This window comes from Paenibacillus mesotrionivorans, from assembly GCF_046098205.1.
GTDB classification, from domain to species: domain Bacteria; phylum Bacillota; class Bacilli; order Paenibacillales; family NBRC-103111; genus Paenibacillus_AR; species Paenibacillus_AR mesotrionivorans.
Genome location: NZ_JBJURJ010000007.1, coordinates 57,672 through 115,342, shown reverse-complemented (window position 1 = coordinate 115,342; position 57,671 = coordinate 57,672). Strand labels below are relative to the sequence as shown.

Annotated in this window: 56 protein-coding genes, 1 tRNA gene and 1 other RNA gene (2 of these 58 cut by a window edge); 10 read left to right on the top strand and 48 right to left on the bottom strand. The window is 47.8% G+C overall.

Annotated features, from left to right (window positions below):
* The 5 genes from ACI1P1_RS12145 to ACI1P1_RS12125 all read right to left on the bottom strand — a co-directional run.
* A protein-coding gene (locus ACI1P1_RS12145) for a PKD domain-containing protein (protein ID WP_416216655.1) crosses the window boundary here: on the bottom strand, window positions 1-5,254 show its 5' portion. It extends 1,373 nt beyond the left edge of the window; the window shows 5,254 of its 6,627 coding nt (coding positions 1-5,254); it begins with the start codon at window positions 5,252-5,254; the stop codon falls past the left edge of the window.
* Window positions 5,255-5,406: 152 nt separating this feature from the next.
* Complete coding sequence (locus tag ACI1P1_RS12140) at window positions 5,407-6,576, bottom strand: S-layer homology domain-containing protein (protein ID WP_416216654.1); 1,170 nt, start codon at window positions 6,574-6,576, stop codon at window positions 5,407-5,409.
* A 105-nt stretch (window positions 6,577-6,681) separates the two neighbouring features.
* Window positions 6,682-7,431 (bottom strand): hypothetical protein, encoded by a 750-nt coding sequence (locus ACI1P1_RS12135; RefSeq protein ID WP_416216653.1) that lies wholly within the window; start codon window positions 7,429-7,431, stop codon window positions 6,682-6,684.
* Window positions 7,432-7,443: 12 nt separating this feature from the next.
* The gene (locus tag ACI1P1_RS12130) at window positions 7,444-8,298 is read right to left on the bottom strand and encodes a tyrosine-type recombinase/integrase (RefSeq protein ID WP_416216652.1); all 855 of its coding nucleotides are present in this window, start codon (window positions 8,296-8,298) and stop codon (window positions 7,444-7,446) included.
* 359 nt (window positions 8,299-8,657) lie between these two features.
* On the bottom strand, window positions 8,658-9,314 hold the full coding sequence (locus tag ACI1P1_RS12125; protein ID WP_416216651.1) for a hypothetical protein: 657 nt from the start codon (window positions 9,312-9,314) through the stop codon (window positions 8,658-8,660).
* 324 nt (window positions 9,315-9,638) lie between these two features.
* On the opposite strand from ACI1P1_RS12125, the gene ACI1P1_RS12120 reads away from it, so the two are divergent.
* The 3 genes from ACI1P1_RS12120 to ACI1P1_RS12110 all read left to right on the top strand — a co-directional run bounded on the left by ACI1P1_RS12120 (window position 9,639) and on the right by ACI1P1_RS12110 (window position 11,027).
* Window positions 9,639-10,271 (top strand): hypothetical protein, encoded by a 633-nt coding sequence (locus ACI1P1_RS12120; RefSeq protein ID WP_416216650.1) that lies wholly within the window; start codon window positions 9,639-9,641, stop codon window positions 10,269-10,271.
* 232 nt (window positions 10,272-10,503) lie between these two features.
* Entirely contained in the window at window positions 10,504-10,650 is a 147-nt protein-coding gene (locus tag ACI1P1_RS12115) for a hypothetical protein (protein WP_416216649.1), read from the top strand.
* Complete coding sequence (locus tag ACI1P1_RS12110) at window positions 10,650-11,027, top strand: type II toxin-antitoxin system death-on-curing family toxin (protein WP_416216648.1); 378 nt, start codon at window positions 10,650-10,652, stop codon at window positions 11,025-11,027. Before ACI1P1_RS12115 ends, ACI1P1_RS12110 begins: the two co-directional genes overlap by 1 nt.
* A 279-nt stretch (window positions 11,028-11,306) precedes the next feature.
* Here the strand turns inward: ACI1P1_RS12110 and ACI1P1_RS12105 are convergent, their stop codons facing one another.
* From ACI1P1_RS12105 to ACI1P1_RS11990, 24 genes are all read right to left on the bottom strand, one after another.
* Entirely contained in the window at window positions 11,307-12,014 is a 708-nt protein-coding gene (locus tag ACI1P1_RS12105; RefSeq protein ID WP_416216647.1) for a DNA-methyltransferase, read from the bottom strand.
* An 88-nt stretch (window positions 12,015-12,102) separates the two neighbouring features.
* Window positions 12,103-12,636: a hypothetical protein gene (locus ACI1P1_RS12100; RefSeq protein WP_416216646.1), complete on the bottom strand. Its 534-nt coding sequence runs from the start codon at window positions 12,634-12,636 to the stop codon at window positions 12,103-12,105.
* A gap of 4 nt (window positions 12,637-12,640) precedes the next feature.
* Window positions 12,641-13,030 (bottom strand): hypothetical protein, encoded by a 390-nt coding sequence (locus ACI1P1_RS12095; protein WP_416216645.1) that lies wholly within the window; start codon window positions 13,028-13,030, stop codon window positions 12,641-12,643.
* 271 nt (window positions 13,031-13,301) lie between these two features.
* Window positions 13,302-13,460, bottom strand: a complete 159-nt coding sequence (locus tag ACI1P1_RS12090; protein ID WP_416216644.1) for a hypothetical protein — start codon at window positions 13,458-13,460, stop codon at window positions 13,302-13,304.
* A gap of 21 nt (window positions 13,461-13,481) precedes the next feature.
* Window positions 13,482-14,366, bottom strand: coding sequence for a hypothetical protein (locus tag ACI1P1_RS12085; protein ID WP_416216643.1), 885 nt, complete (start codon window positions 14,364-14,366; stop codon window positions 13,482-13,484).
* 16 nt (window positions 14,367-14,382) lie between these two features.
* The gene (locus tag ACI1P1_RS12080; RefSeq protein ID WP_416216642.1) at window positions 14,383-15,447 is read right to left on the bottom strand and encodes a hypothetical protein; all 1,065 of its coding nucleotides are present in this window, start codon (window positions 15,445-15,447) and stop codon (window positions 14,383-14,385) included.
* Complete coding sequence (locus ACI1P1_RS12075; RefSeq protein WP_416216641.1) at window positions 15,444-16,883, bottom strand: ATPase, T2SS/T4P/T4SS family; 1,440 nt, start codon at window positions 16,881-16,883, stop codon at window positions 15,444-15,446. The genes ACI1P1_RS12080 and ACI1P1_RS12075 overlap by 4 nt, the downstream gene beginning before the upstream one ends.
* 2 nt (window positions 16,884-16,885) lie before the next feature.
* Complete coding sequence (locus ACI1P1_RS12070; protein ID WP_416216640.1) at window positions 16,886-17,974, bottom strand: nucleoside/nucleotide kinase family protein; 1,089 nt, start codon at window positions 17,972-17,974, stop codon at window positions 16,886-16,888.
* Entirely contained in the window at window positions 17,971-18,723 is a 753-nt protein-coding gene (locus ACI1P1_RS12065) for a hypothetical protein (RefSeq protein ID WP_416216639.1), read from the bottom strand. The genes ACI1P1_RS12070 and ACI1P1_RS12065 overlap by 4 nt, the downstream gene beginning before the upstream one ends.
* A gap of 621 nt (window positions 18,724-19,344) precedes the next feature.
* Window positions 19,345-20,835 carry a hypothetical protein gene (locus ACI1P1_RS12060; RefSeq protein WP_416216638.1) on the bottom strand — a complete coding sequence of 497 codons (1,491 nt, stop codon included), beginning with the start codon at window positions 20,833-20,835 and terminating at the stop codon, window positions 19,345-19,347.
* 27 nt (window positions 20,836-20,862) lie between these two features.
* The gene (locus ACI1P1_RS12055; protein ID WP_416216637.1) at window positions 20,863-21,501 is read right to left on the bottom strand and encodes an ArpU family phage packaging/lysis transcriptional regulator; all 639 of its coding nucleotides are present in this window, start codon (window positions 21,499-21,501) and stop codon (window positions 20,863-20,865) included.
* Window positions 21,502-21,695: 194 nt separating this feature from the next.
* Window positions 21,696-21,920 (bottom strand): hypothetical protein, encoded by a 225-nt coding sequence (locus ACI1P1_RS12050; protein ID WP_416216636.1) that lies wholly within the window; start codon window positions 21,918-21,920, stop codon window positions 21,696-21,698.
* Window positions 21,921-21,953: 33 nt separating this feature from the next.
* Complete coding sequence (locus ACI1P1_RS12045; protein ID WP_416216635.1) at window positions 21,954-22,289, bottom strand: hypothetical protein; 336 nt, start codon at window positions 22,287-22,289, stop codon at window positions 21,954-21,956.
* Between the two features lie 31 nt (window positions 22,290-22,320).
* Window positions 22,321-22,602 carry a hypothetical protein gene (locus ACI1P1_RS12040; protein WP_416216634.1) on the bottom strand — a complete coding sequence of 94 codons (282 nt, stop codon included), beginning with the start codon at window positions 22,600-22,602 and terminating at the stop codon, window positions 22,321-22,323.
* Between the two features lie 487 nt (window positions 22,603-23,089).
* On the bottom strand, window positions 23,090-23,827 hold the full coding sequence (locus ACI1P1_RS12035) for a DNA-methyltransferase (protein WP_416216633.1): 738 nt from the start codon (window positions 23,825-23,827) through the stop codon (window positions 23,090-23,092).
* A 24-nt stretch (window positions 23,828-23,851) separates the two neighbouring features.
* Window positions 23,852-24,034: a hypothetical protein gene (locus ACI1P1_RS12030; protein ID WP_416216632.1), complete on the bottom strand. Its 183-nt coding sequence runs from the start codon at window positions 24,032-24,034 to the stop codon at window positions 23,852-23,854.
* A gap of 74 nt (window positions 24,035-24,108) precedes the next feature.
* Complete coding sequence (locus tag ACI1P1_RS12025; protein WP_416216631.1) at window positions 24,109-24,294, bottom strand: hypothetical protein; 186 nt, start codon at window positions 24,292-24,294, stop codon at window positions 24,109-24,111.
* Window positions 24,295-24,326: 32 nt separating this feature from the next.
* Window positions 24,327-24,554 (bottom strand): hypothetical protein, encoded by a 228-nt coding sequence (locus ACI1P1_RS12020; protein ID WP_416216630.1) that lies wholly within the window; start codon window positions 24,552-24,554, stop codon window positions 24,327-24,329.
* Window positions 24,555-24,572: 18 nt separating this feature from the next.
* On the bottom strand, window positions 24,573-24,782 hold the full coding sequence (locus ACI1P1_RS12015) for a hypothetical protein (protein ID WP_416216629.1): 210 nt from the start codon (window positions 24,780-24,782) through the stop codon (window positions 24,573-24,575).
* A gap of 186 nt (window positions 24,783-24,968) precedes the next feature.
* Window positions 24,969-25,292 carry a hypothetical protein gene (locus ACI1P1_RS12010; protein ID WP_416216628.1) on the bottom strand — a complete coding sequence of 108 codons (324 nt, stop codon included), beginning with the start codon at window positions 25,290-25,292 and terminating at the stop codon, window positions 24,969-24,971.
* Between the two features lie 351 nt (window positions 25,293-25,643).
* Window positions 25,644-26,039 carry a hypothetical protein gene (locus tag ACI1P1_RS12005; RefSeq protein ID WP_416216627.1) on the bottom strand — a complete coding sequence of 132 codons (396 nt, stop codon included), beginning with the start codon at window positions 26,037-26,039 and terminating at the stop codon, window positions 25,644-25,646.
* 176 nt (window positions 26,040-26,215) lie between these two features.
* The gene (locus tag ACI1P1_RS12000) at window positions 26,216-26,548 is read right to left on the bottom strand and encodes a hypothetical protein (protein ID WP_416216626.1); all 333 of its coding nucleotides are present in this window, start codon (window positions 26,546-26,548) and stop codon (window positions 26,216-26,218) included.
* Window positions 26,541-27,710, bottom strand: a complete 1,170-nt coding sequence (locus ACI1P1_RS11995) for an Alp7A family actin-like protein (RefSeq protein WP_416216625.1) — start codon at window positions 27,708-27,710, stop codon at window positions 26,541-26,543. Before ACI1P1_RS11995 ends, ACI1P1_RS12000 begins: the two co-directional genes overlap by 8 nt.
* 380 nt (window positions 27,711-28,090) lie before the next feature.
* On the bottom strand, window positions 28,091-28,330 hold the full coding sequence (locus ACI1P1_RS11990; RefSeq protein WP_416216624.1) for a helix-turn-helix transcriptional regulator: 240 nt from the start codon (window positions 28,328-28,330) through the stop codon (window positions 28,091-28,093).
* 128 nt (window positions 28,331-28,458) lie between these two features.
* On the opposite strand from ACI1P1_RS11990, the gene ACI1P1_RS11985 reads away from it, so the two are divergent.
* The gene (locus ACI1P1_RS11985) at window positions 28,459-28,839 is read left to right on the top strand and encodes a helix-turn-helix domain-containing protein (protein WP_416216623.1); all 381 of its coding nucleotides are present in this window, start codon (window positions 28,459-28,461) and stop codon (window positions 28,837-28,839) included.
* Between the two features lie 352 nt (window positions 28,840-29,191).
* Here ACI1P1_RS11985 and ACI1P1_RS11980 read toward each other — a convergent pair whose 3' ends face one another.
* The 3 genes from ACI1P1_RS11980 to ACI1P1_RS11970 form a co-directional block, all read right to left on the bottom strand.
* Window positions 29,192-29,536: a hypothetical protein gene (locus tag ACI1P1_RS11980; protein WP_416216622.1), complete on the bottom strand. Its 345-nt coding sequence runs from the start codon at window positions 29,534-29,536 to the stop codon at window positions 29,192-29,194.
* A gap of 129 nt (window positions 29,537-29,665) precedes the next feature.
* The gene (locus ACI1P1_RS11975) at window positions 29,666-30,184 is read right to left on the bottom strand and encodes an accessory gene regulator ArgB-like protein (RefSeq protein ID WP_416216621.1); all 519 of its coding nucleotides are present in this window, start codon (window positions 30,182-30,184) and stop codon (window positions 29,666-29,668) included.
* Window positions 30,132-30,842: a hypothetical protein gene (locus tag ACI1P1_RS11970; protein WP_416216620.1), complete on the bottom strand. Its 711-nt coding sequence runs from the start codon at window positions 30,840-30,842 to the stop codon at window positions 30,132-30,134. The genes ACI1P1_RS11975 and ACI1P1_RS11970 overlap by 53 nt, the downstream gene beginning before the upstream one ends.
* Window positions 30,843-30,976: 134 nt before the next feature.
* On the opposite strand from ACI1P1_RS11970, the gene ACI1P1_RS11965 reads away from it, so the two are divergent.
* Both ACI1P1_RS11965 and ACI1P1_RS11960 read left to right on the top strand, forming a co-directional pair.
* Window positions 30,977-31,327: a recombinase family protein gene (locus ACI1P1_RS11965; protein WP_416216619.1), complete on the top strand. Its 351-nt coding sequence runs from the start codon at window positions 30,977-30,979 to the stop codon at window positions 31,325-31,327.
* Window positions 31,317-32,846: a recombinase family protein gene (locus ACI1P1_RS11960; RefSeq protein WP_416216618.1), complete on the top strand. Its 1,530-nt coding sequence runs from the start codon at window positions 31,317-31,319 to the stop codon at window positions 32,844-32,846. Before ACI1P1_RS11965 ends, ACI1P1_RS11960 begins: the two co-directional genes overlap by 11 nt.
* A gap of 86 nt (window positions 32,847-32,932) precedes the next feature.
* On the opposite strand, the gene ACI1P1_RS11955 is transcribed toward ACI1P1_RS11960, so the two are convergent.
* Entirely contained in the window at window positions 32,933-34,126 is a 1,194-nt protein-coding gene (locus ACI1P1_RS11955) for a hypothetical protein (protein ID WP_416216617.1), read from the bottom strand.
* 5 nt (window positions 34,127-34,131) lie between these two features.
* Window positions 34,132-35,292 (bottom strand): hypothetical protein, encoded by a 1,161-nt coding sequence (locus tag ACI1P1_RS11950; RefSeq protein WP_416216616.1) that lies wholly within the window; start codon window positions 35,290-35,292, stop codon window positions 34,132-34,134.
* A 180-nt stretch (window positions 35,293-35,472) separates the two neighbouring features.
* On the opposite strand from ACI1P1_RS11950, the gene ACI1P1_RS11945 reads away from it, so the two are divergent.
* Complete coding sequence (locus ACI1P1_RS11945) at window positions 35,473-36,426, top strand: hypothetical protein (protein ID WP_416216615.1); 954 nt, start codon at window positions 35,473-35,475, stop codon at window positions 36,424-36,426.
* A 267-nt stretch (window positions 36,427-36,693) separates the two neighbouring features.
* Here ACI1P1_RS11945 and ssrA read toward each other — a convergent pair.
* The 12 genes from ssrA to ACI1P1_RS11885 form a co-directional block, all read right to left on the bottom strand.
* Window positions 36,694-37,053: a transfer-messenger RNA gene (ssrA, locus tag ACI1P1_RS11940) on the bottom strand.
* A 256-nt stretch (window positions 37,054-37,309) separates the two neighbouring features.
* Window positions 37,310-37,789 (bottom strand): SsrA-binding protein SmpB, encoded by a 480-nt coding sequence (gene smpB, locus ACI1P1_RS11935; protein ID WP_416216614.1) that lies wholly within the window; start codon window positions 37,787-37,789, stop codon window positions 37,310-37,312.
* 200 nt (window positions 37,790-37,989) lie between these two features.
* Window positions 37,990-41,166, bottom strand: coding sequence for a ribonuclease R family protein (locus tag ACI1P1_RS11930; protein ID WP_416216613.1), 3,177 nt, complete (start codon window positions 41,164-41,166; stop codon window positions 37,990-37,992).
* A gap of 212 nt (window positions 41,167-41,378) precedes the next feature.
* Window positions 41,379-42,185 (bottom strand): alpha/beta hydrolase, encoded by an 807-nt coding sequence (locus tag ACI1P1_RS11925; RefSeq protein WP_416216848.1) that lies wholly within the window; start codon window positions 42,183-42,185, stop codon window positions 41,379-41,381.
* 175 nt (window positions 42,186-42,360) lie between these two features.
* Window positions 42,361-42,591 carry a preprotein translocase subunit SecG gene (gene secG, locus ACI1P1_RS11920; RefSeq protein WP_416216612.1) on the bottom strand — a complete coding sequence of 77 codons (231 nt, stop codon included), beginning with the start codon at window positions 42,589-42,591 and terminating at the stop codon, window positions 42,361-42,363.
* A 189-nt stretch (window positions 42,592-42,780) separates the two neighbouring features.
* Window positions 42,781-43,506 (bottom strand): M50 family metallopeptidase, encoded by a 726-nt coding sequence (locus ACI1P1_RS11915; protein ID WP_416216611.1) that lies wholly within the window; start codon window positions 43,504-43,506, stop codon window positions 42,781-42,783.
* Between the two features lie 688 nt (window positions 43,507-44,194).
* Window positions 44,195-45,487: a phosphopyruvate hydratase gene (gene eno / locus ACI1P1_RS11910; RefSeq protein WP_416216610.1), complete on the bottom strand. Its 1,293-nt coding sequence runs from the start codon at window positions 45,485-45,487 to the stop codon at window positions 44,195-44,197.
* Between the two features lie 101 nt (window positions 45,488-45,588).
* Entirely contained in the window at window positions 45,589-47,130 is a 1,542-nt protein-coding gene (gpmI, locus tag ACI1P1_RS11905; RefSeq protein ID WP_416216609.1) for a 2,3-bisphosphoglycerate-independent phosphoglycerate mutase, read from the bottom strand.
* 1 nt (window position 47,131) lies between these two features.
* Window positions 47,132-47,908 carry a triose-phosphate isomerase gene (gene tpiA, locus ACI1P1_RS11900; RefSeq protein WP_416216608.1) on the bottom strand — a complete coding sequence of 259 codons (777 nt, stop codon included), beginning with the start codon at window positions 47,906-47,908 and terminating at the stop codon, window positions 47,132-47,134.
* A gap of 77 nt (window positions 47,909-47,985) precedes the next feature.
* A complete protein-coding gene (locus ACI1P1_RS11895; RefSeq protein ID WP_416216607.1) occupies window positions 47,986-49,170 on the bottom strand; it encodes a phosphoglycerate kinase in 1,185 nt (394 codons plus the stop codon).
* A gap of 123 nt (window positions 49,171-49,293) precedes the next feature.
* Window positions 49,294-50,301, bottom strand: a complete 1,008-nt coding sequence (gene gap / locus ACI1P1_RS11890; protein ID WP_416216606.1) for a type I glyceraldehyde-3-phosphate dehydrogenase — start codon at window positions 50,299-50,301, stop codon at window positions 49,294-49,296.
* Between the two features lie 83 nt (window positions 50,302-50,384).
* Entirely contained in the window at window positions 50,385-51,404 is a 1,020-nt protein-coding gene (locus ACI1P1_RS11885) for a sugar-binding transcriptional regulator (protein ID WP_416216605.1), read from the bottom strand.
* A 1,055-nt stretch (window positions 51,405-52,459) separates the two neighbouring features.
* Between ACI1P1_RS11885 and ACI1P1_RS11880 the strand changes: the two genes are divergently transcribed.
* Together ACI1P1_RS11880 and clpP are read left to right on the top strand one after the other, a co-directional pair.
* A tRNA-Arg gene (locus ACI1P1_RS11880) sits at window positions 52,460-52,534 on the top strand.
* Window positions 52,535-52,724: 190 nt separating this feature from the next.
* Window positions 52,725-53,315, top strand: coding sequence for an ATP-dependent Clp endopeptidase proteolytic subunit ClpP (gene clpP, locus ACI1P1_RS11875; RefSeq protein WP_113019518.1), 591 nt, complete (start codon window positions 52,725-52,727; stop codon window positions 53,313-53,315).
* A gap of 80 nt (window positions 53,316-53,395) precedes the next feature.
* Here the strand turns inward: clpP and ACI1P1_RS11870 are convergent, their stop codons facing one another.
* Window positions 53,396-55,018, bottom strand: a complete 1,623-nt coding sequence (locus ACI1P1_RS11870; RefSeq protein WP_416216604.1) for a DHA2 family efflux MFS transporter permease subunit — start codon at window positions 55,016-55,018, stop codon at window positions 53,396-53,398.
* Window positions 55,019-55,170: 152 nt separating this feature from the next.
* Between ACI1P1_RS11870 and ACI1P1_RS11865 the strand changes: the two genes are divergently transcribed.
* Complete coding sequence (locus ACI1P1_RS11865) at window positions 55,171-55,830, top strand: TetR/AcrR family transcriptional regulator (RefSeq protein ID WP_416216603.1); 660 nt, start codon at window positions 55,171-55,173, stop codon at window positions 55,828-55,830.
* Window positions 55,831-55,837: 7 nt separating this feature from the next.
* Here ACI1P1_RS11865 and ACI1P1_RS11860 read toward each other — a convergent pair whose 3' ends face one another.
* On the bottom strand, window positions 55,838-57,671 hold the 3' portion of the coding sequence (locus ACI1P1_RS11860) for a helix-turn-helix domain-containing protein (RefSeq protein ID WP_416216602.1). The gene runs 401 nt beyond the window's last position; only the last 1,834 of its 2,235 coding nucleotides appear in the window; the start codon falls outside the window, past its right edge — the gene reads right to left on this strand; the stop codon is at window positions 55,838-55,840.

Here is a 57,671-nt window from a genome sequence, read left to right as displayed (position 1 = left end):
TAGTGGAGCCGCTGTAGCTGTCCTCCGTCCCATCCGGCGCAGTCACCTTCCAGTAGTAGGAGAGGTTCCCGTTGTCCTCACTGTCCTGATCCGCACCGCCGCTCTGGTAGCTGTGGGTTTGCCGGATCAGCACCTCCTGCTTGCCGTGTATGGCCGTGGTCGGCACATGGTTCAGCACCGTCAGCGGCTTGGTCTTGGTGCCCGTCTCTCCCTTGCTGTCGGTGGCCTCCAAGGTGATAAACCAATTGGGGGAGACCGCATCCTTACCCAATCCCCGGTCTCGAATAATAAATGCCGGATCCTTCCCGGTAGACAGATGGCTCGTGTAGGGCGGCTTCATGATGGACCAACTGTAGGTCAACGGATCGCCGTCCGGATCATAACTTTTGTTCGTCAGCTGCACCAAGTCATCACGGTACACTGGACTTGGCAATTCAAAGTCTACGACTGGCAGCTTGTTAGGAGGCAGAACAATGTTGGCAGTGATTTGCTGGTCGTACCAGTCAGACCAAGCACCATATTCATCCATAACAGCCTCACTGACCGTATAAACACCGGATTCCGTGGGCCGCGTCAGCTTGCCTTCCTGCTCCAGCCCGCTGGGCGTAATGTACTTGTACTTCCGTGCGTAGATACCACGATTGGATGCATATACCGGCGACTCTGTGGAATAGTTCCAATTTGACAGCCACCGGTCCGGATCGTAGCTTTGTTCGTTCCACCCCACCGTGCCATCCCCGTTCAGCCAGAGCGTAAATAAAGCAACGGGCCTGCGGTGGACGATGATGTTCCGGCCAAACTGATTGCTTTCGCCTCGGTAATTCCCGAACACCTCGCTCGGATACGGATATTGTGGATGGGGGTCATCCTTCAGCCAGTGGGTCACCCGCCATACACCTACCTTATCCAGACTCGGAAGGTTGCCGTGATCTGTTCGCCCGTTCATGCCAGACCATCCACTTTTACCATCACCTGCATCCAGGAACTTGTTCGGGTTCGTTTGAATGAACTTCCACCAGGTCAGTTCTAAAGGATGCGGATCACTTTCCGTGTCCTCATAAGTGAGGGCATATTGAATGGTTTGATCCACAATGACCGTATCCTTAGTTAGAGAGCTATTGGATGATGCGCGATCCTGGTAGGTCACATCCTTAAAGGAGACGTTAAACAAATCCGAGTAAGGACCGAAGGTGCCCGATGCAAACGTGCCGTCATCTATGCTTAGAAGAGGAACCCCGTTTACATAAGCAGTGTGCTTACTCCCTGCAGATCGGATTTGCAGATTGTAATAGACATTTTTATCAAAAGAATAGGGTTCTGACTTAAGCAGCGTCTCATTACCTTCTACAATCTTCACAAAATTCAGCTTATTCGTGCTGACTTGCAACCTCAGCATATTCCGGCGATCCTTAATTCGGAATGACATCCCCGCGGTGTTGCTACTCAATCGGCTTTCATCTGTATATCGGTACTTAAAACCGATTACACTGTCTGACAACTGTGGAATTTGAGAGTTGATGAGCTGCGAATGGGCCATCAGCGGCCTATTTCTATACGGAACTTGTTTTACACTGGACCAACTGTAATGACTAAAGCTGGTTTCATCGTAATAGCCCGTAAATTGATACGTATGGGAGATGTAATCTGTAGTGCTATCGTTTTGATCCGAATTGTAGACTGCTGGCAGGATCTTGCCTCCTCCTTGATTGATCACTTGCATTATATTTATGTCGAAAATAACGTAGTAAGTCACCCCGTAATTGGTCTGGTTATTTCCTCCACTCTGAGTTTCATTACTTAAACTGAATAGGAGGCCATCCCCTTGCAATTTGGAATTCTTCATGGAGGGATTATTGTATATTAGCTGCAAATCCTGATCATAAATCTGCAATCCCATATCGCCCGTCACGATTAATTTATTTTTATAGGCATAAAGGTTTGTGATATTATATTCAAAGTCCGTACTGGATAGGGATACGCGGTTGATTAAGCTACCGGTACCTGCATCTCTTACCTCCACCATATTATGCATAAATCCCCACTGTTCTCCGTCCTCATCCGAATAAGATCTTGCCTTTGCACCGATGGTAAAGAGACGAGTCTCGTCACCGTTATACATTAATCCCTTTGGAATCATCCGAAAGCCTTGTGGACCATAGGGGCCATTCTCCGCATAGGCTAGACTTACCTGCCATACAGTGTTTCCTGCTGAATTTTTCTTGGACAGGCTATAGTCGTAGCTGTTATTGGGAATGGTCACGGTCGCTCCATCCGCTCCCGTAAGTGGGAGATAGCTGGGTTTATTCTGTGTGGGCAAAGTAGAACGGTCATAGTCCATTTCAGGCCGGGTACCCTCAATCGGACTTCCCCTTACAGGCTTCGCATATTCCCGTAAAAGGACGGGAACCACTTGAAATTGGGCATCATACAGGTTAATGGGCTGCCAGGAAGAAAAGAAACTGGAGAGCCGATAAACCCGATAACCAAACCCATCCCATAAATATCCCCCTTGAAATATGATCTCATCTGCAGCTGTATTGACTCCCGCTAGAATGCCGGCCTTTCCTGAAGGAAATGTGATGCTCTTTCCATTCCCTTCTACCTTTGCGATCTGTCCCGCTAAATTCTGGATATATATCTCTGTATAGGGTTCGGTCCAATCAGAGTATGTCCGTTCATAAATGTATATCGTCCCCCGGCCAGCCAGATAAATGGGTCTTATTTGTCTGGTCGAATCACCTGAGTAAATCAAATCCCCTTTCTCTTGCAACAGTGTACTTGCGTTAGGATCAACTGTTCCATATTGCATGAAATCTTGGGAACTCCAACTGCCCTTAAAATTGGCCACATAAGAATACGTTCCCATCGAACCATCCGAATTGATTTTCCAGTTTTTCTTAACGTTGTCCTCAAACGTTGAGGTGGCATTCCAATCGGATGGGTTCAAAGATACTGGAACCGTGGGGATTACCATCGGCTCCTGAACGAATGAGGACATTTCAAAGCTTACCCAAGGTGAGTCATTAACCACTTCTACATAGAAGTAACTGGTATCATCTTTTTCCAGTGGAGAAATTTCTACGGCCCGTATCTTGTATCTGTACTTCCCCACCTTGTCATATTGTCGGGTCAACTTTCCGTCATTAAAAGAGAGGGGCACCAGGGTTTCCCCATCATATATGCCATCGTTGTTGGCATCATATTGCTCCCATATTTCAGTTGGCTTTAAGGTATCTCCATCCGGGCTGTATGAGGCATCCTTGATTGTAATCGAGGATCCCCGAATTGCTTTTCCTGGGGCCTTACCTAACGCCACAGGCGGCAAGTCTGGGAGAACGGTCAGCGTATGCCGCGCTTCTTCCAAGGATGGCAGGCCTCCGTTGTCCCATACCTTCAGGGTGATGATTTCAGTCCCAGGGGTGTAATAAACTGTTTGTTTATTGCCCCACTCATCGCGGCTATGGTTGATAGATCTGCCTTTTACCGGACTATAGCTGGAGCTGGAATCAAACGCTTCGGTCAGGGGCCGTGCTTCCTTAACCGTTCCCGGTCCTCGAATGACAGCAACCGGATTGGGAGGAACCACAGTCACTTGGGCTGTGCTGGATCTTGCATTCCCGCATACATCCGTTCTAGTCGCCTTGATCGAATGGCTCCCTATGTCCGCATTGGTGAAGATCATGTTATAAGGAAAGGAATAGTATTCTTCATCGTCGTTGGGCTGGTAACCTTCATAATATTTTTTCAACCAGGAACTCGACTGAGCTGCCGTTTTCCAGTCCCAGGTGGTAAAGGTTCTCGGATAGGATCCGGAGGGTGGAGCTTCCGCATCTGGCCGCTTAGCCATAACCTGCACATCCACATAATCCCCCACCACTGCTGAGGTAATGGCTTCCCATGCTCCCCGATTTCCATGTTCGACAAACCCTACTGAGAAATCTAGGTTAGGATTATACGAGGAGCAGTTGGTGGGGCTAATAATCTGAAAGGTTTTGGGTCCAGCTGAAGCAGAATTGCCGCTAGTGGATACAACCTTTAACGATACACTTACAGTACCGGTTGTAAGCCAACGGGGGGATGGAGGGAATCCACCCATGGCAATGAAGGCATTATTGGCAATTGTCTCCGTATGGCCATCCTGGGAGACTGTCCACACGTACTCTTTTAGTTTGTGCCCACCACCAGTTACAGAGGATCCGATGGGCCTGGCCCAATTCTGTTCACCAAACTCGATCACCGGCTCCTCAATATCAAAGTTGGCCACGATCTTTTCCTTGTCGGGCGTTGGTGTAGGGGTTGGCGTCGGTGTTGCGCTTGCACCAGGCTTATCTACATACGTTACTCGGATTTCGTTGGGGTACCGGTAGGTGTGGCTTACAAAGGAAGTTTCAAATGCCGCGAAGTAGACATTGACCTTGTCAGCATCGGTGCTGTAATAATAGGCACCCTCCGGTTCAAACGAGAAGTCCTGCTTATATCGGATACGGAAATTTTGTAGGTCCCCTATAAAGGTTTCCTTCCAGTTACTGCTGTACGGCTGTACCGATATATCTGGTTGACCGCTTGTTCCATAAGGCCCCTCAATTTTTTCATCAGCCTTTGTTTTGATATCTACAAAAGAAGGATTCAGATCTACAAGGTTGAAATCCCATTCTTGCCCTTTTGTCAGATTTCCAGGTGGATTTTCTGCATTAATTTTGAATCCCGATGTGCGGCTCCCGCCCAAGGTCAACCTATTCTCTTCAGCTGCTGGGGCTGTAGGCAGGCCATAACTATCCAGTTCTCCTATCCCCCCGACTGTCCGGTGCTCACTGCTGCCGTCAGGCAAAATAAGGTCCGCCTGCCACTTCGTATCTCCTGGAGCTCTGTACCAGGCGTAGTATCCTTTGACTGTGGAGTTATATGAGGATGCGACCTCAATAGCTGTCCCCGCATAGCCAGTTACGCTCTTGCTCCAACTAGCTTGGCCTGACATATCAGTGTAGGTCTCAATAGGGCTCCCATCCAGCATCAGCTCTACTTTAGATATGCTTTTGCCTGTGATGGCTTCTGCGGCCAATGGTAAATCCAGTGTGGCATGACGGCTGTAGGCTGCCTGCCACCCAACAGTCGCCTGCCCACTATAGTTAATTGGATAGGACACCGTCTGGGCATGTGCAGTATCACCCGTAAAGAGAGGCAGCAGAATCATCCACAGCATCACCCCCAATACGGTTCCCACCGCCAGCACTTTGACCCTTCTCTTCACTTTCATCTTGGCACCTCCAGGTGTTTGGTTGGTCAAAAAAAGAAAACCGACCCGGTTGTCCGGTATCGGTTTCCATAATGACCTATCTTCTGAATGTACCCAGTATAGCAGGGTAAAAGGCTTGCGTTGTCCGCAAAAAGTATGGTTTCGGGTTTAATTTATGGATTAATAATTGAAGGTGCCCAGGAATCAATCAATACTCGTTCTGTTCCTCCAATTCCGATCTTTGGTGCAGATATCTTGATTCCAAAATAATTGTTGGTGGGTAACTGCTTTGGGATGATAATAGCATTCAGGTCATTCAATTTTTGATGAAATACCCTAATTGGCTCAATGAGCTTTCCCTTAAGCATTTGCATGCTATCTCCCTGTTTTGTACCTGCTGTACTAAAATTGACCTCATTTCTGGATGCGTATGCAGAAGTATCCTTGTTATAGTCCACGTGACTGACCAGGACAAGAATATAACTGCTGTAATCTTTGACGGGAAAGCTATCCTTCACATTACGCCCCGTCCATCTTAATTCATCCCTTGGCGGCAACAGTGCCCATCCGGGATCTTGCAGATCATTCACATTAATGGCCACCAGTTGCTCCACGGTTCCCTTCCATAGCCCGTCCGGAGTAGCCAGAGTCAATTTATCTGTAGACCAATAATCCGTGGAAGAGACCTTACTGAAAAACTCCGGCATAACCGTGAAAATATTGGTTTGATGCCACAGCAGCTCCGCCCGGTTCACCGCATGTTTATCTGCCTGCAGCGACTGCCCAGCCTTAACCTGGAGGATACGTTCGATGATGGTTACGGACTGCGCTCGTGTGGTAGTCCCTTCCACCCCCAAGCTGCCCGTGTCATCCACACCTTGAATCAAACCGGCCTTGGTGGCCTGGTACATCCATTGGTTTTCATTTTCCGCCTGCAGACCCGCAGCCCGTGAAGCCATCCGCGACATCTCCAGCCGGGTCATGGGTTGATCCCACCCTGTAAAATCTGCAGTCTTATAGAAGCCTTGAGTAGTCGCAGCGGACACATACGGCTGGTACCATGCTCCACCGGACACAGTACCGGCAGCATCTACCGGCACCTTCAGGGCTGTAACCACCAGCTTGGTGAACTCGGCCCGCGTCAATGTCCCGTCCGGACGAAACGTACCGTCCTCATACCCATCCACATAACCCTTGCTCACCGCCAGTTCTACCGCGGCCTTGCTCCAGTGGCCGTACAAGTCGTGGAAAGATACACCTGCTGCGAAAGAAATTGAAGCCGGGATTGTACCGGCCAAGGCTACTGTAATGGCTAAAGACCATTTCAAAAAATTTCTTTTCATTTATTCACGCTCCTTCCTTTAATGAAGGTATCATTTCTGGCAGGTTATATAGTTCTTCAAAAGTATGATTTATGTATTGTATCGTCATTCAATGTACGCTTACTCTCATTTTAATGCTTCGGGAGGCAATGTAAGCTGAACTTCGTCCAAAAATTCTATCAGTTTAGCCATTATGATCGTGTCACTAAATGAAAAAATTTCTCTGATTGATTTCATTGCATATTTGATAAAGCTAAAAACGATTATGCAGAGAAGAATAACCACCCACATTTTTGACATATAGCCAATAGCCTGCATTTGAGATGCACTATTTTTTCCAAAGGAATATTTCACATATTCTACCCATATCGGGCCAATAAAGGCTAACGCAAGTCCTGGTGCAAGAAGGGGAGGGAGCTTATTACTTTCTATCTTCTTTTGTAGAATTTCTTTGATTTTCACTATTTTTTTGTCTGAGTATAAATCGTATTTATTTAAATAATCAACCATTTTCTTGAGTCTCATCTCATCAAATTCCCTTGTTCTCCACCCTTTTCCGTTTGGGCGGATATTGTATCTCCTTCTTAATATTTTGATAGCCTTTCTCTTTAGAGCCACAGGAAAAAGAATAAATAAAATGATCGATACAAAAAAATATATAGGGATTCCAATGTTTTTGAAAGACATTGTTACAATCAAATTGACTATGAATAAAATATTAGAAAATATGAAATTAAAAATGGAAAATTGAGCATACCGGTAAGTAAGCTTCATATGCTTGAAGACCAAACTATAGGATGTGATGTTTTCTTTATAAAATCGAATAATATCGTCTGTCAATAAATCATCCCCATTCGTATTGGCATATAAATACACTTTGATTTTCTCCTAAAGCAACTCCATTTTCTTTTTCAATTTGGCTTTATCCGGATTCGTGTATAAAAGCGTTGTGTTGATATTAGAGTGTCCCGCCTGGTTGGCAACCTCGTGAATGGTGAAGCCTTTCTCAAGAGCATTGGTACAATAATAGTGACGGAGCTGGTGAGGCGTAATGACTTTGCTATACCGCTGAAAGATACGATTCACAACCGTTCGATCTAATGTATCGTTCTTTTTACTGACAAAGAGATACGGGGAAGAACTAGCGGTAGTGTATTGAAGCCGATTCTTCATATATTCTCGTATGGCAAGAATCAATTTCGAATTCATAATTACATCACGCTGTTTATCCCCTTTCCCATTCCTTATGATACATTCTCCTGTCTGCAAGTTTAAATCCTTCAACCGAATAGAAAGCGCCTCTGATATGCGCATGCCGGTATAAGCAAGCAAGGTTACAATGGCGTAGTTCCGGGAGTCCTTGCTTCCAAGCACCTTTTGCATAAACTGCTTGACTTCGATCTCACTTACCTGAGTTGGAGAGGCGTAGGCAGTCTGGACTTTTATCATGTCGGTTTTATGGATTACTGCATCTTCTTGTACACCTTCAGCTATGAGAAATTCATTATAGCTGCGCAAGCTGCTCAGCTTGTGGTTAATGGTCTTGGCATTTTGGTTTTTGACATTTTTCAGATAGCTAACAAATTCAAGAATATTTTGGCGATAAAGTACGGTACAAACTTGGCCAAATGAATCTTGAAACCATTTCAAATAAATTTTCACATTCAGAACATATCCTTTTATCGTGTTGCCACTTTTGCCACTTATTTTGAGATAGTCCTCAAATGCATCCAGTGTAACCATGAGTACGACCGCCCTCCATTCAGCAAGCAATTGTGTTGCATTAGGAAATGGCATATTCCATAGAAATTGTGTTGCATAACCCAACTTAATTGTACCATTTAAACCCATATTATACAACACAATTTATATTGTGTTGTGTTTTACAATGTCATGAATAGTTGTGCAAGTATACCTTCTAAGTTTTCTGTCGCAGATTGCCCTTGGAATTCACAAAATAAACAATCGCACATTATATGGGGAAAGCCCTATATAGATATATCCTATAGAATAACTTTGACTGTCCTTAAAATGTCGAACAGCGACAGCCAAGGACAAGAAAAAATGTCCTAAACTGTCGCTGCTTAATTTGCATTAGTATCCTATTTATTAGTATTGAGACTAGATCCAGCCTGGATCTTGGTGTAGATCTGCTCCAAAAACACTTTAATCAAGTCGATCACCTTTCCACAATAGTTGGAACTCAGCAGAATATTCCGGTAAGGTGTTTCCTTTAGCAAGTCGTACTTCTGTACGTGGTTCCCGAGGTTTTGTTCAACGAGCAGCTGCAGTTTCTTATTAAAGTCGGGACCATGATGTGCAATAATGTTTCTCATTCTGTTTAGCTCCAGGATCTCCTCCCATAACCCCTGATCCACTGATATTCCTGTATACTTTTCAATATATTTCTTTGACCGCCTTATCCCGCGGTCTCTTGTCTGCTCCTCATCGGAAGATGGAAAACCTCTTGTTATATGAAGAATTTTGCAAACCTCAAGCAGTTCTCCTTCAAGAAAGGAATATATCGTCAGTACCAAAGACGAGTAAAAATGATTTGGATATATGTTCACCGCGGTATGTAGTTTTTCTTGTATATACAACTCCTGAGCAAGCATGCTATAAGAATCGCTAGACTCCTTAGTATCATCCTTTATGTCGGAGAGCATTTCTGTAAGAGCCTTTTCCCCAAGCAAGTTATATCCGTGCATGTGCTTTATCATGTAATCGAGAAATGTTTTTCGAACAAGCAACTGATCCAAATGATATCATGCCTCCCCCTCAACATAATAACATGTAAGAGAAGCCAACCGGTAGTCTGTTGCGCTATACTATTCGTTTGACCGCGTTGGATCCAATACTTTTTTACCAAGGTTGAGTCTATATTATCAGAATTTTAACTTTATACTTCTCGGACAACTGCAGAAGAAGAAATTCAAGATCAAGTCGTTATTCTGTCGCTGGACAGAAAGTTTGATCTTTATTGCAATGTCCAAAGACAGAATAGTTTGTCGAATTAAAAAGGATTTATGCTCACTTTAACGAATTTAACTTTAAAAACAAGACCTTTGAGAGGATGAATAGAGATGACTCCAGCACTAAAAGATATTATACGTTTCCTGGGTGCAGAAGAATGGGCTAGTGATAAGAACCAGTATTCACTCCATATTACAAAAGGAATAATTTACAAGAGGTCATATCTTGAATTTGAAGAAGAGGGAAACAAGGAAGTTGGAACAATCAATGAAGCCACGCTGAAGCAAGTTGTGAAGTTCATCGAAGAGGCTGAAGGGAATGTATCGCCCGAATCCAGTGAAATTTCATTACAAAAAGTCATCGGTCCGTATCTTTTCATGATCAATTACCCACCTACTGCAATAGAATATTGTCTAACGGTAAATAAACTTGGCCCTGATGTGCTGCCCTGGAAGGAAGTAGCCGATCTATGGAGTAACCGTATTCCATTTGTTGCGAACAAGAAGGAAATACGGTTTTATAAATCTGGTAAGATCATAGTGTTGCCATTTAATAATGAGAAAAGAGCTTTGTATTATTTACAACGAGCCTTCAGACGTAACGCATACTTACTTAACAGTTATGAAGGCATTCATGAGGACGATTTGAAGTTAACTGAGATTCTGACGTTAGTAAACGGCGACATTGTAATTATACGATACGACGGTGGAGCAGTTGAGATCCAGTATCTACAAACGAGATAGAGCACATTATCAAGTCATTTTCTATCATCATTCTAAAAATAGGTCATATCCGGTCCCTCTGCGACAGGAAAATGACCTTTTTAGGTCGGTGCTCTTTTTTAGGGTGTTTTTGATCTAGCTAAGAAACCTTAGATTTGGTAAAATATAAGCAAGTAAACGGTACAATTAACATCTCCTTTGCATATCTCCATTCCTATATGGTTAAAGTGGGAATAGTTGAGGAGGCGAGGTTATGACCGACAAGATGGGTGATGATAACATGATCAATAAAAAGCAATCCGTTCAGACAACAACTGTAACCAATGCACAAGCTACAGCAGCTGCAAAAAAGCAGTTTGATAAATATCGTGAGACCTTTAAAAAGTTGGCCAAAAACTAATGTATATCTCCATACTTCCAGAGCAAATCAGGCTTTTTCACGATATTGTCCTTGATGGAGACGGTGGTTTAGCTGGAGAAAAAGATCCAGGATACATTGATTTCATAGCCGAGAAACCTTTTCAGGAATCATTCGGTCATGAACTGTATCCTGGATTATTTTTAAAAGCAGCCACCTACATGCATGGCATCATTACAGCCCATCCCTTTTTTGACGGGAATAAGCGCACGGGTGTACTGACTTGCTTAGCATTCCTCGATTTAAACCACCGGCCCTTACAATGTGATCCGGAAGAATTGTTTCGTGTGGCAATTGCTGTGGCCACACACGAATTGAACGTTGAACAGCTTGCCGCTTGGCTGGAACGGCGGACATAATAAGGAACGCACCCTCAGAGGGAAGCGTTCCTTATTGCGTTACATGGGATATAGCCATACCATCCCTTCTGAGCTAATAAACCCACCACCAGCTAAGATTTGCTCTAATGCTCTAAAGCTCTTTTCCCACCTACCGGAATATATGGTCCCTTAAAATCGGAAAAACCCAGGAATGCTCCCGTGTCTTTATTTTGAAAGGTATATCCGGTGGTTTGATGTAACCCCCAGGTACCCCAAATTTCAAAGATCCATCCAGTTTAATGATTTCCAAATCCATTTTTAACCCTCCTGTTTCTCCAGTGAATTATTTTCTTCTTTATTCCCCCGCAATGAGGCTGTATGGAAATGTTCCTCATCAATTTCAAATCCCACACATGCTCGGCCCAGTTTTTGGGCAGCTTCGTATACAGGACCAGAACCTAAAAAGAAATCAGCTACAAGCTCACCTTTCTCTGTGCTGTTGTGAATGAATGCCTCCATGAGCTCAACCGGCTTTTCCGTTGGATGAATTGTTTTGTTCCCACTGATCCGCGGCACACGAACAACATCAGTGGATTTACGCGACCTGATCCGCCGCGCCTTCTCTTTACCCTTCGCGGCAAAGATAATAAATTCATGCTGATACCGGTACTGCCATCCTACCCCCATATTGACCTTATCCCAGACCAGGCAGTTTTTGATTGTGAACCCCACTTTGCGCATCCAAATGGCCATATAAGGGTACATCCGCCAATCTATGAATACGTAGATGTGCCGGCCTGTCTTCAATACACGATGAGCTTGCCGAAGCCATTGAAAGGTGAACCGTTGGTACTCCTGGAGGGTTAGATTGTCATTCCGGATCGTCTGGAACCTTGGCTTTCGGGTCCGGGTTTGCGTTGTACCGCTGAAGCCGAGGTTATAAGGAGGGTCTGTTACAATAACATCTACTGATTCATCGGGGAGGAATTGTTTAGCACCTGCAATGCTATCCATGTTGTAAATCATTTGCCTCTCTCCTTTTTCTGGAACATATGTTCGTTTTCTGGTTGTATAAAACCCCTCACCATTGGTGATGAGGGGATAAACCCTTTTCTTACAAGGCCCGGTCCCAATACCGGTATGTCGCTTTTTTATATGTTACTGGTCTCCCAATGGGAGTCATGACATCATGGGTAAACTCAATTACACTGACCACGCTTGGGCCATATATGGTCTCCTTGACCAGGATGGTCTGTCCACGGTATGTGGCTGTCTCGCTAAATGTATATGGATATTGCGGAGACCCGGCTCCATCCTTCGGTGCTTTATCATCACCCAGAAAAAAGAGGCCAATTATTTTAACGGGTTCTCGCAATAGGGTATTAGGGTTTGGAACAAGCGTAATAGGGTCAAGACCAACGTTGACAGCCAGGCTTTTTTTATAAGCTGCCGTACCAAGCACGGGGTCAAAGGTCATAAATCCATCCTCTTGGCTCATAATACTTTCTACTGCAGCATCATGGGCCGCAACAATGGCTGCTCCATACATCTGACCTTCACCCCTCTGCAGCGTACGGTCCTGTACCTGGAAGACGTACAGCATCATCCAGGCGATCATCCATACGGATAACTTAAAAACGGTTTTCATGTCCTCACCGCTCTTTGTATTCCGAAGATATGGTACGTTTGGCCTTATACTCGTCGGTCAGAATACCGCCCATGAAAATCAGCGTCTTCCGTGGATACCTCACCCGTAGTTCAATTTTTCCCGAGCTGCCTTTAGCTTTGCGATCATAGACGCTCGTCGTACCCTCGATAACAACTTGGTCGGGGTCCATTCCCCTGGTCTCTTGCAAAAACGTTTTTACATCAGCCTGAATCTCCGGTGTAATATACCCATACGGAGGTGCTTTGAGCATAGCCTCCGTAACAGCTGTCTGGATATAAGAATCATTTTTTCCATCCGCATAACCAAGCATGATGGATACACTCATCATGGTGGAGATCAATAGATATACAATCATCTCCAAGGCAAATCCCATGGCCGATTCCTCCTATCTCCTACTTCGCTCCCAACGGAATGCCCATGTAGACATGATCAGTAAGAAGCGCTTAAGGTTGCTCCGCGTTTCCGTCATCCTTCTCTGGGTATTAGATAAATCAGTTAGAATCATGAAAAGGGCGATTCCAGCTCCTACAACCATATACATGAGCACAAAGCCTAAAAGACGATCAAGTACATAGATCATACAATCTGCCTCCTCTTTATTGAACTAGACGGGACTCGCTATACCGACTGCGCTCCGATCCTATTTATTCGTATTTTGTAACAACACTATCAATTTTTGTTGCTGCTTTAGCTTGAGCATTTGTCGCTTTAGCCGACAGGCCGGTTGTCGGTGCAAAAATTAATGTGAGTGCCAGCACGGCGATAAGACCAATACTCAATACCTGGTTTGTTGAAAATTCCATGATTTAATCATCCTCCAAATGTTATAGTCCGGTGTCCATGCCGTAGGCCCATTGAAATACAGCCATGACAAACCATAAGCAAGCCAATACGACACCGGTAATATTAAAAATAAAGAGAAAACGGTTAAGATCCTGCATCTTGCTGGTGTAATTTGCGGCTTGCCGGTCATGGAGTGTCTTTTCATTTGCCGCGAGGGATTTGGCGCAGTCGGTATAGCCAATCTCGTCTATACTCCGCAGTAAAGAGATCAGGTAGGCAATGTCTTCATTCTTAGGATGACGCCGCTGCCAGCGCGCCAGCGCCTCTTCCTTACCCTTCCGCCAGTCGTGTTCTAACATGTACAGGTCGTTTTCCAATGCCTTCGTATAGGGCCGGAATTGCCGGATTAGAGCAATAACACTCTGCTGCACTTCCGATTGCGTTTCATTCCGCAGTAGTTGAATCAACAGGGCGACTTCCCTGTTGGCCCGGTGCCGCTGGATACGTTGGAATAATGGACGAATAAACGCATAGAAAGGACCTGGCGGACCAGGAGTCAAAGTAAGAAAAACAAACACAACATAAACAATGGGGCGCACCAACTCGGGGCCGTGGAATTGCATCAATACATAAGCCATTAACAGGAGTGTAATTCCATCACGGATCATCTTTATGGTTGGGCCACTTATATATTTTCTCCATCCCATACTTTCCAGGAGCTCGTCTGTTGCTTCTGAGGCATAGATTTTTTGTCCGAATTGAATTGGGGTAACAATACCCCATTTGATGGCTTGCTTCATTTCCGCCATCACCAGTTGTCGTCGGCCACCATCTATTGAAATCAACACAAGCGCGGAAGCCAACAATGTGCAACCAAGTGCGCCAAAAAGTAAAATGGACAGCATATGGTTCCAAATCCATTGCATTCCCTAAATCCTCCTTTCACAAATCTAATTTTCGGCGCCCTAAAATAATATTTAGCGCACAGGCTATGCATCCAATTAAAATAGCGGCCATCATTAAATTGAGCTGGCTGGGGATCTCAAACAGGTAATGCCTTGCTTTGTCTGTTAGGAGGCCCTTAGCGTAGTAATGGGCACCGTATAACACCGGGAATGTCAGCAGACCGACTTGGCTTAATTCCCGTTTTTTTGGGGCATCTGCTGCTTGTACCCGTTGCTGGGCATGCATACGCTCAATCAGGCTCCGCAATCCAACTCCAATATCCTTAGCATAGGAGACACTGCTGTTATGCTTGGCAGGCTTTTTAACCGGCAGCCCTATACCTAGTCCCTCTCGAAGCAAAACAGTGAATGTCTCCGCAAACCGGGTAGCCACTTGATGATTGAACAGCTCCAGAGCTTCAAATATTTTGTCCCTATTGCCCCGCTGGATGCTGTGCACCAATACGATTGTCATTTCCTGATATTTACCTTGGGATAATGTCACCATATTGTCGAGTGCCGGTTTAACCGCCCCTCGTGCCAGATACTGTTTCTCAAATTCCTCGAGATAGGGCAACAATTGATGACTGGCTCTGACGCGAACGATCTGCAGCAAGGCGTGGATAGCCAAAAACGGTAGAAAACAGGCAAACAGTCCCAATGCTACCGGCAGCCAAATTGTAAACATATTGTAGGGTAAATCCCCATGCCACCCTATGTAAATGGATGTAGCCTGGCTTGCTACTGTCAAACCCAAACCAAAACTAATAATGATTAACAGGCTATTAGCAAGACGAACTTTAGCCAGAGGCACGTGAAAAACAGTCATCATATGCTTGGCCAAATAAGCCAGTATTCTACTGTTGGGTAGCGAGTCTTGGCGCGGTTGGTATACGCGAAGCAAGGCAGCATAAATATTGGCATCACTTGTCCGCTCCTTAAGGTAGCTTGCCTTGGCCCATAGAAGCCCCCCTAACAATAAGGACCCGATTAAAATAAGTAGGGCACTTACCCCCATCCAGCGCTGCTGTAACCCCTGCCAGAGACCCTCCAGCACCATCACTCTCGCCCACCTCCTGTAATCGGTGTAAGCAGCCTTACCACCCGTTCCTCTTCCGGAATGGGGGACTTTTTCGTCAGTTCCTGTAACCGCCGCATGCCGGTATCATATGCCTCCGGATCGTAACGCCGCATCCTTTGGGCAAGCCTCTTGTCCAAATCGCAATGAAAATGCCACAGTTCTCCATCAAACCAGATGATTCTACGGCTGCTTACGGCCAACGAAATCGGATCTACCTCTATGCTTGATACCTCCAGATTTCGGATTACAGATTGGTCCTCGCCAAACGCCATGACTTGTACAAAGTCAATCTTACTGGCATATTCGACAAGGCTCATCGCATAGTTCATCCCGCTGGATTGCCGCAGTTCCTTCCGGGCCAGTGTACCCGGCACGTTCGTTGAATCCACCTCATGCATCGTCGTGAGGACGGTTCCCGTGGTATTGGCGCAAATTTCTTTGAAGCCTGGGGCTTCCACTTCCCGGATCTCGCCCATCAGATACTGTTCAGCATCCTGGCGAAGCGTCAAGGGAATGATCACAGAGGCCATGTTGGTCTCGTCCCCTTCATACTCCGAGATATCCCGATCCGGGAAGTCTTTTTGCAAATCCAACTCGTACACCAGCTCCGCGGCAATGGTCACCTTATCCGGCTTGGTCTCAGCAAACAAAGCTTTGGCCATGGTGGTCTTGGCCGTTCCCGGCTCCCCCGTCAGCACAATCTTGGTTCCGCACCGGCTCATCATCCGATAGATGGGTATTGCATCCGCTGCAATCGTGCCCCATTCGGCTTGCCGTACCAACGTAAACATTTGCTCCGTTTTACGCCGAAAGACAACGGAAGGGTGACGTGTCATAGGGGGCAAAGTGATGGTAACCCGAGTGCCGTCAAACATCTGCAATTGTGCATATTCCCTTCCGTGTTTTACAATCTGCTGGTCATCATTACGCAATAGATTTTCAATCATCCGGAGCACCCCAGCATCCGTCCGATACTGTTCATGAATGCGCCGTTTCTCCCCTTTTTCCCGATACCAGATGTTTCGATTATTGACCCGCCATTTCCCAATATGTCGTTTACGTTCATATACCACACTAACGGCACCTAGCCCCCACGTTTCGTGAAATAGGGCATCGACCAGGCTTTCATAAATGGGGGGATATGGCACATCATGGAGCCGATTTTCATCCACGATAGACTGAATAATGGCCTTCATTTGCTGGGTTTCTTTGGGGTGTCCAATGGTCGCCATATGCTGCTGATTCAAGTATTCCTCTTTGGCGGTAGCATCTGCTTTTTTTAGGCGAATTTCAAAGTAATCATCGAGTACCCGAATAGCTTCATCAAATTTGTTCGGATCGAAACGCTTGGTCCGTTCAACCACATGCGTCTCATCCTTCACATAATCAGCAAGCTGACGAAAATCTACTTCTCCCATATTTATCCCCCTCTTAAACGCTGCACAAAGCCCTTCTTAGCTGCCAAAAGCTCCTTCCGGGGCAACTGCAGCTCTGATATTAGTACGTCTGTAAACCGGACTAATAGCGATTGAATAAGCTGAGTATCATCATTGCCCTGAAGCCGACTACTATAAGGTATGGAGGCAATAGCCCCGGCTCCCAGTTTACTGGCGACGGCAGCCTTGGGTTCCATCCCTTGTCCCTCATAGTTGAAGATGAACGGTCTCTCCCTCAAGTTAAGCCAAGTCAGGAAATACAATTGAGACATGACCTCATAAAATTCATCCATAGCTGCTGCTTGACTGGTGGCTAGCAAGTATTGACGCGGGAATATTTTAAGGGGCACCAAGGTCAGGGAGTTATCCCAATACGGTGCTATAGAGAAAATGGTCACATCAAATGCCTGCTCGACCAGCCTTAACAGTTGCTCAATCTTTTCAGGTTGGAATGCCCTCGCTGCATCCAGCTTCGGATTGCCACCAATTTCCCAGACCCCATCCCGCAAAATGGCTGATTCCTGGATCCGGGCTACCGTCAGCACTCCGGCCTCGTATTCCCGGTACAACTGCCAAATGGTCCCTTCCTTCAAGCTGTAAGCGTATGGATCTAAATCAATGAACCCTACCTTCCCGGTAGTTCGGGTGGCCAGTTCCCTTGCTAGAGCTCGCCCGATGGTTTTTCGACCTGCATTTCTGTGGCAGCCAATCAATGCAAGGGACGGTTGTATTTGTTCGACGAACCGATCCGGGAATAAACGCCGTTCCACCTCTTCAGTCAGTTGATCATCCGATAAGTCTGTCAAGATCGGGACCTGGTGTAAATTACATTTTTCCCGCATCCGTTTGTAATGGGGCTCATCGAATCCCTGACGCGCCGGATACACATAGATTATCTTGCCGGATTCAGTACCCAGAATCTGCTCCAGTGGAGCATATTCAACCCCATCCAGGATGACCCAGTCTGCTGGCTGGCGTTCGCTATTGTTTGAGTAATATACATCTTGAACGCCCGGGATATCCCGAACCAGCTGGACTAGTCGGCTTGTAGTACCTATAACTGTTACTTTCACCGTAACACCCCTTTTGCAACTACAATTAGCTTGTAACCTTCTTCTACGGCACCTTTCAGTTGTGCGTATTGCTCCGGAGTCAAATTGGCTTTCATTTTTACAGGTTCCCCAGTAGCATCGCTTCGATCCTGTGCTTCTGTAGCGTTTTTGACGGAACGGTTTGTACCATCAACCACATAACGCAGCCGAACAGTATCCAAAATCGGCTTTTTTAGAGGACGCTCTACCGTATCTGGCACCGGCTGAATCACCGTCTCTACATGCGCCTCTTTCACTGACTTTGTAGTGTACTGCTGCTTCAGTTGGTTGGTGGGGAAAAGCCAGATCTCTGCCTCGTCACCGGAGCGCCCCGTCCAGTCCATAACCTCCAACCAGCTGGCTGGGATGGGATATTCATTTTCACCTTGTCTGGGGACAAGCACATCATCCCGAACATGGTTAAGTGTAATCGCGTCATCCGCATACAAGGGCATGACTAACGTTTTGTTCATGATCACTTCCATATTGTCTAATGTGATCATATTGGGGCTTACAGCAGCCGCCAATACTTCCTTGGGCATTAAAAGAGCCTTGAAGTTTTGACCTGTAATTTGGGTATGCTCCTCAAGCTTCACACCACCATTCGGGACGAAAACAATCTGATGGGGCAAAAGCTCCTGACCTCGGAAGAAGATCAGCAGGAACATGGAAACGCCAATCACAAATGTTCCTATTGCGACAAAAAATAATGATCGGACTTTAATTTGCACCTTTTCACCTCCCTTCCTGAGCATAAAAGATAAAAGCCGATCCATAGACCGACTCAATTTCTTGACAATATCACTTTACTATGGATTTCCAGATGTGGTGTCCGTGAAAAGTATGATTTTGGATGATTACCATTTCATATTATTATTCTTCTCTAATTGAAATCTGTTCTAAGAGAAACATCTACTATAAAGACTATCTTCTATAGGTATTGAAAACCCACGTCCAGTACCGAATGAGCGGAATTTTTTTGTGAGAAAACAGAACTTAAAACAAACAAAAGTCTGAAAGCAGAAATGTAACGTAAACCCTAGTATAAAAACTGAAACGTCGCATTCACATAAGACTAAAAACAGAAATAAAAAGAAATAGATCAGTTGTCCACATGCTCCGTCCCCAAAACAATGGGCTGCTGGGTGTTATCCCCACATTTTTTTCTGCTTTTGCATCTTCTTAATCGAATGTATATGCATGCATTCATGTAATCTTCAGAATATGATCATATTATGGACTGGCAAATGGAGCTGAACATATTAATCAAGGGGTATTGAAGCCTAAAAGAAGAAAAACACAGAAGAAAGTGGGAGTACGAAGAGCCCTCCTGCAGTGGTCTGGAGAGCTAACTAAGCGAGGTATGATAAGAGGAATTCTTCTAACCTAAAGTCAGTTGGGGCATCTGCCACAGGCTGCCAATGGTCTAAACCATGAATCTCTGATTTAAACCAATTTTGCAGGTGGTACAGATCCTGGCCGGTTAATGCATGCTGCTTATAGCAGCTCACTACTGAGGCTTCCAGAGCCATATAACTGCTGGGATCCTTTTGTAGAGTAAATGCCATTCGCCTGGATGCATGCAATCCCAATCTATACTCGATTTCAGCCGAACAACCGGAACCGCGTACATAGTCAATGGTTCCGAGTGCTGCAGGTCTGCTATAGAGTTCTTTCAATGTTGGCAATGCTGCTCTACAGGCCTTACGCAGCATATTTGATGGCAGTCCACGAATCTTGCTTACAAGCTGGGGTATGCGCTCCTGCTGGGTTGTTCCAGATGGTGCCAAAAAGGGATAAACACCTGTTTGCTGCAGGATGCCTAGCACTTGCCCCGTAACTTGATCTCGCAGATCCTTATGTATGTAATCCATTAGATCTTCAGGCAGGTAACGATGCTGTTGGTACATTTCCTTTATGTAGGTTAAGACCACACGAATGTAAGATTTACTTTTTCCTTTGGCCACCTGGAGCAACTGTCGGAAGAACCTCCCCTCCTTTACATTCTCCAATTCAGCCAATCCAGTATCCACTAAGAGTTGGCGTAACAACCGTTGTAATGGCCGATACCGGTTCTTCACCACAATAATATCGTGGTATTCCAGCTCAGGCTCATATACCGGTATGAGTGCGGCATTTACTTGATATACTACTTTTTTACCTCCGACAGCATTACGCTCTATGCGGCCAATATTGAAAAGAGCTTGTCCGTCTAAAAGTGGAGTCCGCATGTGCACCAACAACTGCTCCATTTGGTATTTGGATCGGGCATGTACCAGAGGCATAATGTTGTGCCAATTACGCTGCATGAGCTTGTCTGACTGAGCTCCCTGCTGCAGGCATGCATAAAGGAACCAACGCTGTGCAGCAATCGGTAGGTCAGTGAACGCCTTTGAAAAGACAATTGGGTGGTATAGGACGAATCTTCCAATCTCCTCTGTTTCCGGCTCCAAGTAATGCTTCAAAGTAAAAACACGACTATACGTGTCAGCAGTACAAGAAATAAGCCCTGTCTCAAGAAATTTTGAGAAGGCTTGATAAAACTGCTCTACACAAACCGGATCTTCATACAGTTCGATCAGCTTATTATAAACCTGAAAACGTGTTGCATCTTCAAGGACACCCTTTGTATTAAAACCAACCTGAAGAGTCATGGCTAACTGAATATCTGCTTTGGTGACATGATAAATTAGCCTTCCTTGGCCACTCTTACGCCTAAAAAAAACATCTGCACTACCATACTGTTCCTCAAGCTCAAAAAGCTTGGTCATAAAGCGAACACTACCAACCACTGGAGCTGTCTTTTGTTGTTGCTCACCCTTTTTGTTCTTGATCACAAACATCGGATAGACACCTCCTATCGCACATTCTCAGATGATATGTAATGACTCCGCAATTTTTATTAATGCCGTGCTTTTGAGTTGGTAATATTTTTGGCGTCCAATTTCCATACTCATCATGACCTGGATATCTGTTTTTCCTGACTGCTGCAAGAACCGTTTTTCCACGAGCTGACGTTCCTCCGGCTTAAGAAATTGGAGCGCTCGTTCTAGGGGATTAATAATGGCCTCAAGTTCTTGTTTCAGGTCCTTAAGCCTGTGGACTTCCTTCTCGGCCTCTACCACAGCCACCTCAATACTGCTGCCTGCAGGGGTTGTTTTATGATGAACAGGCTCCATGACCCTGCTGGAGGGGAATCTGACATTCAGCCGGGGACGTTTTAGATTTTCATCGATCTCCCTTACTTGCCGTTTGTAATAATTTAAGTGCTGCAGTTTTTCGACTACAATCGACACGTATTGCTCACGTTTTGGCCGCGGCAGATCCAGTTCCAACTGTTCTGCCAAAATTCCACAATCCCTGGTCACAATATGTTTCTGAATGAGCTCCAGCTCTGTTAACTCATCTTGAGATACATTCTCCTTTTTTTTCTGAATAGCCTTTGCCCGTTGCAGCAGGCTTGGCAAGGGAACATGCTCAATATTAGTGGCGGTTACTTGGATTCGCATATGGTTGTCTCCTTCCTCTTTTTTAGAAGCGTCCGGATTTTAGTCGTCGTTTTTTTGATCTCTAACATTTTGGATGAAAGCCCAAACCATTACACCGAAGAATGCTGTAATAATCATGCTATAAATGATTATTTTGGGGGACATTCTAAAGCCCCTCCTCCCTCTTTACAAGGTTTGCTTCGTAGAACTGTAAACTAATAATCCGTTTCTAAAATTGATTCGATTTCTTTGATCGCTGATATCGGGTTATTGCTTAGCTCTACAGAACCAACAATAATGTCACGGATTCTATCGTCATTCACTGCATCTTCGCCAAAATTTGATTCCATCCACTTTTCAATGAGCTGCTGCTTTTCTCTAGCCTCTTGATGACATCTAGCAGATACGATAAGTGCCTCTTTAATGTAATGTGGGATCAATAGTGTTTACCTCCTTCGCATTTACGTTGTGAACTAAATTTTGTTGCCCATGATCTCACCATCTTGCAAGATGCTATACGGCAACTCTCCTGACTCAAAAACACTTGTACGATCATACAGCGGCACGTAACGGTAACTACTGGATGCACCCTGCGCATAACGATAGGCAACGGCTGCCTCTCTACCGCTATCAAGCGTAGGCATTTTTAGTGCAACGCAGCGTGTTTTAGTGAGCAATACAGCATGACCGTATGGCTCTTGTGTCCATCTCCCAGGCTTTGTGCTGTCCGTCTTGATAAAGAGGGGTAGCCCTGTGGCCTTTGCCTCTTCTTTTGTTAACCATCCCTTTGCATTAGGCAATTTAATCATCCTTCCTAGTCAGTTTGCGTCTTATCTTTGTTCATAGAGGGAAATTGATTTTTGCCCAATATGTAACAGAATACTTCAAAGGCTTTCTTCCTTCGTGCCAACCGTAGCCCTGGCTTTTCAAATTCTTGGCGTGTTGTGCAACTCGCACTGATTGACCATCCGTAACTAGATGATTTACATGGCTTTCTATTGAACTGCTATTCCGGTCATACTTAATCCATTCAATTCCCTGCTGGATGCCTTGAAGCCGTTTTAATTCTTCAGTTACTTCAAGAATCTGTTTGCCGCATTTCGGACAACGCTTCGTTTCCATGATGGACTCCTCCGATTCATTTTGGTTCGCAGTTTGTGTCAATTAGGTTTGCCTCCCGGCGTTATCGCGGTGCTACTTAGATTCTCCGTTTACCGTCCAACCCTTAAGGTTTCGAGAGGCCTAGCTCACGATGATTCCGGCAACCGGCTTGAAGCACTACGAACTGCGCGTTAATGGCTTGTATCGTCTAGCTCAACTTCGAGCTTATACAATTCTCTTTCTAACCTGTAGACTGTTTGCTCCCACGTGTCCCTTTCGACTTTTGCTTCTTCGACCCGCGCGTTCAGTAATTTGATTTTCTCATGCAGTTCAGCCCTTTTCCCCACCATGGACACCGCCTATTCATTTTGTTCGTTTCACGGCCACCATTTCATTCCCTTCCGGACTGCAACCATAACCGCTCCGCTTGCGATAAAACATACCAGGATTACAATCACGCCTTCCATGCTATCAACCTCCTTTTTACTTCGCTGTTTGCGTCAACATGCTAAATGTCCATCACCTGCTGATAGCAGGAAAGACGTAATTCAGACTTCCGAGCCATGTCTACATCCTTTTCAATGGCTATCGGGGTTCTCCCGGTCCTGAGTGCTGCCAGGGAGATAGAGGCACTGCCAGAACAATTATCCAGTACCGTGTCCCCTTTGTTGGTGTAGGTGCGGATCATGTATTCGCATAGCGGAACCGGCTTTTGATTGGGGTGTATGCGCTCCGGGTCATCGTTATTGACAACCGGGAAGTGTAATACGCTACGCGGATGCCGATCCGTCCTACCAGCCTCTGTGGCCCAATTTACACCGCTGCCATATACCGTTGTTGAGTTATGATTACTTGTAGCTACATTCATGGGTTTGTGCCCCTGTGACATTTGCGGGTTATAGGTCGGCTGCTCTTTATAAAAGACCATCAGCAGCTCATGGGCCTGCATGGGCATGTGCCCGGCATTAAGGTGTCCGCTGGCCTTGTTTTTTTCCCATACCCAGTCGTAGCGGTACAATTCCGGTTTGCTGTTGTACAGGATTTTGTCAAAGGGAGGCTTTGCGAATAGAACAATAGCTCCATTCGGCTTAATGATACGCCCGTATTGCTCCCATAGTTGTTCAAAGGGGATGATCATATCCCATGGGCTGCGCGTTGTGCCATAGGGTAGGTCACAAAAGATCATATCTATTGACCCTGTCCTGATCTGCGGCATAACCTTCAGGCAATCTCCGGTTATGATCATGAAATCCCCCCTCCCTTATCTCAGTCATTTAATATATTTTGGAAGCAATTCACCAAGAAAGCAGCCACCCATCCTAACCTTCTTTACTGCTGATCCAGCTCCACAACTTTTATCTCCGTTACCGCCCTTTGTGCATTCTGCGCAATCATAAAACCATTTTCCTCTTGAATCTGGCTTGCTACTCAATTTCGCTTCACTGTTTGCCATAGTTTTAGTTCCTCCGGTGGTTATTGAACTATTCAATTCGGCCATTCTACGGTCGCTACTCGTTGTCTGTTCAACTATTGAAGCTTTTTATATGCGCTACGTGCAGCGGCAAGCTGCTTTATTGCATTTTGAAGTAAGGTCGCTTTACGAGGCTCGTCATCCGGCCAATTTTGAATCCTTTCTACCAGCTCTTCACGCCGCGACAAATCATTTTCAAGGGCAGTACAGATTACTGTTTTTTCCAAACTGGAAAAATCCAAGGTAATTCACTCCTTCGGAATATACCCGCATTTCAATTCATGCATCTTCTTGGCTCTAAAGTCGTGGATCCATCTGTATACTCTATTATGTAAAACTCACAGCCATTAATTTCACACGTTACAATGCCTCGTGAATCATCTTCAGGATCATTGACTTCCGAACCGGTGCTTGTCGTCTCACCGCAGCATGGACATTTAACATCCTTAATGCCTGCAGCTAACGCCTTTATTTGTGCCTCAAGTGCCTTCTTAATGTCCAATTAAAAACCTCCCTTTCGTTAGCTCCGCGCATTAGATAATACCCGATAAAACTTCATGACTTCTGAATGTACATGATTGTTATTGGCGATCTGCGCAATTTGAAAATCCCTCTCCATTTCGGTCATTAGTTTTGCAATATCTGAATCAACTGCTAAATTACTACGCATACCGTCCAACTGCACAAATTTCTGTACATACTTTTCAAGGCGCCGCAGCTGTTCATCCATATGCATATAACACCCCCGTTTTTATTTAGCCTGCCATCTTCAGGTAAGGGAGGCTAGATCCTTACGACACCCGGTGCCGGGTGTTTCGGCTTCTATACATCCGGGAGATTGTCCGGATCAAGACTGGTAAACTGCCGTAGATCGTCTGCACTTATTTCTCCATCACCGTAAGCCTTAATTAGGTCCTTAACTCGCTGCGTCTGCAATTTTCCTGGTTCGATGTTCTGTAATATCTCGATCCGCTTGGCATGCTCCTTCAGTTCTTGCTGTATCACCTACCCATCCCTCCTCTGCAATAAGCTCGATATAGCCTGGCACTGGGGTAACCTTCATGATAAGTTTAAGGCCGCGTTGATCGGCTATACTCTTGGCCAGTGTGATCATGCCGTCAATGTTATAGTTCGATGGCATGTTGGTATTAATCAGCCAAGAATAACCATACATACAGATGAAGTTGACTGCCTGAATTGCATGTATCTGCTCTAGACTCTCCTGTATTGGATCCAGCATTCCGCATTCACCACCATGTATTGTTCAGGTAATGCCACCAATCTCCATTCACAAAAAATATTTCAACGCATTGCTTACGGGAGTTCCAACGTACTTCCCGAATCCTCTCCAGGCTGTACCTTACACGGACATCTCCCCCATCGCTTCCAGATGGAAACGATACGTTGACTCCAGGTTTTTTTGTTGCTCCGGACTCAAACGTTCATAACCATCCACTTGGTTCATTTGCTTGGTCATCTTTCTGATCTCCTTTCTTCTCCGCATTTTGTGTAAATTTCATCACATAACCTGCCATCTTCAGGCAAGGGAGGTAAACCCCTTACGAGACCCCTATATGGGGCCTTTCGGCTGCTAGTGAATCATATTGTTGCCGTTGGTCGTTTGTATCATTTCCTGATAGGAAATCGGTAAGTGCTCCCCATAATATTCGTAATGGTAAAGTAGAAACGTCCTACCTAAAGCTTCCGGAATGGTGGATCCTACGACAGATACCTTCCTTTTACCGCTATCGTCCAGTTCAGAGATTCGGCAATACTCATCGAAGCCAGCAGGCATTGTCGCCAACTTCGTCAAATTAACTTCGACGCATATGGTATTAAGCAGCTGCCTTAGATCCAAAGCCGCATCCAGATTGCTAGAGTATGGCTTAGGATCACTAACGTCCCCAGTGAGAATGTTAATACACTCCTGGATCTCCTCATCCATAATTGGCCCAATCGGCAATGCTAAAATGTTATGAAGCTTCATGTTGTCCTCCTAACAAGCTGCAGGCGGTTCAATACCCTCTTGCGGTACAGCCTGCCAATAAAGTCCGAAAAAACAGTGGCGCAATCTCATAAACGCCTTAAATACTTCATCGAACGATTCATACCGAATACCGTACCTTTTGCCATGATAGGTTAATTGCCACATACGAATTCCTCCTATAAATTTTTGTAATCCAAATCTTCATCTAATACCTGAACGACAGTATCCGTGGAGACCTGGAGCAAATCCGATTTGATCTCCTTGGGAATTTCGTACGGATCCCAAAGCCTTCCTCGCGTTAGAGATGCGTAAAGCATCTCTTTGATTTCTTGGAGCTCCTGCCTCATCGACTCACAGGAACAAGAGCGAGTCGTACCCTTTAAATCATTGGCTGCCCATTCACTTACCTTTTTGGATAGCTTACGGGACCTCGAGAGATGATCCAGATACGTATAGACTTTTTCATCGTACAATTCCGGGCTAATGGTAAATTGTTGACGCTTAAGCATCTGCCTTCGCCTTCTCTCGACGCTTCAACTCACTCTTTGCCACAATTTCGCCAGCATAGAGATTCAGCTTCCGGCTGTCCTCCGGGAAAATATGATATTGACTGGCAATCTCCTTTCCCAGTGTCTTGTCCAGGTATTCTTGCATGTATCCTTGCAACACTTGGTTAACTCCACCAATGTGTACAAAGTACACCTTCTGACCATGCGCAAATTGGAAGGCATGGAGCGATTTCTGCATGGCAACCTTTGCAAAGTTATGGAGAGTGCGGTTGATGCATTCAGAGAAATTGGTTTTTTCCTGGGTTGTGGGGTCCATGTAGATATATTCACGCTTCCGTACATGCTCCAGTATGAAAGCTTCCAGCGCCCTAACATCGGTGAAGTGAGTCATCAGCTTACTTGTCCGCAGTAGCTCCAGTGTGTGCAGGTAACTCTGATCCGTGCTGGAGGCAAAATCGTCTTTATCCTGTGCCATACCTAAGCCTGGGGGCAATTTACTTAAATCCTGGGATTGACCCCCCAAGTCATTGATGACGGCGTAAGCGTCTTTAAACACATCAGCTTCTTCACGCAAATTCAGTTCCAAATCATATTTAAGTGCAAACCGCGCAGTCTCGCCCTCCACTCGGCATACCGTATCTTTAACTACAACGGTGATCTCTCGCTCCCATCCGGGTGTCAACAACGTAACCTGATGCTCTCCAACGAAGCGATCTGCCATCTTCCGGAGCGCCGATGCAAAACGATCTGCCCTTTTTACTAGCCATACCGGTAAAAGGGTAAGGAAATAATCGATATGTACGTTTTCTTGCTCCTTACTCCCTGGCTGCTTCTTGGCTTGAAAGTATGCAATACTAGCCAACCAGGTAATCATGACTGTTAGGGATTCACTCTTATCATGCAGCCGATCAATATGGGCATTGGCAAGGGCATATCCTTGCGCTTTCTCTCCCACTTTGAAATAGCGTTCAGCTCCGTCCATGGATACCTTTATCAGAAGATTCTTAAGCAGCTTCTCCTCACTAATTGCCTCACTGAACAAACCATCCGCTTCCGAAGCAGTAAGCTCTGCTATAGCTGAAGGCAGCTCAAAATACAGGCCGTCTACCATGTGCTGGCACATGGAGTTACCAAAATCACTAACCCAACGCTTAATTTGCATATAAGCATCTCCTAAGTATTTAATTTTCAAAAGAGTAATTTTAGAATGGGAATAATTAAAGGTAAAGAAAAGGGGATATGGGATTGTATCTTTGGGGGGAAAACCATATAATAGAGGTACGAGAGTCTATTATAGATTTGCCCAAAAGGAGAGCTTCGATTGCCGTCGATGCTCTTTTTCTATGACCAAGTGACTGGATTTCTTCATCTTGTTGACTCCCTAATACCAATATTTGAACCCAGCTAACTTTTTGCTAAGCACCTTTCGTCTGCTTCAGGGAATCAGCTTTTTTGGCCTCAATTTCCCGAAATGCCCTTTCCAGTAACTCCCGGGGAAATTGGGATGATTTTATGATTACCTTGTTCATTCTATTTCCTCCCTTATGCATATGCCGTAGAAGATCCATTTTGTTCAACATGTGCTACAACACTCTTAAAAAAAATATCCCTTGGGTCTTTTTTGAGGGCTTCACTTATAGTTATAACAAGTAACCCCGATGGCTCAGAGCCATGAAGTTCAATGTTAGTAATAGTTTGCCTTGTTGTATTGGCTCTACGTGCCAACTCACTAACTGACATCCCCACAGCCTGCCTTGTTTCCCGGAGTTTATTGTTTAACATGATTTACACCTCCTTTGGCACAACTGTAACACATGGTAAACAAAATCGTCAAGTATGTTTAACGGGTAGCTTCCTATATTTTTTGTTTTACATAATGTAAAGTTAGTGTTACAAGGGGTGAAATCTACATGTCCGAGTTGGGAAGCTTGCTCAAGAGTTTGCGCGGTAAAGAATCCCTTCGCAAAGCTGCTGAAAGGGCTGGAATAAGTCATACATATCTAAGTATTATTGAGAAGGGCGTAGATTTAAGGTCTGGTAGCCCTGTAAGCCCTACACCGGAGACCCTGAAAAGTCTTGCTAAAGCTTATGATTATCCGTACGAAAAGTTAATGATCGTCGCTGGTTATATCAAACCTGAGCAGGGTTCACATACTGCGGAAGAAACTATTGAATTGATAAACGAAAAAGCGCGATCATTAGGATTTTCTCCTAATGATCCCGAGTTTCTTAAAATGCTCTCTAACGCTTTCGACTTGCTCCAATTTGCAAGAGACCAAAATCAAAAGTAAATCCAGGATTTCCGTAGATGCTTCCAAATCGATTGCTTTTTTATCTTCTTCTTTCATCAAGACACCACCTGTATTTTAATCATTTATGTAATTGCGATTGCTGTAGCCCTTCTTTTTACCCACCCCAACTTAATTTTTATGTCTTTTCCTTTTTTCCTACTTAGCACATATCTCCTCTAAATAGGTAAAATAGGTTTAAACATGGTTTTTCCCCTCTTGTTTTTATTAGACACCATCTTTATATCACTTGTAACGTTTTTAGGCCTTCAAGCCTAATACCCCTCAATTTTTCTTTACAATTATAGGTAGCTGGTGTTAATATAGAAAATTTATACAGAAAAGAGCTGATCCGTTAACCTGGATCAGCTCTTTCTGTGAGATACCGATATTTCTCAGTCATAGCTCTCGAAATACTTAATTTCACTCCACTTTTCATTATTGCTTCGTTTCCAAAAGGAGAAATTACAATTTTATCTATTTCCTTTATGTTCACAAGATTGGATGGGTTTATAAAGTCAACTTCTAATCCCAATTCTTCAAAGAACCTCTTGATGATATCCATGTTGTTTATTGCACTAACAGAACCGTTATTCTTTACATGAAACACAAGTTTTTTCTTAACCATTTCGGCAAATTCAAATCCGACTGTAACATCAACAAATTTTGACTCATCCTCATTACTCAAACCAAAGTGCATAGCTTAATTCCCTACTTTTTTAATTCTTCTGGGACTTCGGGATTACCAATCAAAAACTTCATAGTTCCTACCAACAAAAAGGCAAACAGAGATAACGCAGTTGCAGCATACGCAGCATACTTTTTCAAATTATTCACCTCTCCTTCTTGGTATTAACGTGAGCGATTGTATAAATATAGTTATAGCATATAACTGAGACAATCCAAAAAAATTTAGCGAAACAATAACTACAGCCGTGATTTTATAAATAATTTTTCGCTTTCCAGCGGGTTGATTCTCACCCATTGATGGGGCCAAAGTCAAAATTAATAAGAGGGACATGGTTGTCAAAATAAAAACTATATAGGATTCCATAGGTGGCACTAAGGGTACGCATGAAAAAAGCAAAGCTGATACTACGACACATACATCTAAAGATTTAAAGTGAAATCCTCCGGAAAAGAACCTTAACAGTGAGAAGTATAATAATGACTTTAAAGCTTGAGTTACCTCACCCGTAATTAAACTAAATATACATGTAAGTAATATTCCGAATAATAAATTCAATATTACAGACAGGGAATATTTCAGAACAGGAAGGCTAAGAGTTTCATCCTCACTTTTTTTTATTAGCCAAAACGCTATGCTTTGAGCTATGCATTCCGTCATGAGAACTCTCCCTTTTATAGGTTAATCTCAATAAGAAAACGAAGGAAACAAAACCCACAATGATTATGATACCGACATTATTAATACCTTTTGTTATAACCACAATACTTACATTACATATGATAACTGCAATGCCCAACATAACTGTGTACCAGCCCATAGGCTCCTTTTTATTTGCTCTTATCCATTGGGGAGGGCGTGATATAGACGCAAAACTATAATCAAAGATCTTAACGATTATTGCTGAGAAGAGGATCCATATTTGATTTGAAATCTGTATAAGATAAGTTCCAAAATTACTTGTACTTTGGGCATCCGTCTCCAGTCCAATTCCTAAAAAGACGAATAGCTTAAATATTGCTAACTGAGATACCACAAAATAAATAAAGCCTGTACCAGCTAATTTTAGGGAGTCCTTAATACGATATACCAATACATATCTAAAAATTAAAATAAAAGTTGTGAATTGAATAAGTGAATCAACCAATGGCATTTTAAAAATAACTCTCGTTATGTATGACAAAATCGAAATTACAACTGAGGCTAATATCAATTCCTTTAAATATTCTTTATAAGGTTGTTTATATAGAGCAAAGGCAAAAGTTGAAACTACAAATATGTCTAAAGTGCCTAAAAGAATATAAATTGCTAAATCCATATAACACCTCTATATACAAGAATATAACCTCAATATATATGAATCAGGAATTTATTACTAGATTCAAAAATTGTAAATCATTGCAGTCTCTTTCTTTTTACGTGATAATGGGAACAAACATGAAAAGGAGAATCATGATGAACGCAGCTATCTACGCACGTACAGCAAGCTCTGAACGATCACTCAACAGCCAAGTCCAAATATGCCGTGAATACATACAAGAACTGGGGGGAAGTGTCGCGGCTATTTACGAGGACTTAGGTGTGAATGGTTTAAATCTTGACCGCCTGGCAATGACCGAAATGCTCACCGCTGGTTCATCTGGTAAGTTTGACACTTTAGTCTTAACTGGAATTGATCGAATATCGAGAAATCGAGCTGATGTTATGAAATTTATTAGTGATCTCGAACTATTGAAAATCAGCTTGATTATTATTAAAGATTCTACGAACGAGTTTGAAGGCTTTGATAACGATGAAAACTGATTGGTTTCAAATACTTGAGGCTGCCAACACAGGTAAATCTGGGGGTACCAATCTCTACAATGTACTGGATAAATCGGTACTTACCGCTGTATATATACGGGTATCAACAGAACGTCAGGCGGAAGAAGGCTTTTCGTTAGAGGCTCAACAAGAAGCTTTGTTTAAGGTCATTGAACGTAAAGGGTTACGTTTATTTAAGGTTTATACAGACCCTGGCATAAGCGGAAAAACACTTAAACGGCCAGGCGTGCAGGCAATGATTGCTGACATGAAGGCTGGCCGCGTGGGAACCGTAATGATTCATAAACTAGACCGCCTTAGTAGGAACATGGGTGATATTATCCAGTTTATTGAGTTGGTCAATAAGATGGATATCCGACTAGTTATAGCCGCCCAAGGAGAAGATGAAATTGATACCCGCAGCCCAATGGGTAAAGCGTTTCTGCAGCTCAACGGAATTTTTGCTGAGTTGTACGTGAATAACCTCCGAGAGGAAACGTTAAAGGGGCTCACGAAAAAAATGACTAATGGTGGTCGCCATATTTCATCTCCCCCACTTGGTTACGAACTCGATCGCTCTGTTCCAGTTCCTGAGGGTGAAGAAATTCCGATGATCATTGTAGAAGAAGAAGCTGCCCTTGTTAGAGAAGTCTATGACTTGTTTGTGAATAAGGGTTGGGGTGTCACAAAAATTGCAAAGCATATGAATCTTCACAGTAGCACGAAGGAAGGCGGAAAGTGGGACAATAAGAGTGTCCGTAATATTTTGACCAACCCAACTTATGCAGGTTACAACCATTTCAAGCCTGAAGAGTGGGAAGAAGAGGATAGGATCATAACCCCAGGTAACCATAAACCCATTATTTCGATTGAATGGTACGAGAGGGCAAAGAAGATACGCACCAGGAGGGCAGAAGGGCATCAGTCGCGGCGCAGTTTTGAATACCCGTTTGGTGGAATAGTGAAATGTGATAGCTGCGGTGCCACCTATACTGGTAACAGTTCAGTTAAGCCAGGTCACATTTACCGCTCATACCGATGCTTGAACAATTATTCCAAGGGTACATGCAATTCACCCAGCATATCAGAAAAGGAATTAAGCCGAATTGTATTCAATGCAGTTGAATTAATTGATGATTCCATTCAGGAAACCACAGATATGAAGCAGGCCAAGAAGGCAAAACGAGACATGAAAAAGGAAATTGAAATATCTAATAAACGGCGGAAAAACTGGATGATGGCCTTAGGGGATGGTAAACTTTCGTCTGAGGATTACGGCATGCTCGTACAGGAGGAAGAAAACCGGATTCGAGATGTATATATGGAATTGCATAAAATTGAAATGACCGAAAAAGAAATTCCAACCGAAGATTTGAAAATGATGGTCCGTACCTTAAATGAGAATTGGGATCTGCTCGAAACTCAGACTCAGAAGGAGCTTATTCAGTCCATGTTTCGTCAGATTGTTGTTAAAAAGATATCAGATAAGTGGCAGTTGACGCATCTGCTCACTGTCTGATTCAGGAAAAGCAAATTCACAAAAAATAGCGTTAGCCGTTATTTACTCCATGGCTTCCGCTATTTTTTAATATTAGGTTTGAAACACTACGCATCTTGTAATAATAAATGTACTGAATAATGAAATAAGGGAATAATCCGTTTAACACTCTGATAATGCATTTCATCTAATCTATTAAACCAACTTTCACTTTCCCTTCGGTGAGCAACTGCATTGCGAAATAAATAAAGCAAACAACCTAGAGCCTCTTTACCATTATTGGGGGTCTTCCCCCAAAATGCTAGAGGAGTAGTTTGATTACCTAATATTGTTATAGCATTCATTATTTCAGCTTGAAGGCCATTTCGGTTAACAAAGTTAACGAGTAAGTGAAAAGATGTATCATCAAAATACCTAATAAATATTTCTTTTGCACAGTCGCCTTCTTTAGCTATATCTTGTATTTTCCTCCCAAATTTCATTGGTCTAGGCGAAGTAGCAAGGAGATCATTAACATTCTCAAAAATAAGATCATCAAACATATGTTCAATTATATGCCAGTACCGAATTAAAGCATCAAACGGATCATAAGCGGAGCTTGCAAATCTAAACATCTTTGATCTTTCAAGTGAAAATCGCAATGAAGGAGAGGTTTCAATAACGCCAGGTGTAGCCTGAATATTTTCACACCCTACTTCTAAGCTGTGGCACCATTTACCTAATTTTTCGAATGCATGTAGTCCAACAGAAGCGAGTGCTAATAAGACATTTTCTATTTCTCCTTCATCAGTTGTAAAAAATATAACATATGCAGAAACTTCAATAATGCTAGCTGTTAAATCGTTTGTAAAATCAATTTTCTTTATCCATGTATCCGGAAACATAAACAACATTTCAGCGATAATAGGGTCACTGTAATCTACAGTTTGATTCACTTCAGCTACTTTCACCCCAAGGTTGTTAAGAAACTCCCAAGAACCTGCAGAGATTGCTCGAGTACTATAACACCATAAAGGAAGAATAAATCTACCTTCTCTTTTTAAACCTTCATGTTGCCAATACTTCTCTTCTCTTGTTGACAAACATAAATTATCCAATAAAAGCTTTGGGATTGAGCTCACTTGGTTTCCATCTACATATACATCTATTGACCCAGTCGATCCACTTCTCTGAGCCAATTTGTAATCTTGCATGAAATCATGAATCGTTTCATTAACAGAATAAACATCACGATAAACAGACATCTCTGGTAATGTTAATAGGGTCTTAAAAAGTTTCTGCACTTTGAGGTAATTAATCATTAGTGTTACTCGCCTTCTCGTCTTAATGCCTTAGACCAATAATTATCAAATAAAGTGGGGTCTTGTTCTTCAATAAATTCAAGAAATGCACGGAAGACTAATCTTCTTTCAAATTCCCCTATTCTTTTATTTTGTGATCCTTGCTTTATTTCGCTAAACATTTGAAGGTGCAAAGGGTCTTCAGAATCACCATTCTTTAGTTCCTCTAAAAGTTTGTTAGAAGCTACCTCCATATACTCCGCCCCAAACTTCAAATAACCCTTTCCCCATGCTGCACATATTCCTGATAATGTGGGTACAGAAGCAAGAATTGAATATGAACCACTGTATTCTGGCAACCATTCTCGTATTTTCTCATATTTATCACTAATTGCGAGATCAAGTTGACTAATGATAAATGCAAATACCTCAATTTGTTTATTTGTATCATCCAATTTATTAGAATGACTTTCCAAAAAGTCTATTCTTTCCAGTCTCTGAGCCACTTCATTTTGTTTATCAATTTCAGGAGCCCCTTGAATAAATGCCATAAATCCCTCGATGACATCAGCGAATTGATATTGTAATGCCTTTACTCTTTTCCGTACCTCCTTTCCCTCTTCAAACAACTCTAAGTCGGGAATTAACTCGGTAAGCTTCCCCTTTAATGGTGCATGCAATATCTCAAGTTGATGCCTCAGAGTCATTGCTGTTTGCCCTGCATTAAGCGCTACCATTCGGTATAATAAAGACATCATTGATATATTTACCCAAAGTTCCAGTCTTAATTTACTGTTCAAAAATCTATTTAACTGCTCTTCCTTTAACTCTGATCGAACTTGCAACAAGCAATTCGTTCGCTGAATTCCATCAAGTATAGAGACTTCATCCGAGTTAATTGCACTTAATTTATTTTCTATTTCGTTTAGATCATCTTCGTAACTAATGTCTTTATTAGCTAAAATAGCCAAAGAAATCGTAGGTATAGTGCAGCCCTCTTTTAAGTCTTGAATTAGGCGCTTAAAGACCTTATTCCTTGAGGGGGGTAATACTCTTCTTTGATAATGACTTTGCTTTATCCGCTCACCACATAATTCCAAGTAATCATTAATACTCATAGTTATAGAAATGCTTATAGCATGAAGTTTTGAATCATATGTCTTATCAATAACTTTTAAAGTTTCCAAAATCACGCCTCCCTTAGAACCAAAAACCTAATACAGTATATTATACCACCTTAATTAGAACAGGTTAACATATAAATTTATTAGCTTTTATTCAAATAAAAATTAACTCAGCCTGCTAAAATGAAACTAAAATTTATTATATATCGTAAAAAGGATTATCTTTTCAAGGAGGGATTGAGATTGAAAAATGAACGGTTATTGGCTACAACTCATGTAGATGGTCATGGAATGCAGATGAGCAAAGAAGTACTGGACCAAGCAGCTGCTCAAATAAACGGACCAATTGTACCCGGAATGGGCATTGAGCATGACATTACCATACCACCCATTGGTAAGTTTGTTAAAGCAGAAGTAAGACAACTGCCTGATGGCGAATACGGGGTTTACGGCGAGTTTCTTTTGTTTGATCCAGAAATGACACAAAAAATCGCACTACCAGATGGAGAAGCTGCATTTGTTGATGTCTGGGCTGATAAGCGTCCATTTGCAGATAAACATGAGGAAATCCCTGAGGAAATCGTTTATTCGTTTGACCCAACAAATTTTGAGTCACAGGCAGAAATGTTGAAATTCCAAAAAGAGCTTGAAGATGATGGACCAAATCTGCAGGAAATGTTAATTAGAAAATCATTAATTCCAGACCCAGAATTTATCGTCAAACTATCAAAACACGCTGTCGAATTCTTGATCGCTCATCAGTTACTCAAAAAAGTAGGACAGCAATTGGCAAGTGATACAAGCAATGATATTGCCAAGCTCTACGCAACGATTCGTAATGCGGCAATAAAGTATGGAAAGTATTGTATTCCTAAGAACAGACCTATTACGTATGTATTCGTTATTCCTGGTACACCAACCATAGAATTTGTCATTAGGACAGCGAATTCAGCAACTGTAAGTAAAGCGATACATAATGAAAAAATATCATCTGCGATTGACGATGCTAACCGACTTCATGAAGCAATTACTGCACAGAAAATTCAATTTATACTCAATGAGGATGAGAAATGGACATTCAACTATATGCTTACCAGTACCGGAAGTGTTGTTGGTTCGGAAGATGCAGTAGCCCGCCGCGAAAAAGCTGTTCAAATATTATTTAGGCAAAACCAGGCTGAACCAGAATCAGATTAAATTCAAAATGTATTTTTTTAAGAACTTAACACCTTACCATATTTCATTTGGCACCGTGGGAATAATCAGACATCTTTTCATGATTCTAAACTCTGCTCCTGTCCTTTCCCGCTTACATAGGAGTGCACTATGACCTCTAGCACAAAATACAAAAAAAATCAGACATGTGGGAAGGAAGCTATTAGAGCTTCACCACTGTCTGATTTTTTCCTTCAACGGGCATTTTCATTTCAGCTTCAACAAAGCCGGAAATTATTCCGTACTTTCTTGGAGCCGAGGGGAGTCGAACCCCTGTCCGAAGGCAACGCCACATAGGCTTCTACGGGTGTAGTCACAGTTTTGATGTCACCCGAGCGACGCCCCGTAACCGGCTTCGCGTTGGGTCAGCCTGATTGTCTTCTTCCGTTAGCCCCAGGCGGAGACTAGACGGCGTATCCCACTAAAGTTGAGCCCTTATCCCGCTACATGGGCGATAGAGAGTAAGAGCCTGGTGACCGTTATTAGGCGGCCAGAGCCAGAGTTGGTTGTTGTTTGCCGTTTAATAGGCTTTAGCGTTGATAAAGCGGACGCTCCCCACTACCCGCTACCCATGCTCGAACTACCCCCGTCGAATCCAAAAACGGCCCCGCGAAGGGATCGTCCCTGCCTGACCGGTGGCCCAAAGGCGCCGCGTCCCTGCAGTTGGATTAACCAGGCTCAGCTGAGCCGGATGCTTATCGATCATGCTGCCAACCAGTGCAGCCGTGATGCGATGTAAATCTATTATATCACAGCCTTGCTAGGAACGCTAAGGAGGTGCATGGAAGCATACCCGGGCGCTGACAAGGCAAAGGCTGGAGATATCGCTTTTGCTGCAAAAGAGGTGTGAATCAGGTTATTCGTCTTACCGTGCAACCTTCTGCCGTTCCCGGAGGGCCCGCTGGATATCCCGCGTTGCATCCCGCTTGGCTTCGGTGTCGCGTTTATCGTAGTTCTTCTTACCGCGGCCCAGGCCGATCAGGAGCTTGGCGTAGCCGTTTTTGATGTAAATCTTGAGAGGCACCAGCGTGTAGCCGTCCCGCTTGGACTCGCCCAGGAGCTTGTGAATCTGCTGCTTATGAAGAAGCAGCTTCCGTGCCCGGGTGGGGTCAGTAGGATTATAGCGGTTGCCTTCTTCAAAAGGGCTAATGTGCATGTTGTGAATGAAGGCTTCCCCGTTCCGGATGGTCGCGAAGCTGTCCGAAATGTTGGCTTTACCCCTGCGTAGAGATTTGATCTCCGTGCCACTCAAAACCATGCCGCATTCATAGGTCTCTTCAATAAAATAGTCATGGGATGCTTTTTTGTTCTGGGCCAGCACCTTATCATCATGTTTCTTGCCCATCTGCTTCACACTCCCATCCTCCGGCAGCCGGCAAGGAGGCGGTCGGAAGCTTGATCATCAGTGGGGCTCTAACGAAGCACCCAGGAGCTAATTGTAGCAACTCCCGCCTGATAAATCAAGATTCCTCCGCCTCCGATAGACGGCTATATCCGTTTTTTCCGGTGGCCCGGTCACTATGACCAGGCGACGCCAAACTAATACTACTTTTTGCGGTTCTTCATAGCTCCCACGTAGAACGGCGTACCGCCATTGCCGTCGAAGCCGGTGCCCTGGCGCTTGCGCGACGGAGCACCCTCCTCAGCGCCGGTGTCATCCTTGCTCCGGTCCTGACGGCCCTCGGAGCTGCTGATCATCTCCCAGGAGCGCGGGGCAGGCTCCCGCTCCTGCCGGCCGCGGCCGCCGCGGCGCTCACCGCCGCCACGCTTCCGCTCGCCCGGCTCCTTCCGGTCGCCGCGCTGCCCGCGGCGGCCTCCTTCGGCGGGTGCCGCTCCCGCCGCAGCTCCGCCTGCGGCCACAGCGCTACCGCCGGCCGCGCCCGCTTCCACGGCGCCGCCCTTGCCGCCGGCGCCCTTGCGCTTGCGCTTCTTGCCGGAGCGCTCCGCCGGCAAGACGCCCGGCGCCGCCGCAGCTGCGCCGCCTGCGGCAAAACCCGCGTCCGCCGCCACGCTGCCGGACGCAACCCCAGCGTCGCCGCCTTCTACCGGCGACAACCGCACACCGCCGCCCTGCCCCGGGCGGCGCTTCTTCTTGCCGCGCCCGCCTTCGGCTGCGGCACGCTCTACCGCCGCCCCGTCCACAGGCGGCGTATACAACAGCGGCCCGCCACTGTTACCGGCGGCCCCACCACTCCGACCACTCTTACCCGCTTGACCGGCAGCCTTCTTCTTCTTTGGCTCCCGGTGGCCTTGCATACTATTAGCGCCTTTTTTACCGCCGGCCTTGCCACGTCCGTCAGCAGCCTGCTTGCGCCGCCCGTCGCCGAAACCGCCGCCGGGACGCTGCTGCCGTGGCTTCATATCCACCATCTCAAAATCGATGGTATGATCGCTCATATTCACCCGCGCTACCCGCACCTTGACTTCGTCTCCGATGCGGAACATGCGGGAGGTGCGTTCACCCACCAGCGCATGGATCTTTTCGTGGAAGTGGTAGTAGTCGTCGGCCAGATCGCTTAACCGGATCAGCCCCTCCACCGTATTGCCCAGCTCCACAAAAATCCCGAAGCTGGTCACACTGCTGATCATACCCTCGAATTCCTCGCCCACCTTATCCAGCATGAACTCGGCTTTTTTCAGTGCATCCGTATCCCGTTCGGCATCAACGGCCACACGCTCACGTTCAGAGGATTGGCGGGCAATATCCGCCATCCGCGCAGTCAAATATTCATGCCGCGCATCCGTGAGTCCGCCATTCTCCAGCACCTCCCGCATGACGCGGTGGATGATCAGGTCGGGATAACGGCGGATCGGCGAGGTAAAGTGGGAGTAAAACTCCGTCGCCAGACCAAAGTGGCCCATACTCTCCGCTTCGTAGCGGGCCTGCTTCATGGAGCGCAGCAGCACGGTGCTGATGACCGTTTCTTCCTTGGTATCCTTGATTTCCTCCAGAATGGATTGAAGCGCCCGGGGATGAACCGAATTGCCCTTGCCACCCCGCACCGTATAGCCGAAGTTGCCGATAAACTCCATAAAGTGAAGCAGCTTCTCGGCATCCGGGTCCTCGTGAATCCGGTACAGGAACGGTACCTTCATCCAATAGAAATGCTCCGCCACCGTTTCATTGGCCGCCAGCATAAATTCCTCAATAATCTGCTCCGCAATGGTCCGTTCACGTTTGATAATCGCGGTGGGCTTGCCCTTTTCGTCCACCAGAATCTTCGATTCCTGGAAGTCAAAGTCGATTGCCCCACGGCGCATCCGCTTGCTGCGCAGCTTCAGAGCCAGCTCCTCCATCAGCAGGAAATCATCCACCAGTCCCGCATACCGGTCCGCCAGCTGGCGTCCTTCTTCCATCAGCGCTGCTTCATCAATGGCTTGTCCTTCCGAAGCTTCGGGTGCAGCCTTGGCTTCTGTCGCTGTGCCTGCTTCGGCAGACAAACCGCCTAAGAATCCGTCTGTAGGTTCTCCCTCCAGAATGCTAAGTTCAGCCGCAGACTCCGTCCCGAAAGTACCGGACAGTTCATTTTCCGCAGGGGAGAGGGACGCATCCGGCAGATTCTGGCCGGCCGTGTCCTTATTGCGCATATAATGAAGGATTTTGCGGACATTCGTGTACGTCATCCGCTCCGTCGTCTTAATAACGCTTGTAAAAATCTCATGATCCACCACATTGGCGTTGGCATCAATCTCCATCTCGCAGGACATGGTCAGCCTGTCCACCTGGGGGTTCAGACTGCAGATCCCGTTGGACAGCCGGTGTGGCAGCATGGGAATCACCCGGTCCACCAGATAGACGCTGGTGCCCCGCATGTACGCTTCCCGGTCCAGAGCGGAATTCTCCGTCACATAAAAACTGACATCCGCAATATGGACGCCCAGCTTGTAATTCCCGTTCGGCAGCCGCTCTACATTCACCGCATCATCCAGGTCCTTGGCATCCTCGCCGTCAATGGTCACGATCCGTTTGCCCCGCAGATCACGCCGGCCAACCAGATCCTCCTCGCGGATCACATCGGGTACCTGCTCGGCTTCGGCCATTACGTCGTCCCCGAAGGATTCCGGCAGCTGATGCTTGCGGATAATGGAGATAATGTCCACACCCGGGTCATCCTTATGCCCCAGCACCTCTACCACTTCGCCGGTGGCGGCAGCCCGTCCCTCCGGATAGGTCAGAAGCTTCACCACAACCTTCATGCCGGTAACGGCACCGTTGATTTTTTCCTGCGGAATAAAAATATCCCGGTTGATCCGCTTATCGTCAGGCAGCAGGAAGCCATAGGTTTCGTGGTTTTCGAAGGTGCCCACCAGCTGGGTTACCGCCCGGGACACAATCTTCACCACTTCCCCTTCCATCCGTCCGCCGGATGGTCCCTTGGTGCTCACCCGCACCAGAACCGTGTCGCGGTTCATGGCGCCGCCCATGTCGTTGGCGTTAATGTACACATCTGGATGATCCTTATCCTCAGGCAAAAGAAAGCCGAAGCCCTTGGCATGGACCTGCATCCGGCCTTTCAATAAATTCATCCGCTCCGGAATCCCGTAATGCTCCGTGCGGGTGCGGTAGATTTCACCGCTTTCCTCCAATGCGTTCAAGAGCTTCAGAAAATCCCGGAATTCCTGGGCGTTCTCCAGCTCAAAATGTTTCTCCAGCTCTTGATATGTCAACGGCTTGTACGCCGTTTCCCGCATAAAATCAAGCAATTGCTGCTCCGTAACCAAACGCGTCACCCTTCCCTTTTTGTATTAGTATGCACACATCTGCCGGAGAATAACGAAGGCAAGGCGTAAGCCGCACGGAACCTCAAGCAATTTTTCAAATTCAAGCTGATTATGTAAAATCCGGCCTTCAACGGGCACGGACATCAGTGATCCCAACCTATTTATACCCGACAAATTAACCAAACAAACCTGATAACGGACCTGCCGCCTTCTTAACCCAATTGAGCGATAAACATACTGATATCCTGATACACTTCCTCACGGTCTGAATCCAGCAGGATGCCATGGGAGCTGTTGGGGTAAACCTTCATTTCCTTCTTTTGGGAGGAGACCCGGTTGTAGATGTACGGCGCACTGGCAGGCAAGGCGGCCCGGTCCAGCTCTCCTTGGGCAATAAAAAGAGGCACGTTCACAAGTTCCAGCTTCTTCTTGACGTTAAACAGCAGCTTGCGGAAGTGGACTACACAGGGCACGGGCGTACGGTCATAGGCGAGAGATTCGTTGACCATGTTTTCCCATCCGGCCGGGCGGCGTTTGGAGATATACTTGACGAAGAATTGGACCCACGCGGCGAACATCAGAGACCGGCTGCCCAGATGAATCGGTGTAGCCAGGGTGACCACACCCGGCACCTGCTCCTCCATAGCCAGCTTCAGGGACAGAAGCCCGCCCATGGAATGGCCGATGGGGATAACCCGTTCATAGCCCTTCCGGACCAGGACGGCAAACTCATCCTTCACACAGCTCCACCAGTCCCGGAAGCCTGTCCGGATCATATCCTCCGGCGAGGTACCGTGTCCGGGCAGCAGAATGGCTTTGACCGTATATCCCAAATCATTGAGATAATACCCCAACCGGCGGAATTCGGAAGGGGACCCGGTAAACCCGTGGATCAGAAGTGCCACGGTATCCTTATGCTCGCCCCAACCCTCCAGAAAAAACGGCTCCGGTGTGCCGAACAATCTGGCTGCCGGATCTTTGTCTGCCAACCCTTGCGCTTCGGTGATGAGTGCTTGCATCAATTCCGTTTCCTCCTTCTCCGTGCCCCCCGCTTCTTGGCGTCCTGTCCTTGTACAGCAATATATGCCCACGCCCGGCAAGGTGTGCCCATCTCTATTTATGGATAAATAAAAACAGCAGGAGTATGCCCCTGCTGCGTATCATCTATGTTGGTTGATGAACCCAATCCTTACTTCACGCAAAATAAGCAACCAGAAGAGCCACTACGATAAAGGCAATGGCCAGTCCCATTGTTACACGTGAGAGGAGAAGATCCATGCCGCGGGCTTTTTGTTTGCCGAACAGATGCTCAGCGCCGCCGGTAATAGCACCCGACAAACCTGCGCTTTTGCCTTTCTGAAGCAGAACAACCGCGATCAGACCAATGGATACGATAATCAGGACTACCTTCAAAAAGACATCCATTACATGTGTACCTCCCAAAGTTTCAAGAGCCTTCAGTAGGCCCAAACAAAGTGTCGTCGTTATAGACAGCAAGAGTATTGTACCACAACAGGTGTAAAATTACAACGTCTGGGCAAAGTCCCAGTTCAGGCTTTAGATTCCCTTCCAATTGCCTCCGGTAAATCCGCTTTTCTCTGCAAAATGCCGCCCTTAGCGGCGTTCATAACCGGCATAGGCATTGCCCACTTCCCGTTCACCCGGACGGGAGCGGGAGCGGCGTTTGCCGAAGAAGCATTGCAGCGCGCGTTTGGCACACCACAGGGCGAACAGGAGGAACCAGGCACCCCATACGGGGGCGGGAATGCCGCTGGCCTGCGCCAGCAGAGTGCTGTCTCCAGCCTGGCCCGGGCGGTTTATCGCCAATATGAGGATATACAGCGCGCCGGATACCGATTCCTCCAGCGTCAGAAAGGCCAGCACCAGGTAGTACCACTTCATGACCACCCGGTTCCCCCACAGCAGCACCACCACGTTCAAGGCGATAAAACCGGCCAGCCACATCATGCCATAGCCATTGCGCACGAACAAAACCAGAGAAATCACCGCAAGCAGAGTGATGGTGTACAAGCCTTCCTTTTGCCGGCTGCGGCCATTCAGGGCAAACAGCAGCCACGCGAACAAGGAGGCGCTCATATACCCCGCCAGCCCCACGGGAATGCGGGACCAGGGTTTGGTGATGAGGCTCCGGGTGACGCCGCTGTGGTCCGCGTACAGCTCGATATACATGACCTTGCCGGATAGCAGCAGGGTTGCCGCCGCATGGCCGAATTCATGGATCATGGTGTCCAGATAGCGGAAGAAGGAGGAGAACGGAATGAGATTGGTGACAAACACAGAGCCAATCAAAAACAACACTGTCAGCATCCATTTGCTCATCTACTGTTCCTCCTATAAGCGGGCCGTCTTGGCTGAACGCCTGATCCGCCAGCGCTGCCGTCATTTCCTTTATCCTAGCTTATATGGGAAAAGGATGCAAATAGCGGGAAGGCTGCGAATAGTGCAGGTCTAGTCTACCAGCAGAAGCGATAGGCGCCGCCGAGGCTTTGCCGGGTGCCAGCGGAAGCGATCTGCAATGCCCAGGCTTGTACCCGGTCGAATAACGGAAGCGGTTTTCCGTTAAGCTGCCTGGACCTGGCCCTAGCGTTCCATTAGCGGAAGCGATTTTCCGCTATCGCCATGAAGGCAGTAACCTCCACCATCATCAGGACCAGTTAACGGAAAATGGCTTCCGCTATCGCCTACTTTCACCTAGATAAGGCCAGTTAGCGGAAATTCCTTTCCGCTATCCGGCATCCCGGCCGCATTTTTGCGCGATAAGGGAACCTTAATTACCTCTATTGCTCCTCAACCGGCCACTTTCCGTGTGCTGACTGCCCGATAGCGGAGCTTTCCCTTCCTTTATCGACCTCCATTCCGCCTCCACCCAACAATAGTGGAAACCCTGCTTCCTCTATCCCTCCACACACCAGCCCCCCGTTCCCTAAACACCCCAAAACAAAAAAGCATGCAGCAGGAAATCCTGCCGCATGCCCCAACGCTCCGCCGCGAAGCGGAAGCTGTTATATTACTTGAATTTCTTGAGGTTGTAGAATGCTTTCTTGCCGGCATATTGAGCTACATAGGACAGCTCGTCTTCGATGCGCAGCAATTGGTTGTACTTGGCCACACGGTCAGTACGGGAAGGCGCGCCAGTCTTGATTTGGCCGGCGTTGGTAGCTACAGCGATGTCAGCGATGGTGCTGTCTTCGGACTCACCGGAACGGTGGGAAACAACAGCAGTGTAGCCGGCGCGCTTAGCCATTTCGATAGCGTCGAAGGTTTCAGTCAAGGTGCCGATTTGGTTAACCTTGATCAGGATGGAGTTACCGATGTTTTCGTCGATACCCTTCTCCAGACGGGTGGTGTTGGTTACGAACAGGTCGTCGCCAACCAGTTGAACCTTGCTGCCCAGCTTCTCGGTAAGCAGCTTCCAACCTTCCCAGTCATCTTCAGAGCAGCCGTCTTCGATGGTAACGATCGGGTACTTGTCAACCCAGGAAGCCAACAGGTCAACGAACTCAGCGGAGGTGAAGGATTTGCCTTCGCCTTCCAGGTGGTACTTGCCATCCTTGAAGAACTCGGTGGAAGCAACGTCCATACCCAGGAATACGTCAACGCCCGGCTTGTAGCCAGCGCGCTCGATAGCCACGAGGATGGTGGAGAGAGCTTCTTCGTTGGAGCCGAAGTTCGGAGCGAAGCCGCCTTCGTCGCCTACTGCAGTGTTCAAGCCCTTTTCCTTCAGAACGGTCTTCAGGTTGTGGAAGATTTCTGCGCCGGTGCGGAGAGCTTCCTTGAAGGACTCAGCGCCAACAGGCAGGATCATGAATTCTTGAACGTCTACGTTGTTGTCGGCATGTGCGCCGCCGTTAACGATGTTCATCATCGGAACCGGCAGAGTCTTGGCGTTGAAGCCGCCCAGGTACACATACAGCGGGATGTCCAGTGCGTCTGCAGCAGCGCGTGCTACAGCCATGGATACAGCCAGGATCGCGTTGGCGCCCAGCTTGCCCTTGTTGTGGGTGCCGTCCAGCTCGATCATCTTAGTGTCGATGCCGACTTGGTCAAGAGCGTCCAAACCGATGATTTCGGGAGCGATCACGTCGTTCACGTTTTCAACAGCCTTCAGAACGCCTTTGCCCAGGTAACGGGACTTGTCGTTGTCACGAAGCTCAACAGCTTCGTGTGCGCCTGTGGAAGCGCCGGAGGGAACGATAGCGCGGCCTACTGCGCCGGATTCCAGATATACTTCTACTTCTACTGTCGGATTGCCGCGGGAGTCCAATACTTCCCGTGCGTATACGTCGGAGATAATGGTCATGATGGGTAATCGCTCCTTCTATAGAGATATGTGTGTTGTACCGGTGGATGCTGCTCTCGAGCGCAAGCCTCCAAGCCGGGCCTTTCGCCTTGCCATGAAGCTTACTTGCTTTCGATCAAGGTGGTGCCGGTCATTTCGGCAGGAGCCGCAACGCCCAGAATATCCAGCATGGTCGGTGCGATATCCGCCAGGATGCCGCCGGAGCGCAGAGTGAAGGTCCGGTCAGTAATGATAAACGGAACCGGGCTGGTGGTATGTGCCGTGTTCGGGCTGTCATCCGGATTGCGGACGGTTTCGGCGTTGCCGTGGTCGGCTGTGATCAGCGCAACCCCGCCGGCGGCGTGAATGGCATCCAGCACCTGGCCGAGGCATTCGTCAACAGCTTCCACCGCTTTGATGGCGGGCTCCAGCATACCGGAGTGACCGACCATGTCCGCGTTGGCGAAGTTAAGGATAATCACGTCATGCTCACCGGACTGGATTTCCTTCACGGTGGAAGCAGCCAGCTCGTATGCGCTCATCTCCGGCTGCAGGTCATAAGTGGCAACCTTCGGCGAGTTGATCAGCACACGCTTCTCTCCCGGCAGCTCCACATCACGTCCGCCGCTGAAGAAGAAGGTCACGTGAGGATATTTTTCCGTTTCTGCTGTACGCAGCTGCTTGAGTCCGTTTTGAACCAGCACTTCACCCAGGGTGTTGTCCAGGTTCTTAGGGGAATAGGCCACGAAGCCCTTCACCGTTTCGGCAAAAACAGTCATACATACATAGTGCAGGTTCAGCGGACGTCCCGGACCACGGTCGAAGCCTTGGAAGTCTTCGTTGGTGAACACCAGGGACAGCTGAATGGCACGGTCGGGACGGAAGTTGAAGAAAATAACGGAATCATTGGATTCTACTGTAGTCAGCGGCTTGCCTTCGCCATCCACAATGACGGTAGGCAGCACGAACTCGTCGTAGATCGCCTTTTCGTAATTTTCCTCAATCGCCTTAACCGGATCGGTATGGGTTGGGCCTTCACCGTACACCATAGCGCGGTAGGATTTCTCCACGCGCTCCCAGCGCTTGTCACGGTCCATGGCATAATAGCGGCCTTGGACAGTGGCGATGTGGCCAACACCCAGCTCCTCCGTCTTGGCAACCAGCTGCTCCATGTACTTCTTGGCGCTGTCCGGTGCAACGTCGCGGCCGTCCAAGAAAGCATGGATGTAAACTTCCTTCAGATCTTCCTTCTTGGCCAGCTCCAGAAGCGCGAACAGATGCGCAATGTGGCTGTGTACACCGCCGTCGGACAACAGCCCGTACAGGTGAAGCTTGGTGCCGTTTTGCTTGGCGTGGCGGACCGCGCCCAGCAGGGTTTCATTCTCGTAGAAATCTCCGTCGCGGACAGACTTGGTGATGCGGGTCAGATCCTGATACACGATCCGGCCTGCGCCGATATTCAAGTGTCCCACTTCAGAGTTGCCCATTTGGCCTTCCGGCAAACCTACAGCCTCGCCGCAAGCGGTGAGGGTGGTATACGGAAATTCAGCCTTAATGCGGTCGTAATTGGGCTTCTTGGCTTGTTCGACAGCATTCCCCTGAACGCCGTCGCGCAGTCCGAAGCCGTCCAGAATAATCAATGCTACCGGTTTGGGTCTTGCCATCTTACTTCGCTCCTTCCACCAGCGCGATGTAGGAAGCCGGCTCCAGGCTGGCGCCGCCTACAAGGGCTCCGTCAATATCGGCCTTGGCCATATATTCGCTGATGTTGTTCGGCTTCACGCTGCCGCCGTATTGGATACGGACAGCCTGCGCCACTTCGCCGTTGAATTGTTCGGCCACCACGCTGCGGATGTAGCTGATCACTTCATTAGCATCCTCTGCAGTGGAGGACTTGCCGGTGCCGATGGCCCAGATGGGCTCATAAGCGATAACGGTTTGGGCAGCTTGCTCGGCAGTAAGACCGGCGAGAGCGGCCACGGTTTGCACCCGGCACACTTCCTTGGTTTCACCTGCTTCGCGCTCCTCCAGCTTCTCGCCTACGCAGAGAATCGGAGTCAAGCCGTGCTTGAAGGCTGCCAGAACCTTCTTGTTGACGATTTCGTCGGTTTCCGCAAAATAAGCTCTGCGCTCGGAGTGGCCGATAATCACATACTCCACGCCCAGATCCTTCAGCATGATCCCGCTGATTTCGCCGGTGTAAGCGCCATTGTCCTCGAAGTGAAGATTTTGCGCGCCTACCTTGATGGTGGTGCCTTGGAAAGCCTGTACAAGGGCCGGCAGGTTGGTGAACGGGGCGCAAACCACGCTCTCCACGCCTGCAAGCTCAGCCTTGCCCTTCACTTCATCAGCGAAGGCTACCGCTTCCTTGACAGTTTTGAACATTTTCCAGTTGCCGGCAATGATAGGTGTTCTGCTCACAGAGGTCCCCTCCTTATCCATAAATTCCCCACAAAGTGAAGCATAACCTTCGAAGTTTAATCCTATTACTTTGCGGGGACCCCGAAATTCGAAACTTCTTACTTGTCGTTAAGAGCTACAACGCCCGGAAGAGCCTTGCCTTCCATGAACTCCAGGGAAGCGCCGCCGCCAGTGGAGATGTGGTCCATCTTGCTGCCCAGGTTGAACTTCTCAACCGCAGCTGCAGAGTCGCCGCCGCCGATAACGGTGTAGCCTGCGGTTTCCGCACAAGCTTCGCCTACAGCCTTGGTGCCGGCTGCGAAAGCGTCCATTTCGAATACGCCCATCGGTCCGTTCCAAACAACCAGCTTGGAGTTCTTGATGGTGTCGGCATAGATCTTGGAGGTTTTCGGTCCGATGTCCAGACCCAACCAGCCGTCAGGAATCGCGTCCACGTCAACAATCTTGGTTTCAGCGTTGGCATCGAACTTGTCGGCTACCACAACGTCGATCGGGATGAGGAGGTTGATGCCCTTTTCCTTGGCCTTATTAATGAAGGTCTTGGCCAATTCGATCTTCTCTTCATCCAGCATGGAAGCGCCAATGCTGTAGCCTTGGGCTTTCAGGAAGGTGAAGCACAGACCGCCGCCCAGGATCAGGTTGTCGGACAGGTTGATCAGGTTGTCGATAACATCGATCTTGTCCTTTACCTTAGCGCCGCCGATGATGGCGGTGAAAGGGCGCTCCGGATTGGACAGAGCCTTACCCAATACGTCCAATTCCTTCTCCATCAGGAGACCGGAAACGGCCGGCAGGTATTGTGCGATGCCTGCAGTGGAGGAGTGCGCACGGTGAGCAGCACCGAAGGCATCGTTCACGAACAGGTCAGCCAGCTCAGCGAATTGCTTCGCCAGCTCGGCATCGTTCTTTTCTTCGCCCTTGTAGAAACGGACGTTTTCCAGAACCAGCACGTCGCCGTTTTTCAGTTCTGCGATTTGAGCCTTTACCGCATCACCAACAGCTTCATCAGCCTTGGCAACCGGCTTGCCCAGCAGCTCGCCCAGACGGACGGCAGCAGGAGTCAGACGCATGCTGTCTACGAACTCACCCTTGGGACGGCCCATATGGGAAGCCAGGATAACCTTGGCGCCTTGCTCGATCAGGTACTTGATGGTGGGAAGGGTTTCCCGGATCCGGGTATCGTCAGTGATGACGCCGTTTTCCAGCGGTACGTTGAAGTCAACGCGGACAAACACGCGTTTGCCGGCCAGATCGGCCACGTCACGAATGCTCTTCTTGTTCATTTGTCTAACCTCCGCCTAAAAAGTGAAAAATCAAGTATCCGGGTATGGATACCTTCGTTCAGTTTGAAGAGCGGAAGAGACTACCGTCTGTTCCGCTCTTTGGTTGTTCACCCAATTATGGTTTTACTTAACCAGCTTTGCGAAGTATTCCAAGGTGCGGATCAATTGGGCGGTGTAGGACATTTCGTTGTCGTACCAAGAAACAGTCTTAACCAGTTGCTTGTCGCCAACAGTCAGGATCTTGGTTTGAGTAGCGTCGAACAGGGAGCCGTAGGTGCAGCCGATTACGTCGGAGGACACGATTTCGTCTTCGGTGTAGCCGAAGGATTCGTTGGCAGCAGCCTTCATCACAGCGTTGATTTCGTCAACAGTTGCTTTCTTCTCCAGAACAGTAACCAGCTCAGTCAAGGAGCCTGTCGGAGTCGGCACACGTTGAGCAGCGCCGTCCAGCTTGCCCTTCAGTTCCGGAATGACCAGGCCGATCGCCTTAGCAGCACCGGTGGTGTTCGGGATGATGTTTTCAGCAGCGGCACGGGCACGACGGAAGTCGCCCTTGCGGTGCGGAGCATCCAGGGTGTTTTGGTCGCCAGTGTATGCATGGATGGTGGTCATCAAGCCTTGAACGATACCGAAGTTATCATTCAGAGCCTTAGCCATCGGAGCCAGGCAGTTCGTGGTGCAGGATGCGCCGGAGATTACAGTCTCGGAGCCGTCCAGGATTTCATGGTTGGTGTTGTAAACAACAGTCTTGATTTCGCCTGTAGCAGGAGCGGAGATAACAACCTTCTTAGCGCCGCCCTTCAGGTGCTTCTCAGCAGCTTCTTGAGTTACGAAGAAGCCTGTGCATTCCAGAACGATTTCAACGCCCAGGTCGCCCCAAGGAAGCTCTTCCGGCTTAGCGTTAGCCAGAACCTTAACTTCCTTGCCGTTAACCTTGAAGAAACCGTCATGTACTTCAACTTCGCCCTTGAAAGGACCTTGGGTAGTATCATATTTCAAAAGATGAGCCAGCATTTTCGCGTCAGTCAAGTCGTTGATTGCAACAACTTCGATTCCTTCTACTTCTTGAATGCGACGGAATGCCAGACGGCCGATACGTCCAAAACCGTTAATGCCCACTTTAACACTCATTGTTTGTTTCCTCCTAAAAATAAATTATTATCTCAAGACGGATTCGTTAGAACCGTCAGGATAACGCTCTTAAACGCTGCGCTTTAGTTGGTCTCCAGAATGGAGATGGCTGCAGCCTCGTCGGTCACCAGCACATGACAGCCGAATTTCAAAACGGCGGCAATGCTGGGAGCCTTGGAGCGCCCGCCCGCCACTGCGATAACCGCCTGGGTCTGCTGGATATCCTCCAGCTTGAGCCCAACTGTCGGCATGCGGTGGACCACCTTGCCAGACGCGTCAAAATAATAGCCAAATGCTTCGGCCAGCGCACCCTCCCGCTTCAGGGACTCAATGGTGGCGCTGTCGATCTTCCTTCTTCTGGCCATAACACTAGCTTCCCCGATTCCATGCACAAGCATTCTGGCTTGGTGAATCACCTGGATAATTTCCTGGATATGAGGCTCCTGAATCAAAGACAGGTACGCCTCTTCCCCCAGATGATCGGGGACATGCATCAACCTGTACTGGCCGCCGGTTTTCTTCGCCATGGTGGAGGCAATGGTATTGGCCTGAAAATCCAGGCTTTCACCCAAGCCGCCCCGCGCCGGAACAAACAGGCTTGCCTTTAACTGTGGACTGGGGCCCATATGAGCAGCCACCTCAGCCATAGTGGAACCGCCGGTAACGGCGATAACACCCTCGCGGACCGCCATCTTGCGGACCGCCGCCGCGCCAGCCCGTCCCAATTCGATCTTCGCATACGGCGAAGTATCCGAATCGCCCGGAACCACCACAGCCTGTTCCATGCCGAAGCGCTCCTTCAGCCGATCCTCCAGCTCAGAGAGCCCGAACAGCTCCCTTACCATAGGCTCAATAGCCTCCAGCAGGCTGCGGCCGGATTCGCTGATCCGCATGCCGTAGCTTTCCACATCAAGAAGGCCTTGGGCTTTGAGAAAATCCACTTCACTTCGCAAAACTCTCTCCGTCATATCCAGCGAGGAAGCGAGCGTTCTCCGTCCGACTACCTTGGAGAGCATGATGTGATGCAGGATCGTGTAGCGCTTCCTCATGGTGTCCATTAAATCCGGCAGAAGCTGCTTCTGAATATCGAGCACGGACCTCATCTTCTCACTCCTGGACAGGGTATTGGACCGGAAATGTCCCGCTCTTACATCTTTAGTCCCAGCTAGGAATGGCGGCGCCATTCGACAGAGACTCTCTAGCCTCTTACATTGTATTCCTCTTCCTTGGAAAATGCAAGAATACGGTGACGCTTTCAATTGTAAAGTTTTTAACCACGGGCGAAATGAACAGGGCGTATTTTTCCCATAATACAGGGCTCCCAAGGGTGTAAGCGGCATCAAACACTGGCCGAATGGAGCAAGAATATTTATTCTAATGTAGCTGGCAGAACGCCTCCAACGGGAAGGGCTTCAGAACGGTCCCCGGGTGGACTAAAGTTTGCGAGTGGGCTGTTCTTGAGGCGGGATTTGGAGCAAATCTTCAGCTAAACATGACTCATATCTGAACGGGTATGTCTCCTCCATGACGGGTAATGGTAAAATTTGATTCTTAAAACATGATGTAGAGTATGCTCCAGCCGGAACGCATATATGCGGCACTGGTAAGCAGGGTTTTTGACAGTTCCTCCAGTTGTAACGGAACTGAGCGACTCTTAGAACACGATTTAGCTTGATTTCCAACTGTAACGGAACTGAGCAACTCTTAGAGCACAAATTTACTGGTAAACCGCGCCTTGAAGAGCTGTAAGGGTGTTTGAGTTCCGTTATAAAGTAAATACACGGGTTTTCGGCCGCTAAGGGCTTCTCAGTTCCGTTAGCGCTCCAGCCCGTCTGCCAGCCCCCATGCGCACTCCCCCATCCTCCCGCTCATCCCTTCCACTCTCCCATCCGTCCCACCTTGTCCATAGTCCTGTTACATCTACCCTTCCCCTTTCCCAACAACTTTTCCCCGCCATCCCTTCCACCCTCCCGCCCATCCCTTCCATACTCCTGCCTGCCCTATCCGCCTTCCTGCCCGAGGCCCGCCCAGTCGGCCGCCGCAAAAGTTCCTCCTGGGATTCTTCGAACAAGCACTTGCAATTTGTCACAGGCTATCATATAATAACACTTGCCGCCAAAAACGCCTGCCAAGGGCGATATGGCCGTTACACCTATATGCACCCGTGGTCCAATGGATATGACGCAGGCCTCCGAAGCCTGAGATCGAGGTTCAATTCCTCGCGGGTGCGCCATAATATTCCTTCAAAACCAAGCAGCCGCAAGGCTGTTTTTTTGTATATTTTACCGCGCTGCAGATTTCTTTGACCTTAATTGACTTTTGACCTTCGTTGACTTAATATGGTCTTAACGTGAAGGGAAACACCCTTCACACCGGCATATGATCCACCTGAAGATGAACATTTTAAAGGAGGGAATTGCAACATGAGTTTGATACCTATGGTCGTAGAACAAGACGGACGAGGCGAAAGAGCCTATGACATTTATTCGCGCCTGTTGAAGGACCGCATCATCTTTTTGGGCAGCGCCATCAACGACGCCGTAGCCAACGCCATTGTCGCCCAGCTGTTGTTCCTGGATGCCCAGGACCCCGAGAAGGACATCCATCTGTACATTAACTCCCCGGGCGGTTCCATCACCTCCGGTATGGCTATCTATGATACCATGCAGTTCATCAAAGCGGATGTCTCCACCATCTGTGTCGGCATGGCTGCCTCCATGGGCGCATTCCTGCTGACCGCGGGTGCCAAAGGCAAACGCTTCGCCCTTCCCAACAGCGAAGTGATGATCCACCAGCCGCTGGGCGGCGCCGAAGGCCAGGCCTCGGACATCCAAATCCGCGCCAACCGCATCATCAAGATGCGCGACAAGCTCAACCACATCCTGGCGGAGCGCAGCGGACAGCCCTTCGAGCGCATCGAGAAAGACACCGACCGCGACAACTTCATGAGCGCCGAAGAAGCGCTGAAGTACGGCCTGATTGATAAAGTCATTGAGCCGACCCGCGCCAAATAAGCTTCTTTCCCTTAATACCCCAACCCCCGGTTCCTGAACCGGGGGTTTTGGGGCTTTATAGAAGCAGAACCGGTGAGCCTTCACCCTTCCGCGGAGCCTGCTGCAGCCGTCACAGACGCAGAGCCCTCCGCGGCAATACGGCTTTTCCTGCTGTCGGATAACAGCCCGGCCACAATCCCCGCCAGCAGAACGGCTCCACCCAGATGGAAGGCCCTGGCGAAGGAAGCGGCTGACGCCTCCTGCATCCTGCCGCCGATCCGGGCGGCAAGCTCCGCTCCTGCGGGATAATGCTCCACCCAGCTCCGCAGGGCCGCTCCTCCAGCTTCACCCGAACCTCCAACCTCCTTCATCTGCACCGCCAGCTCCGCCTTTGCTCCGGCGGGCAGCCTCTCATCCGCAGAAACCCAAGCGGCAATATCCGCACCCGCCTTCACCGTATTGTCCGCCACAGCCTGATTCAGCACCATCACCAGCAAGGCCACGCCCATGACGGAGCCCAACGCCCGGGTCATATTGGTTACGCCGGAGGCGATACCGATTTTCTCTTCGGGCACATTGCGGATCACTGAGCCCATCACCGGAGCCATAGCTAAGCCCATGCCCACTCCGAACAAAGCGAGCCGCCAGACGATGGCGGAGAGAGGCGAGGCTGCAGTAAGATCACCCAGCAGCCAGGTAGAGGCGGCCAGCACTGCCATGCCGGTACCCACAAACAACCGGCTGCCGAAGCGGTTGGCCAACGCCCCCACACTGGCGGAAACCACCATGGAGGCCAATGGCATAGCCGAGATGATCAGCCCCGCTTGAAGCACACTTTTGCCTAGCAGCCCCGTCAGAAAATAGGACATCAAGAAGCTTGGTGCCATTACACCGGCACCGATTAAGAGCAATGTCAGACAAGCCCAGTTGAAGGTGCCGATCCGGAACAGCCGCAAGGGCAGCATCGGGTTTCGCAGCCGGCTCTCCACCATCAGGAAAATTACAAGCAACACTGCTGCCGCCCCCAGGAGAACTAACAGCTTCGGGGAACTCCAGCCCCATTCGTTAGCCTGGATCAGCGCATACGTAAGGCTGAACATGGCCCCGGTAAGCAGACCCATACCCAGCCAGTCGATCCCTCTGCCCGCCGACGGATCGACGGACTCCCGCAGCAGCCGCACCGACAGCAGCAGGCAGATCAGCCCTATGGGCAAATTGACATAAAATACGGCCTGCCAGCCCATAGCATCCGTGAGAATTCCGCCCAGGGTCGGGCCGCTGGCTGCAGCCAGCCCGGAGATACCGCCCCATATCCCCATGATCATCCCCCGCATCTGCGGCGGGAACAGATCCACCGCCAGAGGAATCGTGACCGGGACCACAATGGCCGCCGCCATTCCCTGGATAACCCGAAACGTCACCAGCATAGGCAGCGAATCTGACAGCCCTACCAATGCCGAGGCGATCACAAATCCGGTTACCCCGATCATAAACAGCCTTTTCCGTCCGAATTGGTCAGCCAGCCGCGACGCCGTAATCAGGCAAACGGCAAAGGCGAGATTATACCCGTTTACCACCCACGACATATGGTCCATACCGGAATGGAAGGATCGGGTCATATCCGGCAAAGCCACATTCACAATAGTGGCATCCAACAGTGCCATAAAAAATCCCATAATAATTGCAACAAAAGCAACCGTGCGTCTCCAGCCTGTTAATTGCATGTTCATCACCTCTACACAAAAATTGAACCAAAGTTCATATTTCGATTATAGGAGTGGCCATAACCGGTGTCAACAAAAAGTTGAACTTTAGTTCATATTCTAATTTGACAAAAACCGGCCTGTGTCTACAATAAGAAGTAGGTGATGCGCACATGCAAACGGAAGAACCGAAAAAAGAAAAAAAGCCGGATAAATTCCGGCTTCCCCAACAACAGCGAAGTGTCGAAACCAAACAGAAGCTGATGGAAGCAGGTTTGCAGCTGTTCCGGGAGAAGGGGTACTTCCAAACCAATGCCAAGGAAATTGCCAAAACGGCGGGAGTCGCTACCGGAAGCTTTTACTCCTATTACACCGACAAGCGTCAGCTTTTCGTTGAGGTATACCGGAGCTGCTTTACCACCTTCCAGCGGATGCTGGATGACGGAATCAACAGCCTGCTGGCCTTGCAATTGGAAAAAAGGGAATTGGTGCAGCGGGTGATTCTGCTAATTTTGGAGGCTCATCATCAATTTGACTTCCTGGAGCCGGATCTCAATATTCTGGGGGAGGGAGACGAGGAGCTCCAGCAGATTTTTGTGGACATCAACGAACAAGGCATCCTCCTGTGCAGGATCTTTTTAGGAAAAATTAACCAAGAGCTGCAGGTGGAGGATTCCGCGGCCGCCGCCGCAATCGTATATTTTTCGACCCGGCGGATCATCGATCTTATCGCCCATGCCCAAACCACCATACCCGAAGAGGCGCTGATCGGCAGCCTCACGGATATGATGACGGCTTATTTGTTCGGCAGTAAACCATCGGCAACGAAGTAATCGGCGGTTACCCCGGCTCCTGTCCCCTTGGCCGGGATTCGCGGTACTGTCCGGGGGACATGCCCACTGTTTTGCGGAATACCCGGATGAAGGAGGTGGTATTCAGATACCCCACCGCCTCGGAGATATCCTGCACCGATTGGTCGGACTCCAGAAGCAGCTGCTTAGCCCGTTCGATCCGCAGCCCGATCAGGAAATCCAGGAAGTTCTGGCCGATGCTCTCCTTGAACAGCTGGCTCAGGTACTTGCCGTTGATTTGGAACCGGTCGCTGAGCATGGTTAAGGACAGATTGGGGTCAGTGTAATGGGCCGCCACATAGTCCCTCACCTCCTTCATCAGGGTGACATGGCGCCGGCTTTGGGCCAAGTCCTCCACATGCCCGGCGATCCTCCGGAGGGTTGCCGTAAAACATCCCTCCAGCTGCTTCAGCGTGTCTGCCTGCTTCAGCGCAAGCAGCAGCTCCGGCTTCGCTTCCAGGAACCAAGTCTTTGCCTCCCCCGGGAGCGTCCCCTCCAGTTCAAACTCCAGTTGAAACACCAGGTAATTCAACAGCCGTTCCACATCCTCCTTGCGGAGCTGATGCACCGCCATCTCATTGAACAGCAGCTCCAGCTCACCAATCCACTCCGTCTCCAGCATGCGGATTTTGCGGACGATGGTGCGGATCATCTCCAGATAAGCGAACCACTCGCTGTCCGTTTTGTCCTTAGCCTCCACCGTATGGATAATCCGGTTAACGCCCAAAGTCACCTTCCGGCTCACCGCAGCCATAGCCTCGTGGAAGGACCGGCTGATGGCCTCCTCACTGTCTGCCGCCAGCCCGATCCCGATGGTAACCGTAAAGTCCAAATACCTTTCCACCCAAGCCCGGATCTGCTCGGCGATCTGCAGGATATGATGCTCCAGCCCTGCGCCATCCCGGGAAATCAGAAGCAGAATAAACTGGTTTTTGGAGATCCATTCCGAAACCACCCGCTGGCCGTTCTGCTCCGCCACCTCCACCGCCACACTGCTGATAATAAACTTGAACAGAGACTGGTCGCTGGGGTTGTACTTCAGGCCGAACTGCACATAATGGTCCAGCTCCAGAAGTGCGACAATATATTGCCCCTCCGCCAGGCCAAAATGCTGCCACTCCTGCTCCCAAAGAGCCCGTTCCTCCTCATAATCCCCCTTGAGCAGCATCTGCAAAAACTGCTGCCGCCGGATTACCAGATGCTCCTGCTGCTTTTCCTGAAAATTCATATTGTTCGTAATCAACCGTTCGATGGCCTGATCAATAAAGGCAAACTCGTTCTTGCTCACCCTCGTTTCGCCGGGTCGGACAATGGAGGAGAACCGGTCAATGCGGTGCAGGATCGCTTCAATGGGCTTATAGCTTCTCCGGGTCACATACAGCGTGGAGCTGATCGCAAATACGATGGACAATACACCTAAGGCCAGCCAGACAGTATTGCCGTGGAACAAATAATCCAGCCATTTGCCGTTTTTGATGCTGATGGTGTATTTCCAGTTGGTGTATTCGGATATCTTATCCGCATTCAGGCCATTATGGGCTATTCCGCCGCGTTCCGTAAAAAAGGCCCTCCCCTGGGCATCCGTCACCTGGGCCTGCGCCACATCCTCGTTGATCATCTGGCGGATGAAGGATTCCAAGGCCGAGATTTTGATATTCACCGTTACCAGCCCAAGACTCCCCGAATCCCGCGGGACCTTGAGTACCAGGGACGTAACAGAGGCCGACCGCTCAATCCCGTCGGTTTGCTTCAGCCGGGGTGAGGTCCAGCCTGACGGCACAATCTGTTCAATGGAGCTGCGGATATACGCCTTATCGGGAAAT

Coding starts and splice junctions, on each gene's coding strand:
- ACI1P1_RS12140 (WP_416216654.1), bottom strand. CDS start 6,576: ATGAAAAGAAATTTTTTGAAATGGTCTTTAGCCATTACAGTAGCCTTG.
- ACI1P1_RS12130 (WP_416216652.1), bottom strand. CDS start 8,298: ATGGTTACACTGGATGCATTTGAGGACTATCTCAAAATAAGTGGCAAA.
- ACI1P1_RS12120 (WP_416216650.1), top strand. CDS start 9,639: ATGACTCCAGCACTAAAAGATATTATACGTTTCCTGGGTGCAGAAGAA.
- ACI1P1_RS12115 (WP_416216649.1), top strand. CDS start 10,504: ATGACCGACAAGATGGGTGATGATAACATGATCAATAAAAAGCAATCC.
- ACI1P1_RS12110 (WP_416216648.1), top strand. CDS start 10,650: ATGTATATCTCCATACTTCCAGAGCAAATCAGGCTTTTTCACGATATT.
- ACI1P1_RS12105 (WP_416216647.1), bottom strand. CDS start 12,014: ATGATTTACAACATGGATAGCATTGCAGGTGCTAAACAATTCCTCCCC.
- ACI1P1_RS12100 (WP_416216646.1), bottom strand. CDS start 12,636: ATGAAAACCGTTTTTAAGTTATCCGTATGGATGATCGCCTGGATGATG.
- ACI1P1_RS12095 (WP_416216645.1), bottom strand. CDS start 13,030: ATGGGATTTGCCTTGGAGATGATTGTATATCTATTGATCTCCACCATG.
- ACI1P1_RS12090 (WP_416216644.1), bottom strand. CDS start 13,460: ATGGAATTTTCAACAAACCAGGTATTGAGTATTGGTCTTATCGCCGTG.
- ACI1P1_RS12085 (WP_416216643.1), bottom strand. CDS start 14,366: ATGCAATGGATTTGGAACCATATGCTGTCCATTTTACTTTTTGGCGCA.
- ACI1P1_RS12075 (WP_416216641.1), bottom strand. CDS start 16,883: ATGGGAGAAGTAGATTTTCGTCAGCTTGCTGATTATGTGAAGGATGAG.
- ACI1P1_RS12060 (WP_416216638.1), bottom strand. CDS start 20,835: ATGTTTGTGATCAAGAACAAAAAGGGTGAGCAACAACAAAAGACAGCT.
- ACI1P1_RS12055 (WP_416216637.1), bottom strand. CDS start 21,501: ATGCGAATCCAAGTAACCGCCACTAATATTGAGCATGTTCCCTTGCCA.
- ACI1P1_RS12045 (WP_416216635.1), bottom strand. CDS start 22,289: ATGATTAAATTGCCTAATGCAAAGGGATGGTTAACAAAAGAAGAGGCA.
- ACI1P1_RS12040 (WP_416216634.1), bottom strand. CDS start 22,602: ATGGAAACGAAGCGTTGTCCGAAATGCGGCAAACAGATTCTTGAAGTA.
- ACI1P1_RS12035 (WP_416216633.1), bottom strand. CDS start 23,827: ATGATCATAACCGGAGATTGCCTGAAGGTTATGCCGCAGATCAGGACA.
- ACI1P1_RS12030 (WP_416216632.1), bottom strand. CDS start 24,034: ATGGCAAACAGTGAAGCGAAATTGAGTAGCAAGCCAGATTCAAGAGGA.
- ACI1P1_RS12015 (WP_416216629.1), bottom strand. CDS start 24,782: ATGGATGAACAGCTGCGGCGCCTTGAAAAGTATGTACAGAAATTTGTG.
- ACI1P1_RS12010 (WP_416216628.1), bottom strand. CDS start 25,292: ATGCTGGATCCAATACAGGAGAGTCTAGAGCAGATACATGCAATTCAG.
- ACI1P1_RS12005 (WP_416216627.1), bottom strand. CDS start 26,039: ATGAAGCTTCATAACATTTTAGCATTGCCGATTGGGCCAATTATGGAT.
- ACI1P1_RS12000 (WP_416216626.1), bottom strand. CDS start 26,548: ATGCTTAAGCGTCAACAATTTACCATTAGCCCGGAATTGTACGATGAA.
- ACI1P1_RS11995 (WP_416216625.1), bottom strand. CDS start 27,710: ATGCAAATTAAGCGTTGGGTTAGTGATTTTGGTAACTCCATGTGCCAG.
- ACI1P1_RS11990 (WP_416216624.1), bottom strand. CDS start 28,330: ATGTTAAACAATAAACTCCGGGAAACAAGGCAGGCTGTGGGGATGTCA.
- ACI1P1_RS11985 (WP_416216623.1), top strand. CDS start 28,459: ATGTCCGAGTTGGGAAGCTTGCTCAAGAGTTTGCGCGGTAAAGAATCC.
- ACI1P1_RS11980 (WP_416216622.1), bottom strand. CDS start 29,536: ATGCACTTTGGTTTGAGTAATGAGGATGAGTCAAAATTTGTTGATGTT.
- ACI1P1_RS11975 (WP_416216621.1), bottom strand. CDS start 30,184: ATGACGGAATGCATAGCTCAAAGCATAGCGTTTTGGCTAATAAAAAAA.
- ACI1P1_RS11970 (WP_416216620.1), bottom strand. CDS start 30,842: ATGGATTTAGCAATTTATATTCTTTTAGGCACTTTAGACATATTTGTA.
- ACI1P1_RS11965 (WP_416216619.1), top strand. CDS start 30,977: ATGATGAACGCAGCTATCTACGCACGTACAGCAAGCTCTGAACGATCA.
- ACI1P1_RS11960 (WP_416216618.1), top strand. CDS start 31,317: ATGAAAACTGATTGGTTTCAAATACTTGAGGCTGCCAACACAGGTAAA.
- ACI1P1_RS11955 (WP_416216617.1), bottom strand. CDS start 34,126: ATGATTAATTACCTCAAAGTGCAGAAACTTTTTAAGACCCTATTAACA.
- smpB (WP_416216614.1), bottom strand. CDS start 37,789: ATGGGCAAGAAACATGATGATAAGGTGCTGGCCCAGAACAAAAAAGCA.
- ACI1P1_RS11925 (WP_416216848.1), bottom strand. CDS start 42,185: ATGCAAGCACTCATCACCGAAGCGCAAGGGTTGGCAGACAAAGATCCG.
- secG (WP_416216612.1), bottom strand. CDS start 42,591: ATGGATGTCTTTTTGAAGGTAGTCCTGATTATCGTATCCATTGGTCTG.
- ACI1P1_RS11915 (WP_416216611.1), bottom strand. CDS start 43,506: ATGAGCAAATGGATGCTGACAGTGTTGTTTTTGATTGGCTCTGTGTTT.
- eno (WP_416216610.1), bottom strand. CDS start 45,487: ATGACCATTATCTCCGACGTATACGCACGGGAAGTATTGGACTCCCGC.
- gpmI (WP_416216609.1), bottom strand. CDS start 47,130: ATGGCAAGACCCAAACCGGTAGCATTGATTATTCTGGACGGCTTCGGA.
- tpiA (WP_416216608.1), bottom strand. CDS start 47,908: ATGGATAAGGAGGGGACCTCTGTGAGCAGAACACCTATCATTGCCGGC.
- ACI1P1_RS11895 (WP_416216607.1), bottom strand. CDS start 49,170: ATGAACAAGAAGAGCATTCGTGACGTGGCCGATCTGGCCGGCAAACGC.
- gap (WP_416216606.1), bottom strand. CDS start 50,301: ATGAGTGTTAAAGTGGGCATTAACGGTTTTGGACGTATCGGCCGTCTG.
- ACI1P1_RS11885 (WP_416216605.1), bottom strand. CDS start 51,404: ATGAGGTCCGTGCTCGATATTCAGAAGCAGCTTCTGCCGGATTTAATG.
- clpP (WP_113019518.1), top strand. CDS start 52,725: ATGAGTTTGATACCTATGGTCGTAGAACAAGACGGACGAGGCGAAAGA.
- ACI1P1_RS11870 (WP_416216604.1), bottom strand. CDS start 55,018: ATGCAATTAACAGGCTGGAGACGCACGGTTGCTTTTGTTGCAATTATT.
- ACI1P1_RS11865 (WP_416216603.1), top strand. CDS start 55,171: ATGCAAACGGAAGAACCGAAAAAAGAAAAAAAGCCGGATAAATTCCGG.